The following is a 56,093-nucleotide window of genomic DNA, read 5'->3' on the forward strand; positions in this document are numbered from 1 at the left end:
GTACGCCTGCCGGAAACAGATCCACGCCATCGCCGAGACCCGCGACGGCTTCACGGGCGCCTCCCCCGTGCTGGCCAACCGGACTCCGATCCGCTAACCGAACCCCCTCGAAGCGAACATCTGTCCGCTGACCGGTCCACAATCCGACACACAACCTGAAAGCCGCCATGAAGCCACGAAACCCGCCGAGTCCCGGCCGCACCAGCACCCTGCAGGAGCGCCGCCCGCCAGCCACGCACAGCAGCAACCCGCCGGCGTCGAGCGAGAGCTGCGAGGACGGCTGCTTCTTCTGCACCGGACCGGAAACAGACTAGCCACCGCCACCTGCCCCCGCTGGATTCCAGCGGAGCAGCCATGCGCGCCGAACCTACCCAACAAGACAACCACGTGATGAAAACGGAGTCCGCACCCACCATGACCGCAACCGACACGCAGCCAGTCGACGGCGACACCCTCGCCCCCTTCCAGACCGTCCCGGAGACTAACCCGGACAGCCCCAACGGCAACGGTCCCCTCAAATCCGCCGGGCACGTGATTGTCGATTCGCTCGTGGCCCACGGCGTCGAACGCACCTTTGTTGTTCCCGGCGAGAGCTTCCTGGACGTCCTCGACGGACTGCACGGCTCGGACATCGAGACCGTCGTCTGTCGGCACGAGGGCGGCGCCGCGTACATGGCCGAGGCCGACGGCAAGATGAACCAGCGGCCCGGCGTCGCCATGGTCACCCGCGGGCCGGGCGCCGCGAACGCCCATGTGGGGCTGCACACCGCGTGGCAGGATTCGACGCCGATGGTGCTGTTCGTGGGCCTGATCCCCTTCGCGCACCGGGACCGCGAGGCGTTCCAGGAGTTCGACATCAAGGCCTGGTTCGACACCGGCGCCAAGCGCGTCATGGTGCTGGACCACGCCGAGCGGGCCTCGGAGATCGTTGCCGAGGCCATGTTCGCGGCGATGAGCGGGCGGCCCGGCCCGGTCGTCGTCGGCCTGCCGGAGGACATCATCCGCCAGCAGGTGAGCCCCGCCCTGCACCCGGCCGTCCCGGTGGCTGCAGGTGGCATGAGCGCCACGGACGCCGGCGCCCTGGCTGAGGCCCTGGCCGAGGCCAAGAAGCCGCTCTTTGTCACCGGCGGCAACGACTGGACCCAGGACGCGGCCACCCAGCTCACGGAGTGGCTCGAAAAGCACTCCATCCCGGCCGCGGCGGAATGGCGGACGCAGGGCACCGTCTCCTTCGACTCCCCCAGCTATGTGGGGCCGATCGGCTACGGCCGCCCCCGCCCCACGTACGACCTCTTGGAGGAAACCGACCTCCTCGTCTTCGTCGGCACCGTGCCCGGCGATGTCATCACGGACGGGTTCGTCTGCCGGCAGGACTGGAACAAAAAGAACTTCCTGGTCACTATCGACCCGTCACTGCGCGGCCGCTCCGGCCCGGTGTCGCGACAGATCGTGGCCAAACCCGACGCCTTCGTCCGGGACCTCGCGGGCATTGAGCTTCCCGTGAAGGACGAGTGGAAGGCCTGGACGGCCAGGATGCGCGCCGAGCAGTCGGCGTTCGCGTGGCTGCCCCCGGCCACGCCCGGGAACGGGCCCGCGAAGATGGACACCCTGATGGCGAACCTCGTGCCCCGGCTCCCCGAGGACGCCCAGGTCACCTTCGGCGCGGGCGAGCACACCAACTGGGCACACCGCTACTTCCCCACCCGGCGCTACGCGTCCATGCTCAGCGCCCGCAACGGCTCCATGGGGTACTCGGTGCCCTCGGCCATCGCCGCATCGCTGGCCAGCCCGGGTCGCCGGGTGGTCACGATTGCCGGCGACGGGGAATTCCTCATGAATGGGCAGGAACTCGCCACGGCCGCCCAGTACGGCGCCACCCCGCTTGTCATCGTCATGGACAACCAGGAATACGGCACCATCCGCACCCACCAGGAGCGCCACTATCCCTCCCGGGTCTCCGGCACCCAGCTGAAGAACCCAGATTTCGGCCTGATGGCCCGCGCCTTCGGCGGCTTCGGCATCACCGTCGCCGAGGACAAGGACATCCCGGCCGCCCTCGACGCCGCGCTGGCGGCCATCGACCAGGACGGCGTGTTCGCCCTCATCCACCTCATCGTCGAACAGCGGGTGAAGGCCTACTAAGTCGTGCAACGACGGCGGCGGGAGTCTCCCGCCGCCGTCCCTCCTCCCCGAACCGGACCCGGACCTAGACGGCCGACCAGCCGCCGTCGGAGGCGAGGACCGCACCGTTGATGTTGGTGCCGTCGTCGCTGAGCAGGAAGGTGATCGAGGCCGCCAGCTGCGCCGCGGTGGCGGGCGCCGGGATGTTCGCGCCTATGAGCGGCTGGAGGCGTGCGGCACCGAGTTCGGATCCCCAGGGGGCCTCGATGTTCGTGATGGTGGCCCCGGGCGCCACAGCGTTGAACCGCAGTCCCTTCGGTCCGTACATGACGGCCGAGTTCTTGGTCAGGCCGATCACGGCGTGCTTGGACGCCGTGTAGGTCGCGCCGGCGGCGGACCCGCGCAGCCCGGCCTCGGACGCGATATTGACCACGGACCCGGTGCCGGCTTCAAGCATGAGCGGCACGACGGCCCGGGTCAGGCGCATGAGGGCCGTGACGTTGATCCGGAACACCCGCTCCCACGTTTCATCGTCCACCTCGTGGATCGGCGTGAAGTTGTCCATGATCCCGGCGACGTTCGCCAGTGCGTCCACCCGCCCGCCGGCCGCGGCGAGAACGGCGGCAACGGTCTCCTCGGTGGAGATGTCGCCGGGCACGGGCACCAGGTCGAGGCCGGGGTTCTCCTGCACCAGGGCGTCCAGACGCTCCTTGCTGATGTCGGCCGCGATCACCCGGCCGCCCTCCCTGGCGACCCGCAGGGCCGTCGCCTGCCCGATGCCCGATCCGGCGCCGGTGACGATGACGGTCCTGCCCGCAAAGCGGCCGGCCGTGACGGTTTCCTGCCATGAAGCTTCGTTGCCCATGATGTCCTTCCAGACGTTGAGGATGCTGACAGGCCCACTTTATGACACCCTGTGTCATTATGTAAGGGTGAATATCGGCCAGCCGCCCGCGACCCGCCCGCCTTCGGATGAGCGCGCCGCCGGGCGCCCCGCAACGATCAACCCCGACGCCGTCGCCCGGATCGCCCTGCACCTGTTCGCGGAGCGGGGGTACGAAGCGACGTCCATGGAGGACATCGCAAGCGCGGCGGGCATCGGCCGCAAAAGTTTATACCGCTACTTCGCCAGCAAGGCCGATCTCGTCTGGGGCGGCATCGAGCCCGCCGCGGAGGCCGCTGGCCTGGCGCTGGATACGGCGGCCGACGGCGGCACGTCCCGCAGTGCTCCCGGCACCGGCTCCGGCAGCCACGCGCCCGACGTCGCCTCCGGCGTCACGCTTCCAACCGGAATGGGCGCGGCGCAGATCCGCGCAGGGCTTGGCGCGGCGGCCGCCGCCGGAGCGGCGGCGCTGCCGGACCTCGCCCTCACGCGCGGCCGGCTGCGGCTGATCGCCGAACAGCCGGACCTGGCCAGCCGGAGCTATGCCGCGCTGGCGCCCCAGCGGGAGCGGGGCCTGCGGTATCTGATCGCGCTCGGCGTCCGCGCGGAAACCGCCGGGTATCTTTGCGCCGCCTATCTCGGGGCAACATTCGAGGCCTGGATGCAGTGGGCCACCGGCAGCGATCCGGATCCCGTGCCGTACCTGCTGGCCGCCGTGGACGTGCTCCGGATGCCGGACGCCTGAGGAGCCAGAGGGCGGGGCCGGCCGCGGACCTGCGGCCGCTACTCCCCGGTTTGGCCGTCCACGGTCTCGCGGAGGAGGTCGGCATGGCCGTTATGCCGGGCATACTCCTCGATCATGTGGCACAGGATCCAGCGCAGGCTGGGCGCCGAACCGTCGGACCACCGGCGCCGGGCCAGCTGGTCCAGGCCGCCGCCGGCCAGGGCCTCGGCGACCCGTTCCCGCGAGCGCTCGACGGCGTCCTGCCACAGGGCCCGCAGCTGTTCCGGGCTGTCGCCGGCGGCGGAATGCCAGTCCCAGTCAGGGTCGGCCTTCCAGTCCACGGCATCGAACGGGGCCTCCCGGTCCCGTGCGTGCAGGACGCGGGAAAACCACTCGCTCTCCACGTAGGCCATGTGCTTCAGCAGCCCGCCCAGCGTCATGGCCGAGGCGGCCGTGGTAGCCCCGAGGCCCGCGGCATCCAGCCCGGCGCATTTCCACGCCAGCGTGGCCCGCTGGTAATCCAGGAACCCCAGGAGGGTCGCGGTCTCGTCGGCTGCAAGGGGCGGTTCGGTACGGCCCTGCTCATCCACAATCGTCATGCGCGCGAGTCTAGCGGCCCTTCCCGGCCGCGAACTCGCCGGAAGCCGACCGATTCGCCGTAAGTTTACGGCGAGCCCTTGCCGTTCCGGCGATTTCGGCCAAGCGGGCGCGGCGGCGGATGACGTACTCGGCCACGGCAACGTTGATCAGCCACGCGGCGCCGAGGAGCGCTGCCCGGTCGGCTCATCGGGCGTACCCACCAGCAGCATCCACGGCAGCCCGGTCAGCGCCTGCGTCCCCGCGGCGACGCCGATCGCATAGCCGCGCGTCATCCATGCCCCGTGCCGCACGAAGTCCCGGCGCATGATGGCGGCTATTCCCAGGACGATGCTCGCCGCCATGGCCGAGCCAAAGACGAGCCGCAGGACAAAAAGCGCCGGCCCGTCCCCCGGCGGCAGCGGATAGAAGAGGGTCATCCACAATCCGGACAGGGCCGCCAGCAGGCCGGCCGGCGCCAGGACGCGGCCGGCGATGCGGTGCCAGCCGCGGCGGCCGCGCAGGGAGGGGAGGAACTGGAATGCCCCCAGCAGGCTGTAGGCGGTGACGCTGACAATGTGCGCCACTACCGGCACGGGCGAGGCGAAGAACCGGGCGTTCTGCGGGGTGACGGCGGCGCCGCCGGTCAGTTCGGTCAGCCGGGCCGCCCCCGCAATCACGGGGATGAGGCTGAGCAGGATCAGTCCGGCGGCCACGGGCCACTGGGGGCGCCCGGCGGACGCGGATCGCGGGGGCGCTGCTGGTGTGTGTTGTCACCTTGGTGTCCTTGGCTGGAATGACTGACTGGAATGACTAGCTGGAATGACTCCCGAAGCTGGTGTACGGCGTACACCTTTATGCGGAAAACGTTAGGTGTACGACGTACACTTGTCAATGGCGGAGCGTTAGGGAAAGGTGGCCGGATGACCCAGCAAGCCGAGCGGATGCGGCGAATCCCGCTGAGTCGGGACCGCGTGCTGAGGGCCGCCGTCGCACTGGCCGATGAGGTGGGGATTGAGGCGCTGAGCATGCGCCGGCTCGCCCAGGAGCTCGGGGTCGTGCCCATGGCGCTCTACAAGCACGTTGCCGGCAAGGAGGAACTCCTCGACGCCATGGTGGACGCCCTGGTCAGCGAGATCGATCCCCCCGTCCCCGGCGCCGGCTGGAGGGACGCCGTTCGGCTGCGGGTGCTCTCGGCCCGGGCGGCACTCCTGCGCCACCCCTGGGCCCGGCAGGTCCTGGAATCGCGCACCAACAAGACGCCGGCGGTCCTGGGCTACATGGATTCCTTCATCGGCATGTTCCTGGCCGGCGGCTTCTCCGTGGACCTGACCCACCACGTCATGCATGCCCTGGGCAGCCGGATGTGGGGGTTTACCCAGGAATTGTTTGACGACGCCGCCGCCTCGGCGGAGCAGCCGGCGGATTTTCCGCCCGAGGCACAGGCCGCCATGCTCCGTGAGATGGCCGAGCGGTATCCGAACATCCTGAAGGTCGCCGCCGCCTCCGCGCACGAGGACTCCGTGGTGGGGCGGGGCTGCGACGACCAGTTCGAGTTCGAATTCGCGCTCGATCTGCTCCTGGCGGGCTTTGAACGCCTGCACCGGCAGCACTGGACCTCGACGCCGAAAAGTCTCTGAGGCCGGCCGACACCACTGCGCCGGCCATGCCCTGACCGCCTACTCCTCCAGGAACCCGGTCCCGCCCGCGCCCGGCCGCGAACTCGCCGGAAGCTCCACAAATCGCCGGAAGTTTACGGCGAACCGGTGCCTTTCCGGCGGCGAGTTCGACGGCGGGCGATTTCGACGCCGGAGAACACCTCGACGCCGGCAGAGCCCTGACCCCTTACTCCTCCAGGAACCGCAGCAGGTACGGGACGGTGGTCCGCATGGCCCGCAGGTCGCCGCCGCTGGCGGCCAACTCGCCGAGGTAGTCGCCGTGGGTGCCCGGCACGATCATCAGGCGCGCCCCGGGAATGATGCGGGACATCCGCACGGCGTGGTCGGCGCTGACGACGTCCCGGTCGGCGCACAGCACCAGAGTGCGGGCCGTGATTTGGCGCAGGTCCTCGTCCTGCCAGCCGCGAAAGGTCAGGATCCGCTGCCGGTCCAGCTCGAACATCCGCTCGAGATGCCCGGGCTCGGGATTGAGTGCCCGGTCCGCGTCTTTGTACGCCTCCGGCATGTCGTCAAGGGTGGCCGCCGCCATGCCGTCCCAGAACTCCTCGCCCACCGCGTCCCGGCCGGCGAAGGTGGAGGCGGCAATCAGGCACCGGACCGACGCCGGGTACCGCATGGCCAGCGCCAGCGCGGTATGGCCCCCGGCACTGAAGCCGAGCACGTCCACGGTGTCCAGGCCGAGTTCGTCCATCACGGCCTTGACGTCGTCGGCGGAGTTTTCGGCGGTGAGCGGGCGGCCTGTTGCCGCGGTCCGGCCGTGGCCTTCCTCCTCGACGGCGATCACCTGCAGGCTCTCGGCCAGCAGGGCCGGGATGAGGCCCGCGAAGTTGGTCCCGATGCTCGAGCCGCCGCCGGGAATCAGCAGCAGCGGAGGCTCGCCGGCCCGCGCGTGGCCGTGGACCTCGTAGTACATCCGGACGTCGCCATTGGCCGCGTAACCGTGCGTGAAAGTCACACCGCATCCTAACGCCGCCCGCGGTGGGCTGAACAGGGTCTGGCGGACGACGGCGGGTGGTTGCGTCGCCGTCCCCCATGGACGCTTACGGGTCAGTGGGCCTCGCTTGCACTCCAGTGTCGGAGGACTGAGATAAATTGACAGAACAATCATTGTTCTTGAGGGGGACGTATGGAATTTGCAGAAAAGCTCTCCGCACTGGCAGCAAAGGTGCGCCAACAGCGAGAAGTTATTCAAACCGAAGAGGCGACTAAGAACGCGTTCGTCATGCCCTTCATTTCCACCATCTTGGGCTATGACGTCTTCAATCCATTGGAAGTCGTTCCCGAGTTCATAGCGGATGTTGGCCTCAAAAAGGGTGAGAAGATCGACTACGCCATCGTCAAGGATGGCGAAGTACAGATTCTGATCGAATGCAAAAAGTCCACCGAGCCAGTTAAGATCGAGCACGCATCGCAGCTGTTCCGATACTTTGCAGTGACCAATGCGCGGATTGCCATCCTGACCAACGGCGAGGTCTACCAGTTCTTCACTGATCTCGACGCACCAAACAGGATGGACGCGAAGCCCTTCTTGGTCCTTGACTTGAATGACATCGACGAGACTCTCATCCCTGAATTGCAAAAACTTTCCAAGGATGTCTTCGACCTCGATTCAATCATCAATGCGGCGGGTGAACTCAAGTACATAGGGGAACTTAAGAGGACGCTGGCTGCGCAGTTCAAGGAGCCGGAGGATGAATGGGTCAAGTTCCTGACCGGCCGTGTTTACTCGGGCGCCTATACGCAAAAGGTCCGTGAGCAGTTCACCACGCTTGTCGCCAAAGCTTCCAAGCAGTTTCTCAACGATCAGGTCAACGACCGGCTCAAGAAGGCGCTCGGGACACCCAATTTCCCGCAAAATGATGAGGCAGCCGCTGCTGCAACTGTCACTAGTGCCCCCGTGGCGGAGGCCGATCTGGCAGAAGCCGACGGCATTGAGACAACCCTGGAAGAAATCGAGGGTTACCAAATCGTCCGCGCCATCGTCTGCAGCGAGGTCAAGCCTGCACGTGTCTCGCAGCGAGACGCCAAGTCCTACTTTGCAGTGTTGCTCGACGACAACAACCGCAAGCCCATTGCCCGTCTCCACTTCAACCGCGCGCAGAAGTACATTGGACTATTCGGCGCCGACAAAGAAGAAACGCGAGTGCCCATCAACTCTCTCGAAGAGATCTATGAGCACACCGAGGCCTTGCGCCAAAGCGTGAAGAGCTACCTGTAAACACCGTGGCAGACGCCCCGGCGGACTGAACATGGTTAGGCCGACGACGGCGGGTTGTTGCCGCCGTCGTCGGCCCGGTTCCGAAGGTGCTAAGCGGGACCCGAGGGCGCCTCGAACCGGCCCCGGCGCGGGCGTAGAGTGGGCTCATGAAGCGTGTGGTGATCGACCGCTTCGGCGGCCCCGAGGTCCTCAACGTGATTGACGTCAGGGATCCCCGGCCGGGCCCGGGCGAGGTCCGCGTCAGGGTCCTGGCATCGGGAGTATCGTTCACCGACGCCCAGCTGCGCGCCGGGACGTACCTCGGCGGACCCAAACCGCCCTTCACCCCCGGCTACGAACTCGTGGGCGTCGTTGACGGGCTCGGTCCCGGCTGCACCCGGGTCAAAGTTGGAGACCGCGTCGGCGCACTGACGGTGTGGGGCGCCAACGCCGAGCTCGTCTGCGTGCCCGAGGCATACGCGGTCGCGGTGCCCGAGGACCTCGACCCGGCCGAGGTGGTCAGCCTGGTCTTCCCGTACATGACCGCCTACCAGCTGCTGCACCGGACAGCCAAGGCGAAGCCCGGGGAAAGTGTGCTGGTGCACGGGGCGGCCGGCCGGGTGGGCACGGCGATCCTGGAGCTCGGCGTCCTGGCCGGACTCCGGCTCTACGGGACGGCGGCCGCCCGGGACTGCGCGGCGGTGGAGCGGCTCGGCGCGGTGGCGATCGACTACCAGAACGACGACTTCCTGGCCCGGGTCCGCGGGCTCACCGGCGACGGCGTGGACATCGCCCTGGACGGGATCGGCGGCCCGCTGTCGCTGCGCTCCTTCCGGGCGCTCCGGCCCGGCGGACGGCTCGTCGTGTTCGGCCGGTACGCCACGATCGCGCAGGGGCGCAAGAACTGGCCGGGAGTCTTCGCCTGGTACGCGGCCACCGGGGCCGTCGCCGCATGGGGCGTTCTGTCACCCCGGCGCAAAGTCATGTCCTACCGCGTCCAGAAGCTGCGCATCCACCATCAGGACTGGTTCGAGGCGGACTTCCTCGCCCTCCTCGGGATGCTCCGCCGCGGCGAGATCCACCCGGTGGTGGCCGAGCGCCTGCCCCTGGCCGAGGCCCGGCACGCCCACGAGCTGCTGGGCAGCACTGCGGCAACAGGCAAGATCGTGCTCGTCCCCTGAGTGCTCGTTCCCTGAGAGGCCGCCTCACCCCAGGAACGTGCGGTGGATGTCGCTGCCGTAGCGCCGGATGATGTCCCGCTTGGCGGCCTGGAACGCTGCGAGGTCGCCCGCATGGCCGCGCTGCTCGGCACGGCGCCGCGCCAGTTCATCGGAGATCACGTCGAGGAACAGCTCGGCCAGCAGGAGCCGGGCGGAATCCCGGAAGCGGCCGCGTCCGTCGACATACAGCTGGACCGTCGGGGCGCCGGTGTTGATGATGACCTTGCGCTCCGCGGCGCTGTAGACGGCGCGGTCCGCGCTGTTGTGCAGGTTTCGGAAGTCGTAACCGGTGAAGAGGTCGACGCCGTGATCCCGGCTCGGGCGGCGGACCTCGCGGTGCGCGGGATGCTGCGCCGCGGCCCCGACGGCGGCAGGGGCGGCGATGGCGTGGTGCGGCGGCTGGTCCACGCTGCGGCGGGAGGCGTGGTCGGCGATGACGATTTCACACAGCGCCCAGTAGTCGCCGGCCCGGACGGTGATCTCGCCGTGGTCGCCGGCCCGCTCCCCCGTCAAGGTCCACTCGATTCTCCGGGTGTCCCCAAGTGAGCTAACAGGGATCGGCATTGGGGCCGGATCGATCCGCAGCGAGCCGGACAGCGTGACGTCAAAGGTGAGCGTCCCGGCGTCGGGCAACTGGGCCGGATCCAGCAGCAGCGCGACATGGAACGAATGCCCCGGCGGCCGGTAGTAGAACGGCGTGGTGAACCGCAGCGCCGCGGGCTGCGTCCCGGCGGCCGGCGAGCCGTCCCCGTCCCAGCGCGGCGGCGCCGTCTCCAGGCCCAGATCGACGACGGCCGCCTCGCTCATATGCTGCAGCAGGCGTTCGATCATCTCGGCGGTGCGCCCCGACGTGGTGGCGCGTTCGAGGTGCGTGAGTTTGTCCTTCTCGGCCTGCACGGCGCCGGCGATCATCCGGCTGACAGCGCGGGAGAAGGCCGCGACGAACGGGTCCTTGAGGTTCAGGCCCTCCCGCTCGTCGCTGATGATCGCCTTGCCCCGGCCCAGCATGTCGGTCAGCGCGGCGCAGCGCACGGTGCCGAACAGGTATTCGGTGCCCACCTGGTTCTCGTACTCGAACAACTGGCAGTCGAGCACCGCCATGCCGGATTCGACGACCAGGCCGGCGGTGCGTTCGTCGCCCTTGAGGGTAAGTTCCACGTCCCGGGCCCGCTTGAGCGTGACGGTGAAGGGAAACTCCTGGCCCTCGAAGCTGAAGCTGCCCGGCTGGTCCGGACCGATCAGCACCGCGGCCGGGGGCTCGCGGAACCGGATGCCCTCGCTGCCGTAGTCCTCCGCACCGGGGCGGCCGTGCACCAGCTCCACCGCCCGCCGGTCCAGCACGTCCCGCAGATAGATGTTGTCCGAGAGTGACTGCAGCAGCGTGGCGTGCTGGGTGATTGTCACGTGCGGGTTGTCGACGACGATCGTCACCCGGGTGCCGTGGCCGGCGTCGTTCCCGGCTCCGTCGCCGGCGGCGATCCCCAGCCGGGCGTAGTCCGCGGGGAAGGCACGGCGGTCCGCGCCGTCGTCGTCGTACAGGTAGCCGCCGTTTTCTCCGCGGAAGACGTCGATGCGGGTGAATCGGCCGTCCTTGATGGTCTCGATCCAGCCGTGCCCCAGCCCGAAGATGGCCTGCTTGAGGCCGCGGCCGAAGTACCCGCGGCCGGTGCCCTCGCCGCGGGACAGCGGGCTGTGCGCGCCGCCGTAGCTGAGGATGCGGCCCGCCTGTTCGAAGGACATGCCCTCCGCCTGGTCGCTGACTGTCAGCACCGCCCCGGCGAGGTGGCGCTCGTAGCCGACGCGGATCCGTCCGGCCGCGGAGGCGCCGGCCCTCTCGAGCCGGGCGTAGCTGTCGTCACTGTTGGTGATCAACTCCACGAGCGCTTTTTCGACCGAGGCGAAGCGCCGGGAGTCGATCCCGATCACCCGCTGGTCCACCTGGATCTCGGCAACCGTCATGCTGCTTACCTCGCTCACAACTGAAGCTGGTGCTATACGACGCACAATAACGCATCGGCTGCCCGTTACCGGTAGGAATTCCTGAGGCCGGCAGCCTGCCGGAGCCCGGGCCGCCTTCGCCGTGCCGCCATTGGACGATACTGGCCGGAATGAAGCGATTATTCCGGCCACATCTGTCACATCGCCGGCCGCCGATGGGTCCGCCGTCCATGCTCGACAAGAGACTCGCACCCGGCCGGCGCGTCAGCCCAGCGCGATCACAAACGCCAGACCAGCGAGGACGACAGATACAGGGACCATGACGCGCCTCTCCTGCGTGCTCTTGGACGCAAGGTTGGGCAGCACGCTGAGCATCAAATAGGCAGCAACCACCCACATCGCGACCACGCCAACGAACGGCGACGGCATGATCGCAATCAGCCCTGCGCGCTCCAAGGCAACCCCTGCAAAGACTGCGTAGACGAGGACTGAGACGGCACTCCCGATCCGGAGGCGCCCCGGAAGCACCGCGTTCCGGCCTCCCCAGGCGAACCGGCCAAGTGGTAACCCGGCGATAAGCAACAACTGGAACACGGCAAGAAGGCCGAGCACGGCACAGAAAAGGAGGGGAATTACGGGCGTCATGGGCTGAAGGCTACTGGGCGGCGCGAACAGGTCCGCGGGCACGACACGCTATGCAGCGCGCATTCTGCAGGTGCACGACAGAATGCCGCGGACGGTGCCGTTGAGGGCCGGCGGCCGAAGACCTCGTTAGGTGGACCGTGGCGGTGGATATGAAGGACTTCTGAGGCAGCCGTCCACGCGGCTGTGATCAGACTCACCCGCAATCGGCTTGAGAGCTCCGGGCCCGCCTGTGCACTATGGAAAAGGTGGACGCAATGAGGCCAAACCGGTGAGCTCGCAGAGCTGCCCAAGGTCTCAGGCGTTCCTGGTTTGACCCACGGCGGCTCCGCATCGGTGCGGCAGCCGGACATCCGGATTCATGAATGGAAGCACTGAACAATGACGTTTGAAACTGCCAACTCTGTTACCCACAAGCTCTGGGACCGGGCCACCATGCACCACGAGCTCGACGCCCTGATCCACGACCTCTCCGAGCGCCACAACACCACCAAGAGCAACATCGCGGTCCACGCCAGCGGCCCGAACACCTTCACGCTCAGCCTGAACCCCGGCGCCTAAAGACCGGTTTCATAGGCAGTAAGCAACGCCAACGGACGACGGCGGGAGTCACCTCCCGCCGTCGTCCTTGGTTTCTGCCGTCCTCCTGAGCCCGCGGTTCGGCTATGCCGAGTGACCGCTCGCGCTAACGTCCCGCGCCTTTTCCCTCTCGTAGGAACGCAGCCCGTGCTTCACGCCGAGGCGAATGACCCAGTACAAGGCGGTCACACCGAGAATTACAGGCACAACTATCACAAGCGCGCCGATGACCATCGAACCTACGTCCAAAGCGTCCCCCCAGTGAGCTCTTTTCAAGCAAGCTTCTCACGCGGGCCTGCCCCGGGGACGCAACCCTCAGGGATACGTGGGGATCGCGATGTACTGGTTGATGTTGGTGGACTCGAAGGCAGCGAAGGAGAGCGTGGATTGGCCGCCCTGCGGATTGCCGACCACCACGCTGTGGTCCGACGCGTTCACGTCCAGCACGGCGTAAGAGTGGTCGGAGTCCAGCCGGCCGTCGGAGTTTGAGGTTCCCAGCGTGATGAGGCCGTTCGTGAAATCCTGCTGCATCTGCTCAAAGCTCACGTCCGTCATGGGACCGCCGGGGTTGCGGTCCACGCCCACCTTGCCGGTGATGGCATAGAGGGCGTTGTGCACGTCGTGGTCCTGGGCGTTGCTGAGGTCGGTGCCGTCGATGTTCTTGTAGCTGTTGCCGTTCGCAGCCGCCCATCCCTTCTCGATGATCGCCGCCCACGAGACGTTCTTGCCGCCGATCTTTTCGATGCCGTTTTCGAAGGGTTCGCCGTGGCGGTAGGGCAGGTCACCGTTGACGGTCACCTGCACGGGATCGGGCACGCCGTTGTACTTGCTGTGGAAGGACATGGTGTACGTTCCGTCGCCGTTGGCATGAACCAGGTTTTGAATGGTGTCGGGCTCCCGCGCGGCCACGGTCATCAGGGCCGCCAGGAAGTAGCAGTCCCCGGCGTCGCCCTGGGCGATGTTGGACAGGTCGCCGGAAATGTTGGGCGTCCCGTCGGTTTTGAGCGCAAACAGCACCTGATCCGGCACGGCCTGGTAGGTCGCGCGGCCTGCCGCCGGGTTCGATCCGGGAGGCGCCGACGCAGCGGGACCCTGGTTCGGCCCAACGGTCGTCCTGTACAGGATAACGAGACCGATTCCCACGACCACTGCCACGGCAATCAGCGACGGAATGCCGATGGCCCAGAATTTAGTTGACTTGAATGCTGCACGCTTCATGTGACGTGCCTTCCCGTCCTGCGGGTTCCTGCCCGGGCGCCGCCGCCTCGGTGGCAGGCTCCGTCGCCGTCTTCGCCGTCGGCCCGCGGTTTATTGATGAATTCATCAACTTCTCAACAGCTTGCCCCGGGCAACCACACGCGCGCAAGGGCCGGCGGCCGATCCACAGGGAAAACACACGGAAGTCACAGCGGGGGACGCGGCCTGGTGCCCGCAACATCTGGTGAGCGCACGGCACTTACTGGCACACTGAGCCGATGACCGAACCTCTCCCCCAGTCCCGAAGGCCCGGCATCCGTGCCGCAATGTTCGTTGACTTCGACAACGTCTATATAGGCCTGCAGGCGCTGGACCCGGCGGCGGCCAAGAGGTTCGCCGAGGATCCCAAGCACTGGATGGACGCTCTGGCCGACGGCGGGGCCGGGGAAACCTCCCGGCGGTTCCTCATCCGCAACTGCTACCTGAACCCGGTGGTCTTCTCCAAGTACCGGACGTACTGGACCAGGGCAGGGTTCCGCGTGATCGACTGCCCGTCCCTGACCCAGCGCGGCAAGAGCAGCACGGACATCAACCTGGTCCTGGACGCCGTCGACGCGCTCTCCGGGACCGGGAACATCGACGAGTTTTTCGTCGCCTCCGCCGACGCGGACTTCACGTCCCTCGTTCAGCGGTTCCGGGCCGCGGACCGCATGACCACCGTGATCGCCGCCGGCGCCGTGGCCTTCGCCTATCGCGAGATGGCCGACAGCGTGGTGGAATCCCATGACTTCGTGGCGATCCTCAACGGAACCGGTGCCGAGGCCGGCCGGCCGGTGCGGCGCGGCCAGCCCGCAGCCCCGTTCAGGACCGCCCCGGCCGCCTCCGGAGCGGCGGCCACGGCTGCCGAGGAAGTCCGCGCCCTGGTGCAGTCCGCACCGGGCCCGCTCACCGGTGCCCTTGTGGCGCACCGGGCGCTCACGGCGGACCCGTCCCTCAAGACCGACTGGGGCGGCTACGGCAAGTTCGGCTCCTGGGTTGCGCAGGTCGGCCAGGGCATCGAATACGCGGCCACGCCACAGCCCGGCTGGGTGTGGGACGCCACCCGGTTCTCGCCGGATGACCTGCCGTCGCCGGCGGAGATCCGCCCGGCGATCGAGGATCAGATCACGCGCGTGACCGACATTCCCGCACTGTCCTCCGCCCAGTTCCGGCAGGTTTTCCTGTCGATGGAGTCGACGCTCCGCGAACGCCCGGTCAACCGCAGTGAACTGGCGCGCCTGGTCCGGGACGACTGCGTCGCGGCTGGAACCGCGGTGTCCCGGGCCGCCGTGAACTTCGTCATCCAGGGCCTGGGGTACGCGAATGTCCAGCTCAACGACGAGGTCACGGCCCCGGGCCTGGCGGCCGCGTGGCTGAAGAACGTGGAGGAACTCTGCCGGGTGGCCCTCATCGAATTCGACGACGCCGAACGGCTCGCCTTGCGGCGGTGGGCAGGCGGCGGCCTCCTGGAGCCGGGCCCGGACGGCGACGGCGACCTGTAAGGCCCGGCGCCGCCGTCGGGAATTCCCCCGAAGGGCGTCCGACGGCGGCACGGAACCTAGCGCAGCACCACCGTCCGGTTGCCGTGCAGGATGACGCGCCCCTCGCAGTGCCAGCGGACGGCGTTGGAGAGGGCCTTGCACTCGGTGTCGCGTCCGGCGGCGACGAGGTCGTCCGGCCCGTAAGTGTGGTCCACTTCCACCACCTGCTGGGCGATGATCGGCCCCTCATCGAGCTCCGCGTTGACGTAGTGCGCCGTGGCGCCGACGGTCTTGACGCCGCGGGCGTAGGCCTGGTGGTACGGCTTCGCGCCCTTGAAGCTGGGCAGGAACGAGTGGTGGATATTGATGGCCCGGCCGTCCAGCCTCCGGGTGAGGTCATCGCTGAGGACCTGCATGTAGCGGGCCAGCACCACCAGTTCGACGTCCAGCCGGTCCACGAGGTCCAGGAGGCGTTCCTCGGCGGCCGGCTTGGTGTCCGCGGTGACGGGAATGTGGAAGAACGGGATGCCGTGCCATTCAACGGTGCGGCGGTGATCGGGGTGGTTGGACACGACGCCGACGATTTCGGCCGGCAGTTCGCCAACGCGGGCCCGGAACAGGAGATCGTTCAGGCAGTGCTCAAACTTGGACACCATGATCAGGACCCGGCGTTTGGTCCCGTGCCGGTGGAGCTCCCAGCGCATGCCGTACCTCTCGGCGACGGGTTCGAAGGCCTCCCGCAGCGCGTCGATCGTGGTCTCGTCCCCGGCGGAGCCGAAGTGGACCCGCATGAAGAAGTGGTGGTCCAGTTGGGAGTCGAACTGCTTGTTCTCGATGATGTCGCAGCCGTGCTCCAACAGGAAGCCGGACACGGCGTGCACGATCCCCGGGGATTCGGGGCAGTCGAGCGTCAGGACGTGCGCAACGGTGGTCGCGGGCACGACGGCGGGGCGTTCAGTCTGGGTGTCAGTCATGGCTCAGCACTCGATCACATTCACGGCGAGTCCCCCTCGGGACGTCTCCTTGTACTTGCTCTTCATGTCCGCTCCTGTCTCGCGCATGGTTTTGATGGCCTTGTCCAGTGATACTTTGTGGCTGCCGTCGCCGTGCAGAGCCAGCCGGGCGGCGTTGATGGCCTTCACGCTGGCGATGGCGTTCCGTTCGATGCAGGGGATCTGCACCAGGCCGCCCACGGGGTCGCAGGTCAGGCCGAGGTTGTGTTCGATGCCCACTTCGGCGGCGTTTTCCACCTGTTCCGGGGTTCCGCCCAGGACTTCGCAGAGCCCGGCGGCGGCCATGGAGCAGGCCGAGCCGACTTCCCCCTGGCACCCGACCTCGGCCCCGGAGATGGAGGCGTTGATCTTGAAGAGGATGCCGACGGCGGCGGCCGCCAGGAGAAACCGGACGACGCCGTCGTCGTTGGCTCCCGGGACAAACTTGACGTAGTAGTGCAGCACGGCGGGGACGATCCCGGCGGCGCCGTTGGTGGGCGCCGTGACGATGCGGCCGCCGGCGGCGTTTTCCTCGTTGACCGCCAGGGCGAACAGGTTCACCCATTCCATGGCCAGCAGCGGATCGGCGGGCACCTGGGCGGGCGAGGCGGCGGCCGCCGCGGCCTGGGCGGACGCGGCGGACGCCGCCAGCGTCCGGAACAGGGACGGGGCGCGCCGGGTGACGTTGAGCCCGCCCGGCAGGATGCCCTCGGCGGAGCAGCCGTTCTCCACGCACTGGCGCATCACGGCCCAGAGGGCCAGGAGCTTCTCCCGGGTCTCCGCTTCGCTGCGCCACGCTCCCTCGTTGGCGAGCATGACATCGGAGATCGACATGTCCTCGCGGCGGCAGATGGCCAGGAGTTCGTCCGCGGTGGTGAAGGGGTACGGCAGGACGGTGGAGTCCTCCACCACCCGGTCGGTGCCGGAGGCGTCGCCGTCCACCACGAAGCCGCCGCCGACCGAGTAGTAGCTGCGCTCCTGGAGCACGGCGCCGGTGTGGTCCAGCGCCCGGAAGGTCATGCCGTTGGGGTGGGCGGGCAGTGACTTGCGGCGGTGCAGGACCACGTCCTCGTCCCAGTTGAAGTCGACGCGGTGGTCCCCGCCAAGCCGGAGCTCGGCGTCGAGGGCCGCGGCCGCCACCTGGTCATCGGCGGTTGCGGTGTCCACGGTCTCCGGGTCGAGGCCCTGGAGCCCCAGGACCACGGCTTTGTCCGAGCCGTGGCCCCGTCCGGTGGCGCCGAGGGAGCCGAACAATTCGGCCTGGACCCGGGTGGTGGAACTGAGCTGTCCGCCGGCTTTGAGCCCGTCGGCGAACAGTTTTGCTGCCCGCATCGGGCCGACCGTGTGGGATGAGGACGGCCCGATGCCAACAGAAAACAGGTCCAGGGCGCTGAGCGCCATCAGGGGACCTCGGGTGAGGCGTACTCCCGCATGGCGTCCAGGAGCCAGCGGCCGAGGAACTCCGCAAACGAGGCCCGCGGGAAGATCCGGTAGCTCTCCTCTGCGGTCTTCCACAGGATCGCCGGGATGCCGCCGATTTCGGTGGCGAGCGCGGTCCCTGCTTTGAGGACGCGGGGGTGCAGGTCCAGGGCGCAGCCCTTTTCCAGCACGGCCCGGGCCCGCGGGCCGGAGAGCTCGAACGTGGTGCGGTTGGCGGAGAGGTCCACCACCTGGCCTTCGCCGTCACCGAGCGCATCGACGAGCGCGCCGGGAAGGGTTCCGCCCAGGCTTTCGTGGGCCTCGGCGGGTGCCACGAGGAGGAATTCCTCCGGGCCCAGCCACAGCACCGCGGTGTCGCCGCTGCCGCGCACCTCGCCGGACACCGTGGGCAGGCCGCCGGTGAGGGCACCCAGCCGCGCCCCGGCGTCGCCGGCCGGATTGGCCCGGAGCCCTGCCATGGTCAGGAACGGCACCTCACGCAGTTCCACGACGCCGGCGACGGAGCCGGCCGCGAAGGCCGCGCTCAGAACGGCGGCCGGGCTCTTCCGGAGAGTCTGGATCTTCTTGGAGTTTTCGAGTGCTGCGGTGTCAGCCATCTTTGCGGGTCCCTTCAGAGTCAAAAAGTACGGTTTCTGCGACCACGACGTCCACGAGCTCGTCGCCGGCGGCAGCCACCAGGGTTTCGCCGATCCGGTTGCGGCCGTTCTTGATCAGGGCCAGGGCGAAGGAGCGGCCCAGGGCGGCGCTGTGGTAGCTGGAGGTGACGAAGCCCTGCATCGGGACGGGTCCGTAGGCGGGGTTGACGGTGATGCCCTGTTCCACGAGCTGGGTGCCTTCCGGCAGCCGGATGGTCCCGTCGACCGGCAGGACGCTGACCAGGTGCTTCCGGTCGGTGCGGGCGGCGTCCGTGCGGGTGTAGGAGCGTTTGCCGATGAAGTCCTTGACCTTGGAGACCACCCAGTCCATGCCGGCATCCTGCGGGGTGACGGTCCCGTCGGTGTCCTGGCCGACGATCGGGTAGCCCTTCTCGGCCCGGAGCACGTGCATGGTTTCGGTGCCGTACGGGGTGATGTTGAACTCGGCCCCGGCCGCGGCCACGGACTCCCAGGTGTTCAGCCCATACCAGGACGGGACGTTGATTTCGTAGGCGAGCTCGCCGGAGAACGAGATCCGGCAGATCCGGGCCTGCACGCCGGAGGCCAGCGTGGTTTCCCGGAAGGTCATGAACGGGAAGGCTTCGGCGTCGAGGCCGCCATCGGCCGCCAGCTCGGGGGCGAGTTTGGCGATCACGGCGCGTGACTTGGGTCCGACGACGGCGATCGTGGACCACTGCTCCGTGACGGAGGTGCAGTGCACATCCAGTTCGGGCCATTCGGTCTGCAGCCATTCCTCCAGCCAGTCCAGCACCTTCGCGGCGCCGCCGGTGGTGGTGGTCATGAAGAACCGGTCCTCGTCGAGGCGCAGGGTGACGCCGTCGTCGAAAATCATCCCGTCGGGGGTGCACATGACGCCGTAGCGGGCCGAACCGGGGGCGAGCTTCTTGAACGCGTTGGTGTAGATGCGGTTCAGGAACTCGCCCGCGTCCTTGCCGCGGATCTCGATCTTGCCCAGGGTGGTGGCGTCCATGAAGCCCACGGAGTCGCGGACGGCGGCGCATTCGCGCAGGACCGCGGTGTCCATGTCCTCGCCGTTCTGGGGGTAGTACCAGGGGCGCTTCCACTGACCGACGTCCTCGAAGAGGGCGCCCTGGGCGACGTGCCAGGGGTGGATGGAGGTCAGGCGGGCCGGGTCGAAGAGCTCCCCGCGCTGGCGGCCGGCGAGTGCGGCGAACGCCACGGGGGTGAAGGGAGCGCGGTACGCGGTGGTCCCGATTTCCCCGATGCCCGGTGTGGCGCCGGCGGGTGCGCCGGCCTGCTTGAGGGCGGCGGCGATCACGCCGATCGCGTTCACCCCGGAGGTCTTGCCCTGGTCGTTGGCGGTGCTGATCGAGGTGTAGCGCTTGACGTGTTCCACCGAGCGCATGCCGGCACCGGTGGAGCGCAGGACGTCGGCGACGGTCTGGTCGCGCTGGAAGTCGACGAAGTGGTGGTGCCACTCCCCCGGGGTGCCCTCCTGGCCGGGGACCAGCCAGAGCTGGCGGGTCGGGGCGGCGGCGCGCGGCGCTTCCGGGGTGGCCGGCTCGATGGTGGAGGCGAAGCCGGCGGCGATGGCCGCCGCGGCACCGGCGGAGATGCCTTCGGCGAGGCAGTCGGCGAGCTCGAAGCTGCCGCGGCCGGAGCCGGCCACCTGCTGGTTGGGGACGATGCTGGCGGGCACGAATGCTGCCAGGTCGTCATCCCAGCGCAGCTTGCCCTGCCGCTGGGAGTGCAGGTGGACCACCGGTGACCAGCCGCCGGAGACCGCCAGCAGGTCGCAGGCGATGTTTTCGATGCCCGAGGTGAGGTCGCCGGCGTCGTTGATGCTGCGGACGGTGACGCCGTCGATGCGTTCGGCGCCGGTGGTGTTGACGACGGCGCTGCCGATCAGCACCCGGGTGCCGGTCTCCGCCGTCGCGGCCGCCACGGCGCTCAGCTGCGGGCGGGCATCGACGACGGCTGCGACGCCAATGCCGGCGGCGCGGAGGTCCGCGGCCAGGGCGTAGGCGCTGTCGTTCGTGGTGCTGATGACCACGCGGGAACCGGCGGCGACGGCGTAGCGGTTAAGGTAGCTGCGGACGGCGGAAGCGAGCATGATGCCGGGGCGGTCGTTGTTCTCGAAGACCAGGGGGCGTTCGTGGGCGCCGGGGGCAAGGACCACCTGGGCGGCCCGGATGTGCCAGATCCGCTGCCGGGAGACACCGGGGGCGGCCGGGGTGGACAGGTGGTCGGTCCGGTTCTGCACCGCGATGACGTAGTTGGAGTCGTAGGAGCCGAAGGCGCTCGTGCGGTTCAGCACGGTGCATTCGGCCGCGGAGATCAGTTCGGCCTCGACATCGGCCACCCAGTCCAGGGCAGGCTTGCCTTCGATGCTGTCGGCAAGCTCCGGGGCGGTGGAACCGGAGAGCAGGGAGCCGCCGAGCTCGGGCTGGTCATCGATCAGGATGACGCGGGCGCCGGTGCGGACGGCTTCGCGGGCGGCGGCCAGGCCTGCCGGGCCGCCGCCGACCACCAGGACGTCGGTGTGGACGTACTTCTTGTCGTACTCGGCGCGGTCCTCGGCCGGGTCCAGCTTGCCCAGTCCGCTGAGCAGTTCGGCGCTGAGGCCGTCCACGAGGGTCACCGTGGTGGCCGGAATCATGGACTCCGCCACGTGGCCCGGGAACCGGGCGGCGATCTTGACCAGGGCGTTGGATTCCTCGACGCCGGCCGACATGATGCCGCGCGGCCGGTCCTCGTAGAGGGAGTTGCCCACCTGGTGCCGGCCGTTGGCCAGCAGGGCGGAGGCGAGGGTGTCGCCCGGGTGGCCCGTGTATTCGCGGCCGTCCAGGGTGAAGCGCCACGTGACGCTGCGGTCAATGCGTCCGCCGGCGCCAAGGCGCGCGGGCTGCTGAGCGGTCATTTGGTGGTTCCTTCCGTGAGCACGGGGCTGGTGGCCGTGGCCGCCGGGCGGAGCTGGCCCATCGGGTAGACGGCGTGGATGTCATAGGTGAGGGTGTCGCGGAGCATGTTGAACCATTGCCGGCAGCCGGTGCTGTGCTGCCAGCGCTCGGCGAACGCGCCCTTGGTGTTGTCCCGGTAGAACAGGTACTCGGCCCATTCCCGGTCCGTGAGTTCGGCGGGGTTTTCGGGGTAAGGCACGTGGGCCTGGCCGCCGTAGTGGAATTCGGTCTCGTCCCGGGGGCCGCAGTTGGGGCAGGGAATCAGGAGCATGTCCGGTCCTCTTTCTAGTGGGCCACGGCGGCGGCGCCGTGTTCGTCGATCAGGGCGCCGGTTTCGAAGCGCTCGAGGGCAAAGGGCTTGTTGAGGTGGTGCGGGGCGCCGGTGGCGATCGTGTGCGCGAACGTCAGCCCGGCCGCCGGGGTGCCCTTGAAGCCGCCGGTTCCCCAGCCGCAGTTGACGAACATGTTCTCTACCGGGGTGGTGCCGACGATCGGGGAGGCGTCCATGGTGGTGTCCACGATCCCGCCCCAGGTCCGCAGCACGTGGGCGCGGGCGAAGATCGGGAAGAGTTCGACGGCGGCGGCCATCTGCTGCTCGATCACATGGAAGGAGCCGCGCTGGCCGTAGCCGTTGTAGGAGTCGACGCCGGCGCCCATGACCAGTTCGCCCTTGTGCGCCTGGGAGACGTAGACGTGGACGTGGTTGGACATCACGACGGTGGGGTGGACGGGCTCGTGCAGTTCGGACACGAGCGCCTGGAGCGGGTGGGACTGGATGGGGAGCCGGAACCCGGCCATTTCGGCCAGCACCGAGCTGTGCCCGGCGGCGCAGAGACCGACCTTTTCGGTGTGGATGGTGCCGCGGTTGGTCTTGACGCCCACCACCCGGTTGCCGTCCTTGAGGAAGCCGGTGACTTCGCAGTTCTGGATGATGTCCACGCCGAGCTCGTCGCACTTGCGGGCGAACGCCCACGCGACGTGGTCGTGCTTGGCGATCCCGGCGCGCGGCTGGTAGGTGGCGCCCATGACCGGGTAGCGGATGTTGTCGCTGATGTTCAGGATGGGGCACAGTTCCTTGACCTGCTGCGGGTCCAGCCACTCGGCGTCGACGCCATTGAGCTTGTTGGCGCCGACCCGGCGGATGCTTTCACGCACGTCGCCCAGGGTGTGGGCGAGGTTCATGACGCCGCGCTGGCTGAACAGGAAGTCGTAGTCCAGTTCTTCGGGCAGGATTTCCCACAGCTTCAGGGCGTGCTCGTAGATCGCGGCGCTCTCGTCCCAGAGGTAGTTGGACCGGATGATCGTGGTGTTCCGGGCCATGTTGCCGCCGGCGAGCCAGCCCTTTTCCAGGATGGCGATATTGGTCATTCCGTGGACCTTGGCCAGGTAGTACGCCGTCGCCAGTCCGTGGCCGCCGCCGCCGACAATCACGGCGTCGTAGGAGGACTTGGGCTCGGGGTTGCGCCAGAGGAACTCCGGGTGCTCCGGAAGGTGGTCGGTGCTCATTGTGCTGCTCCAATCAGTTCTGCCTCAAGCGCCGTTGCCTGGGCGGTCGGTGCCTGCGCGGCGTTGGCCGGGTCGCCGGACAGGTGCGGGTAGAGGGGGAATTTGTCGGCCAGGGCGCTCACGCGGGCGCGCAGGCTGTCGGCGGTTTCGTCGCTGAGGTCGTTGTCCCGGGTCGTTGACTGCACCGCCGGGGCGGTCAGGGCCGCGGCGATGATGTCGGCCACCTCGGTGAACTCCGCGGCGCCGAAGCCGCGGGTGGCCAGGGCCGGGGTGCCGATCCGCAGCCCGGAGGACACCATCGGCGGGCGGGGGTCGAACGGGACGGCGTTGCGGTTGACGGTGATGCCGATCCGGTGCAGCCGGTCTTCGGCCTGCTGCCCGTCCAGTTCCGAGTCGCGCAGGTCCACCAGGACCAGGTGCACATCCGTGCCGCCGTTGACCACGGTAATGCCGGCGGCGCCGACGTCGTCCTTCAGCAGCCGGGAGGCGATGATCTGCGCGCCTTCAAGCGTGCGCTCCTGGCGTTCCTTGAACGTCTCCGAGGCGGCGATCTTAAATGCCACGGCCTTGGCCGCGATCACGTGCTCCAGCGGACCGCCCTGCTGGCCGGGGAACACGGCGGAGTTGATCTTGCGGGCGTACTCCTCCTTGCTCAGGATCACCCCGCCGCGCGGGCCCCCGAGCGTCTTGTGCGTGGTGGTGGTGACGACGTCGGCGTACGGGACCGGGTTGGGGTGCAGGCCCGCGGCGACGAGCCCGGCGAAGTGCGCCATGTCCACCATCAGGTAGGCGCCGACGAGGTCGGCGATGCGGCGGAACTCGGCGAAATCCAGCTGGCGGGAGTAGGCGGACCAGCCGGCCACGATCATCTTGGGACGGTGCTCGAGCGCCAGGGCCTCGACCTCGGCCATGTCCACGAGGTGGGTCTTCTCGCTCACGTGGTACGGAATGACGTTGTAAAGCTTGCCGGAAAAGTTGATGCGCATGCCGTGCGTCAGGTGCCCGCCGTGGGCCAGGGACAGGCCCATGATCGTGTCGCCCGGTTCCAGCAGGGCGAACATCGCGGCGGCGTTGGCCTGGGCGCCGGAGTGCGGCTGGACGTTCGCCGCTTCGGCGCCGAAGAGGGTCTTGATCCGGTCGATGGCGAGCTGTTCGATCACGTCGACGTGTTCGCAGCCGCCGTAGTAGCGCTTGCCCGGGTAACCCTCCGCGTATTTGTTGGTCAGCACCGACCCCTGTGCCTCCATGACCCCTGCCGGGGCGAAGTTCTCGGAGGCGATCATCTCGAGGGTGGACTGCTGGCGTTTCAGTTCCCGTGCCACGGCCTGCGCGACTTCGGGATCGACGACGGAAAGTCGCTCGTTCAACTGCTCAACCACGGTTGCTCCTTTTGAAATACCACTGTTGCTATGACTGATATATCAGTGTGATGTCAATGGTATGATTGGGATCACATGAGAGTCAATAGCTGGAAGCCAAGTGAAAGCCGGCTTCCGCTGGGAACCCGGAACGGAGCCTAGCTGTGAACGCACTGACCGTCCTGCCGCCGGCAGAGGACGAGACCCTCTCCCAGGCGGAGGCCGCATACCGGCAACTGCGCGACAAGCTGATCATGCTCGAAATCCGGCCGGGCGAGCCGATCAATGACGGACAGCTGGCGGCCGAGCTCGGCTTCGGCCGCACGCCGGTGCGTGAGGCGATCAAGCGGCTGGAAGTGGACCATCTGGTGGTTTCCTATCCGCGGCGCGGCACCTTCGCCACCACCGTGGACTTCACGGAACTGGCCGACGTCTCGGAGATCCGGGAACTGCTGGAGCCGCTGGCGGCGCGCCGGGCCGCAACCCGGGCCAACGCCGCCATGCGCCGCGAACTGCTCGACGTCGCCAAGACCATTGCGGAGCTGGATCCGAGCCCGGCACAGTCCCGGGAGCTCATGCGCTACGACCTGACGGTGCACCGCCTGATCTACCGGGCCGCGGCGAACCCGCACCTGGAAGACACCCTGATCCGCTACGACAACCTGGCCACCCGGATCTGGTGCCTGGTCCTGGACAAGGTCCCCTCCGTCAGCGGGCACATCACCGAGCACGTCGAGCTGCTCAGGGCCGTGGCCGAAGGCGACGCGGACAAGGCCGCGGAGCTCGCCCTGCACCACGTCACGAGCTTCGAACAGACCATCCGCAAGGTCCTCTGAGGCACTTGAGGTGCCGAGACCGCCGGAAACGTGCGGGGTCGCCGGAAGTTTGCGGCAAGAGGACGACGGCGGGAGGCTCCCGCCGTCGTCTTCTTGCGTTGCGGTGTTGCGGTGCTGCGCTGCTCAGGCGTTGGCGTGTTCGGCGAGGATGGCGTCGACCTGGCCCAGCGCCTCCCGCATGCCCTCCTCCATGCCCATGGCGAGCATTTGTTCGAGCTGGTCCTCGTTTTCGAAGGTGGTGAGGACGGCCATCCGGGTGCGGCCGCCGAGGTCCTCCAGCGTTACGATGCCGTGCGCGGCGCCGTGGTCGCCGGTGGGGTTGCCGGCCTCGTCCGCGAATCCGTAGTCGAACTCCAGGCGGTGCGGGGCTTCGATGGTGGTGAACATCCACCAGCCGTGGCCTTTGTCGCCGTCCGGGCCCGTCATGTAGTAGGTGGCCTTGCCGCCGGGAACGAAGTCGTGCTGCACGAACGTGGCCGGCCAGGTGGGCGGGCCCCACCAGCGCTCGAGCTGGCGCGGATCGGCCCAGACCTGCCAGACCCGCTCCACGCCGGCGTCGAACTCGGTGACGAAGGTGAGGCTCAGCGCCTCAAGATTCTTGACCGAACTGATGACTGTCATGATGAACCTTTCCTACTCCTTGCGCGATTCCGGTTTCCTTGCCTGTGTCCGCTCTGTTTCCCTGGCCGGTTCGGCGAGCAGGTCCGCGATCCTGCCGGCCCGCTGCCGCCAGACGTCCTCGTATTCATCGAGCAGGCGCCGGGCCTTCTGCAGTCCGCCGTGATCGGCCCGCACAATCTGCTCCCTTCCGCGCTTCTCCTTGGTGATGAGGGAGGCGCGTTCCAGCACCGCCACGTGCTTCTGCACCGCGGCGAAGCTCATGGCGTAGAGGGCGGCGAGCCCGGAGACCGAGGACTCCCCCGCCGTCACCCGCCGCACGATGTCCCGGCGGGTCGCATCGGCGAGCGCCTGGAAGAGGCGGTCAAGGTCTTCGTCACTTTGCTGATCTACAACCATTTGGTTGTAGGATAGGCCGCGCCGCGGGGGCTGTCAATGGTGCGCGACGCCCCGCTTACCGGCCCCGATCCGCCTCCCGCGGCCCTTCCTGCGCCCTCCCGTCCCCTCCCGCTCGCGACTTCGCCGGAATGCGCCCAAATCGCCGGAAGCTCTCGGCGAACTCGGCAGCTTCCCGCGAACTCGGCGGCAGAGGCATGCCGCGCGGTAGCGTGGTGGGATGACGGCCAGCTACAGATACGACGTCGAGATCCTCCACCTGCTCGTATCCCCGGCGCACGCCTACTTCGGCCGGGCGCGCGAGGGGGCGGCCGACGTCCCCACCGCCGACGCCGACCAGGTGACGCTGGTGGCGGGCAAGGGGATCGTCGGCGACCGGTTCTTCGGCAAGGCCGCGCACATGGACGCCGCCGTCACCGTGTTCGCCGCCGAGGCACTCGAAGCGATCGCTGCCGAGCTGGGAACGGCGCCCCTGGACCCGCTGCTGACGCGCCGCAATGTGGTCATCCGGGGCGCGGAACTGGCACCGCTGCTCGGACACGACTTCGTGCTGGAGTCCCGGGGAGAGCGGGTGGGGCTCAAGGCCGGTCGGCCGGCCCATCCCTGCGCCTGGATGGACGCGATGCTCGCCCCGGGCGCCCACAAAGCCATGCGCGGCCGGGGCGGGCTGCGTTGCGGGGTGCTGTCCGACGGCGTCCTGCACCGCGGACCGGCAGTGCTGATCAGCCCCGTGCCGCTCGATCCCGGCCGCGCAGGCGACGCGACCGTACTGCGCCCTTCGCGCCTGCCCTAAGCTGCGCGGCTGGGGTTAGTCGTCCAGCCGCACGCCGCGGAGCAGCAGGAGTGTCCCGCCGACCGCACCGGCGGACGCCAGGAAGACTCCGGCCGCCCCGAACCCTGCCGCGACGATGCCGATGACACTCGGCAGGACCACCTGGCCCACCCTGTTGCCGGCGAGCCGCAGGGCCAGCGCCCGGCCGCGTTGCCCGGCCGGTGCTTGCGCGGACAGCCACGACATGGTGAGGGGCTGGCCGATGCCGAGCCCCAGCCCCAGGACGGCCATCACGATGAACAAGGTCCAGGCCGGCATGGGAATTGCCGCCACCGCCAAGGCGCCCGTGGACAGGACAAGGCTGAGCACCATCAGTCTCATGCGCCCCAGTTTCCGGGACATCTGCCCCAGAATGATGCGGGACACCATGGAAAACACGGCGCGGGTGGTGAGCATGAGGCCGACCGTCGCCGCCGTCAGCCCGCGTTCGGATCCGAGCGCGGGGAGGTAAACCGTGGTCAGGTCCACCACGGCCAGGACGGTGGCGCTGGTGCCCAGCGCCCGGGCTACCCCGGGGGTCTTCAGCAGCGACACGACGCCGCCTTTGCCGCCGTCGTCCGAGGACGCCTTCCGCTTGCGGCTGCTGACATTTGCCGAGACGCCGAAGGTGGTGACGAAGAGCACCAGGCTCATGCAGACGGAGAGGAAGAAGATCGCCTGGGTGTCGGGACGGACGGAGGCGCCTCCGACCAGGGATATCGCGAGCGGCCCCAACGCCTGCCCCAGGGAGGCCGCGAAGGTCAGGTACCCGAAGGCCGAGTCCAGCCGGGATGCGACAGCGTTGTTGGCCACCACGGCCTGTTGTCCCACTACGCAGGCCAGCTGGCCGGCGCCGAGGAGCGCGGTTCCGATGACCAGGGCGGATATCGACGAGCCCCAGAACAACAGGTATGTTGAACACGCAAGAACGACGGCGGACCCGATCGCCATGAGCCGGCGCTCACCCAAGCGGTCCACGAGGCCGCCGGTCGGGACGGCGAGCAGCAGCGGAAAGACGGCATAGCTGGCAGCCAGGACGCCCAGGGCATACCCGGGAACGTCGAGCTCGAGCGCCCGGTAGGTGGCGGCCGGCCGGACCAGGAAGGTCACGGCCTGGATCAGTGCCGAATGGATCAGGAGGGCCGCGGACGAGCGGCGGCCCAGGTCACCGATCATGTGATAACAAGGCTGCTGCCCGAGATGGCACGCAGCGCCTCGTCCCGGGCACCAATGACGTGGTCGAAGGCGATCCTCGCGGCCTTTTCCGGGTCGTCCGCGGCCACCGCCTCCACGAGAATGCGGTGTTCGGCCAGGGCCCGGTCCCGCCGCTCCTGAGTGTTGTTGGTGAAGTGGCGGTAGCGCTCCATCTGGCTGGCGATCTGGTCGTGGAAGCGCTGGGACCAGGAATTCCCGTCGATCTCGGCGATCTTGTCGTGCAGCGACTTGCCGTGATTCATCGCGTCGTCGGCGAACTTCACCATGGCGGCATTGCGTTCGACGATCCCCCGGAGCGTTTCGATGTCGGCGGGTGTCGCCTTCGCGCACGCCCCGCGGGCCATCAGTGATTCGATCGCCGCGCGCACCTCGTACAGCTCCGAAATCGCCGCCGCATCCAGCACGGGCACCAGCACACCCCCTGTGGGCTGCTGCTCCAAAAGACTCTCCGAAATGAGCCGCCGGATGGCCTCCCGTAACGGGGTGCGGCTCACTTGCAGCGCGGCAGCCATTGCGGGCTCGTAGATGCGCGTCCCCGGTTTGAGCTCAAGACTCAGAATCTGCCGTTTCAGCTCCGCATACACCAGGTGCGCCCCGGTGTTCCGGGCAGGTGCATATGCCATGTCGCGCCTTCCGCCGTTAGCTACATACTTGTATACAACTATACAAAGAGCAGGGTCCATGTCGCGGTGGGCTCGTAATTCGGGTGATCGTGCAGGAGGTTCCGGGGGCGGGACCGGGTTTCCGGAAGAAAGTGCATCCCCTGCCACTTCCAAGGTATCGCGCCGCCGGGGGCTTGCGGCAAGGCCCCCGGCATGCCGGATACTGGGCGTTCGGTGCCGAGGTGAGCGGGGAAGATATGCACGATGTGGTGATTGTCGGGAGCGGCCCGACGGGGATGATGCTGGCGGGCGAGCTGCGGCTGGCGGGTGCCGACGTCGTGGTCCTCGAGCGGCGCGAGTCGCAGGACCTGACGGGCTCGCGCGGCGGCGGTATCCACTCCCGCACCATTGAGCTGCTTGACCAGCGCGGCATCGCCGGCCGGTTCCTCGCCGAAGGCAAAACGATGCAGGCGGCCACGTTCGGCGGCACGGCGCTCGACCTGAGCCGCCTGCCCACGCGCCATCCGTACACGCTGGCACTTTTCCAGAACCACATCGAACGGCTGCTGCTCCAGTGGGCCGGGGAACTGGGCGTGCCGGTCCGGCACGGCACGGAGGTCACCGGCGTCGCACACTCCGACGCCGGCGTCGACGTTCAGCTCGCGGCCGCCGGACCGCTGCGGGCCCGGTATGTGGTGGGCGCGGACGGCGGCCGCAGTGTTTTGCGGCGCGCGGCCGACATCGGGTTCGCCGGCCCGGACGCGACGCGCAGCAGCCTCATCGCCGAAGTGGAGGTGACCGGGGAACTTCCGAAGGCCGGCAAGATTGACAGTCGCGGCGTCCACGGGCTCCACGCGATGGGCGACGGCACGGTGCGCGTCGTGGTGACCGAGGCGGAGCTGGGTCCGGCCACCGAGCCCACCCTGGCGGAGCTGCGGCGGGCGCTGGTCGAGGTGTTCGGCACGGACTTCGGCGTGCACAGCCCCCGGTGGTTGTCGCGGTTCACGGACGCCACCCGGCAGGCGGTGTCCTATCGCGAAGGCCGGGTGCTGCTGGCCGGCGACGCCGCGCACGTGCACTCCCCGACGGGCGGACTCGGCATCGGCCTGGGACTGCAGGACGCCGTCAACCTCGGCTGGAAGCTCGGGCAGGTGGTGCTGGGCATCTCGGGTGAGGAGCTGCTGGACACCTACCATGCGGAGCGGCACCCGGCCGGGGCGCGGGCGCTGAAGTACACGATGGCGCAGTCGCTGTTCCAGAAGGCGGACCCGCGGCAGGAGGCGCTGCGCGACCTGCTCGACGAGGTCCTGCGCGTCGACGGCGCGGGCACCCCGATCGCTGCACTGATCACCGGGCTGGACGTCGCGTACGACCTCGGCGCGGGCCACCCGCTGCTGGGGCGCCGGATGCCGGACCTTGACATCGTCACCCCCGATGGGCCGGTGCGGGTGTTCGAGCTGCTGCACCAGGCCCGGCCGGTGCTATTGGAGTTCGGCGGGCCGGAGCTGGACGCCGCCGCCTGGACCGGCCCTGCGCAGACCGGCCCTGCACAGACCGGCCGGGTCCGGCATGTCCAGGCAAAGTACGACGGCGCGTGGGAGCTTCCGGTGCTGGGCGAGGTGGCCGCGCCCACGGCCGTCCTTGTGCGCCCCGACGGCTACGTCGCGTGGGTCGGCGAAGACTCGGCCGGGGGGCTCACCGAGGCCCTGGCCACCTGGTGCGGCACGGCAGCCCGGTAGCGCGCTTGCCGCCTGCCGGCGCCCCTGCGGACGGCGTCAGCCCGGGGACGAACCTTGTTGCTGCAGCGATCCGCGCGCCGCGCCGACCATCCCCTCCACTGCCCGGGCGATGTGAACGCCGCGTTCCTTGACACCGTCCCAGCGCACCAGGGCCTGGGCGTTCAGCCCGTCGATCATCCCCAGGATCTGCCAGGCCACGGATGCCGCATCAGAGGTTTCGAAGTCGTGGGCCGCCACACCGGCCTCAACCACGCCCTGCAGCATGGCCTGCCACGCGTCCATCTGGTCGCGGACGCACTCCGCCAAGGCCTCGTTGCGCCGGCCCATGGTCCAGGCGTCCACCCAGATCGCCGTGACGTCCAGGCGGCTGCCGTCCAGCAGGGTGTCCAGGAGGTAGGCAAGCTGCCCCGGCGCGGACGGTATCCGGTCCACGGCCGCCTGCACCTCGGCCGTTTCGGCCGCGACGATGCCGGTGAACGTCGACGCCACAAGCTCCTCCACATTGGGCTGGTAGTGGGCCACAAGCCCGGAGGCGACCCCCACCCTGGCCGCCACATTGCGCAGCGTGATCGAACCGAGCCCCTGCTCGAGGGCAATATTCCGGGCGGCCTCTGAAATTTCACTGGCGCGCTCCCCCGGTGCCTTTCGGACGGCGCGCTTCCTCTGAGTGGTTGACATCACGTAACAGTCTAGAGTAATTTTTTGCTTATTGATCGGTTGATCAATAGTGATTCGGCTTCGGCCGCAGGGCGTCCCTCATTGAGGAGGAGACCGACGGCGTCGAAGCAGGAAAGACAAAGGAGCCCTTCCCATGGCATGGAGAATGCCCGCTGAAACCGCACCCCACGACCGCACCTGGATGGCGTTTCCCCGCACCGGGCTGACCTTGGGCGATGACCCCGCGTCGGCCGAGGAGGCCTACGCGGCCTGGACGGCCGTCGCCCTCGCGGTGGCCGAATTCGAGCCGGTCACCATGGTGGTGGATCCCAGCGAGCGGCAGCGCGCCGCCGACATGCTGGGCAGCGGCATCGAACGGCTTGAAACCCCGCTCGATGAATACTGGATGCGCGATGTCGGGCCGACGTTCGTCGTCGACGACGAACGCCCCGGCGTGCTCGGCGCGGTGGACTGGGTCTTCAACGGCTGGGGCGCGCCGAAGTGGGCTGAATGGGAGAAGAGCGCCGGGATGGCACGCTTCGTGGCCGAAAAGTCCGGTGCGGAGCTCGTCAGCTCGCTGCTGGTCAACGAGGGCGGTGCCATCCACGTCGACGGCGAGGGCACCGTGCTGGTGACCGAAACCGTGCAGCTGGACCCGGGCCGGAACCCGTACGCGGACAAAGCCCGCGTCGAGGCGGAACTGGCACGCACCATCGGCGCCCGCAAGGCCGTCTGGGTCCCGCGCGGCCTGACCCGCGACTACGAGGACATGGGTACCCGCGGCCACATCGATATGGTGGCCACCCTGTCCTCTCCGGGCCAGGTCCTGCTGCACACCCAGACCAACCCGGAACACCCCGACTTCGAGGTCAGCCGCACCCTGCAGGCGTTCCTCGAAACCCAGACGGACGCCGCGGGAAGGCCGTTCCGGATCCGCCAGTTGCCGGCGCCGGAGACATTGCGCGACGAGGAAGGCTACGTGGACTGGAGCTACGTCAACCACCTTGTGGTCAACGGCGGCGTGATCGCCTGCGGGTACGGCGAAGCGCGGGCCGACGCGGTGGCCGCGGAAATCCTCGCCGAGGCATACCCCGGACGCCGCGTGGTGACCGTGGACGCCCGCCCGATCCTGGCCCGCGGCGGGGGCATCCACTGCATCACCCAGCAGCAGCCCACGCTCGACCGGACGGTGGCGTGATGACGGGCTTCGACGTCGTCGAGGCGTCCATCGCCCAACTGCGTGCCGCCCTGGAGTCCGGCCGGGCCAGCAGCGAGGAACTCACCCGGGCCTACCTTGACCGCATCGATACGTACGACACCAGCGGCATCAAGCTGAACGCGCTCGTCGTCATGAACCCCGATGCGCTGAAGGAGGCCCGGGCCTCCGACGAGCGCCGGGCTGAAGGCAGGACGCTCGGCCCGCTGGACGGCATCCCGTACACGGCCAAGGACAGCTATCTGGCGAAGGGCCTCACCGCGGCAGCCGGTTCGCCTGCCTTCGAGCACCTCGTGGCACAGCGCGACGCGTTCACCATCGAACGCCTGCGGGCAGCCGGCGCGGTGCTGATCGGCCTGACCAATATGCCGCCGATGGCCAACGGCGGCATGCAGCGCGGCGTCTACGGACGGGCCGAGAGCCCCTACAACGCCGATTTCCTCACGGCGGCATTCGGCTCCGGTTCCTCCAACGGGTCGGGAACCGCGACGGCGGCAAGCTTCGCGGCCTTCGGCCTCGGGGAGGAGACGTGGTCCAGCGGGCGTGCGCCGGCGTCGAACAACGCGCTGTGCGCGTACACGCCCTCGCGCGGGGTCATTTCCGTCCGCGGCAACTGGCCCCTGGTGCCCACTATGGATGTCGTGGTGCCGCACACGCGTTCCATGGCGGACCTGCTCGAAGTACTTGACGTGATCGTGGCCGACGACGCCAACACGCGCGGCGACTTCTGGCGTGTGCAGCCGTGGGTGGAGATCCCGGCCGCCTCGTCGCTGCGCCCGTCGTCCTACCCTGCGCTGGCGCCGGCAGATGCCCGCGCGGCACAGTCGGTATTGAAGGGCAAGCGGCTCGGCGTGCCGGCCATGTACGTTAACGCCGACCCGGACGCCGGTACCGGAGAGACGCCCGGTATCGGCGGACAGACCGGCCGGCGCATCCACACCCGCGGCTCGGTGATGGAACTGTGGGAAGCGGCACGGCGCGATCTTGAGGCGGCCGGCGCCGAGGTTGTCCTGGTCGATTTTCCTGTCGTGTCCAACTACGAAGGGGACCGGCCCGGGGCACCCACCATCGCCACGCGCGGCCTGGTGAGCCCGGAATACCTGCAGCGGGAAATCGTGGATCTCTCCGTCTGGGCCTGGGAAGACTTCCTCGCGGCAAACGGCGACCCCGCACTGAACAGCCTGGCTGCCGTGGACGGCGCAACGATCTTCCCGCACCCGGACGGCGCGCTCCCGGACCGCTACACCGGCTTTGATGACGACATCGCCCACTACCCGGAACACATCCGCGAGCACGGTGCGCCATCATTGACGGACATCCCGCATCTGGAAGGCGGCCTGCGCGGGCTGGAAGAGACCCGCCGCGTTGACCTGGAGGACTGGATGGACAGGCTCGGACTCGACGCAGTGCTGTTCCCCGCCGCCGCGGACGTCGGACCTGCGGACATGGACGTCAACGAGGCCTCGGCCGATCTGGGCTGGCGCAACGGCGTCTGGGTCGCCAACGGCAACCTCGTGCCGCGACACCTGGGTATCCCGACCGTCACCGTGCCGATGGGCACCATGTCCGACACCGGCATGCCCGTGGGCCTGACCATCGCGGGCCGGGCCTACGACGACGTCGCCCTGCTGAGCCTGGCCGCGGCTTTTGAGGCAACGGGTTCGCGCCGGACCCCTCCCCCGCGGACGCCCCGTCTGGGCTGAGCCGCCCGGTCCGGCAACGAGATCAATCGCGCACCCCGGACCGTGCGCCAAAAGGCGCCCCGGCATATGCCGGGGCGCCTTCTGCGTCGGGGACCGACGCACCGGACCTGTTCTTCGACCGCAGTTAGGTTTCAGCTCCTGCCGGCGACGGCGGAACCATGTGCGGCGGTGAGTGAGTTGATCGCCGTCGTCACCAGTGAACGCGCGTGATCCGTGCTGATGAACCCGTTGAGCCAGCGGCCGGAGATCCCTTCCACCAAACAGGTGAGGATCTCCGCGGTGACGGCGGCCTCCTCCTGGCTCGTCCCGTCGGTGGCGGCCACCAGGGCGCGGGCGATCTCCCGGTTCCACTCCGCCGTTGTCCGGGAAAGCGGTTCCGCCAGTTCCTGTTCGAAGATGGAGCAGGCCCGGAGCTCGTTCCACGCCACCGAATTCCGGCGGACGTCGACGTCGTCCTTGATCTCGTCCAGGAGCAGGTGCCTGAAGTGCCGGGCGGGGTCGCCGGCTTCGGGGGACGCGGGGGCGGCGTCGTCCTTGCCCACCTGCTTGTTGATGTGGTCAAGCGTCGCGGCAAGCAGGCCGGCCCGGTCGGTGAAGTGGTAGTACAGGAGGCCTGGTGAAACTCCGGCCTCGGCAGCCACATCATTGACCCGCATTCCGCGGACGCCGCTCCTGGCGATGCACGTCGTGGCGGCGTTGAGGATCCTGGCTAGTTTTTCACTCATGGTTTGACAGTAATACGTCCTCAGCTTCAGCCTGAGCCGGCTCCACCGCAGCAGCGGTTTCGGGCCACAGCCGCAGGGCCAGCAGGTAACCTGCCGCTGCGACGATCGTGGATCCGAGGAAGCTGAGGTCGATTCCCCCGGCGAGCTGCGAGAGCGGGCCGGTATACAGGGACGTGTCGGTGGCCAGCAGACCGAAGACCGATCCGATGGCCCAGGGAGCGACGGCACGCAGGTTCCAGCCGTTGTTGAACCAGTACCGGCCGCGGGGGCCGTTCGCGCGGAACAGCTGGAGGTCCCCGGCGTGGTACTTGCCGCGGCGGGCGATCAGGAAACCCAGGACGTTGATGGCCACCCAGGGGCCGGCGAATCCGTTGAGCACCAGCGTCATGGCGGTGATGGAGTCCACGGCGTTGAACACGAAGACGCCAAGGTACAGCAGGCCGACGGCGATCACCGACGTGATGAGCGTGGTGTGGATGCGGCGCAGCCGCGGGAAGAGGGCTTCGAGGTCCAGCCCGCTGGCGTAGAGATTGAGTACCCCCTGGCCGAGTCCGCCGGCCAGCGCGATGATCAGGATGGGCAGCAGATACCAGACCGGCGCGGCGCGCACTAGGTCCGCAACGTAGGAGCCGCCGAGCTCCGGAATCGCCGCGGCCGTGAAGGCGCCGAAGAGGGCCGTGACAAAAAGCCCCAGGAACACGCCGAGGCAGGTGGCGCCAGCCACGGAACGGTCCGAGTGTCGCTTTCGAGAGACGCGCCGGCTGTAGTCGCCCAGGGTGGGCGCGTAGGACAGCGGACCTCCGACGGAAATGACGGCGGCCAGGATCCAGGTGGGCCAGAAATCGCCCAGAAGGTAGTCGGTGTGGGCGGAGGTTGGGCTGAACGTGGGGGCGAAGGCGACGACGCCGAGGAGCAGCAGAATGCCGACCACCGGGGCGACGAATCTCTGCATCGCCACCACCGTGCCGTGGCCGAAGAGCGCCACCAGGACGATTTCCACGGAGATCACGGCGTAGCCGATGGCCAAGGTGGTGCCGTCGACGGGCACGCCCAGCAACCGCTCGGCGGCGGCAACCAGCGCGTCGCCCGAGGTCCAGACGGCGATGGCGGCGTAGGCCAGCGCGAACAGCAGTGTCAATGCCGAGCCGATCAACCTTCCGCGCGTGCCGAAGTGCGCGGCGCTGGAAACGGTGTTGTTGGTCCCGGTCCGCGGTCCCAGGAGTGCCATCGGGCCAATCAGGGCCGTACCGACGATGAGGCCGGCCAGACTGGCCGTCACTGCCCCAATGAAGTTCAGGCCGAAGGTTATGGGAAGCCAGCCGAAAACGATGACAGAGAAGGCGAAGTTGCCGCCGAAGAAGACGGTGAACAGGTTCCGGGGGCGGGAGGTGCGTTGTTCGTCGGGAATGAGTTCAATGCCGGCCGACTCGATGCGGCCAAAACGGTCCTTGTGCGCGGATGCGGCACCGGCGGGATCCGCGTCTTTGCGAATGCGCGTGCTGATCATGGCAAGCCTTTCGTGAGCTACATCATGGTGATGCATTGCATCAACCATAAGTTCTGACTGAATTTTCAGTCAATCCATTCCGTCGCACAAGCTTCCAGTTTTGGCCTGGCTGCTATCCGGTTCCCGCGGGTCCGCGTGCCTCCTGCGGTGTCCGGTCCCGCAGCCACGGGATCAGGCCGCCGGCGAGGAGCATCTCAATCTGGCGTGGCGAGAGGTTGTGCCGGACGGCGTAGTCCTCGTTCCGGGTCCGGTTGCGCACGTGGATGTTGTTTCCTGTCACGAGGGCGTCCCGCAGCCCTGTCAGCAGGAGCACATCGCCTTGCCGGATGCGGTCGTGATCGCCCGCATCCGCGAACTCCAGCGCCAGCACCCCGAAGTTGGCCAGGTTCTGCCAGTGGATTCGCGCGAAGGAGACGGCCAGCACCACCCGCAACCCGAGGAACCGTGGCGTGATGGCGGCGTGCTCCCGCGAGGACCCCTGGCCGTAGTTCGCGCCGGCAACCACCATGTGGCCGGACGTGTCCCGGGTCCCGCGGGCCCGTTCGGGATAGGTTTCGTCGATTTGGGCGAAGGTGAATTCGGCCAGCTTCGGGATGTTGCTGCGGTAGGGCAAGGCGCGCGCCCCGGCCTGCAGGATCTCGTCGGTGGAGACGTCATCACCCAGGGCCAGCGCGACGGGCGCCTCGATCCGGTCGGCGAGCGGTTCGAACACCGGGAGCGAGGCGATGTTTTCACCCTTGACCAGGGTCACCCGGGCGGCTTCCTCCGGAGGCAGCGGCTCCTCCAGCATCGAGGTGTTCACGTTCGACACCGCGGGCAGGTCGAGCGCGGGATACTCCAAACCGAACAGTCCCGTCAGGTCCCTGGGGTCGGTGATCGTTCCCGTCAGGGCGGCGGCCGCCGCCGTCTCGGGTGAACACAGGTATACCGAGTCTTCCTCGGTACCGGAACGGCCCGGAAAATTGCGCGGCATGGTGCGCAGGCTGTTGGTCCCGTGCGCCGGCGCCTGGCCCATCCCGATGCAGCCCATGCAGCCGGTCTGATGCAGCCGTGCACCCGCACGGATCAGGTCAAAAGTGGCACCCATTTTCGTCAGGTCCTGCAGGATCTGCCGCGAACTTGGATTGACGTCGAACGACACCCCGGGGTGGGACTGCCGTCCCTTGACGATGGCGGCCACAATCGCGAAGTCCCGCAGCCCGGGATTCGCTGATGAGCCGATCACCACCTGCGCCACCGGCCTCCCCGCGACCTCCCGAACCGGGACCACATTTCCCGGCGAACTGGGGAGCGCGATGAGCGGCTCGATCGCGGAGAGGTCGATCTCCTCGGTCACATCGTAGGTGGCGTCGGCATCGGCAAGGAGCTCGGTGAAGCCGCCTTCCCGCTGCTCGGACCGCAGGAACGCCCAGACCTGGTCATCGGCCGGGAAGACCGTGCTGGTCGCCCCCAGTTCGGCGCCCATGTTTGCGATCACATGCCGGTCCATCGCGGTCAGCGTCGCCAGCCCGGGACCAAAGTACTCAAGGATCCGGTTCTTGCCGCCCTTCACCCCGTGCCGGCGCAGCATTTCGAGAATGACGTCCTTGGCGCTCGTCCACGGCGGCAGACTACCGGTGAGCCGCACGCCCCAGATCTCCGGCATCTTGAGGTAGAGCGGCTCACCCGCAATGGCCGCGGCCACCTCGGTGCCGCCGACGCCGATGGCGAGCATCCCGAGCGAACCCGCAGCCGGGGTGTGGCTGTCCGCGCCGACCAAGGTCTTGCCCGGCACGCCGAAACGCTGCATGTGGGTCGGATGGGACACCCCGTTGCCGGCCTTCGAATACCACAGGCCGAACCGGCGACACGCGGACCGAAGAAAATCATGGTCCTCGGCGTTCCTGCTGTCGGCCTGCAACAGGTTGTGGTCGACGTACTGCACGGACACTTCGGCGCGTGTCCGGTCGAGCCCGAGCGCTTCCAGTTCAAGCATGACCAGGGTTCCGGTCGCATCCTGGGTCAGTGTCTGGTCGACGCGCAGACCGATCTCAGACCCCGGAATCATGCCGCCCGTCACCAGATGGGACGCGATGAGCTTCTGCGCGACGTTGTATGCCACGATGGATTTCCTTAACTCAAGGGCGATGAGCAACCCCGAGCCAACAACGAACCGGCCGCCGGGGCAGTCCCTTACTCCAAAACTAGCCCCCTCCATGCGGCGGGAACAGACACCGGCTCCCATTGATCCCGCAGGACCAGTGACAAAAGCACGGCGGACGACGGCGGGAACTCCCGCCGTCGTCCGCATGCGTCGGGTGCATCTGGGGCCCGGACATTCTCGCCGAGTCAGCACGGACCCTCGACTCGGGCCGTGCTGACTCGGTAAAGTTCCGCCAACTGTTCCGGATAGTTTTCCTGGAGGCGACGGTGCTCAAGAGAACGGTACTCAGAAGAATCAGCAGGATGACAGGTGCCGTGGCGGGCCTGGTGCTTGCGCTCGGCATGGCGTCCCCTTCGGTGCCGGCAGTTGCCGCGACCGGCTACGACATCGATTCCGCCTCCAGCCTGCAGGTGGTGGTCAACAAGCACAGACCCCTGAACCCGGCGTCGTACGTGCCGTCGCAGCTGGTCCGGGTCCAAGGCGAACTGTTGCAGGCGCAGGCCGCGAACGCCTATAAACAGTTCTCCAAAGCCGCCAAGGCCGCCGGGGTGAACGTCATCCCGATCAGCGGCTACCGTTCGTACAGCCAGCAGGCCAGCCTCTATAACAGCTACGTGAACCAATACGGACAGGCGACGGCGGATACCATCGCCGCCAGGCCCGGGTACAGCGAACACCAGACCGGCCTGGCGATCGACATCGGCAACGCCAGCGGAACGTGTGCCCTGGAAGCCTGCTTCGCCACGACACCGGCCGGCATGTGGGCCGCCCAGCATGGCCGGGAGTACGGTTTCATCATTCGCTATCCGGACGGTGCCGACGCCATCACCGGCTACACCTACGAACCATGGCATCTGCGCTACGTGGGACCGGCCCTCGCCGGAAAAATCACCGGCAGCATGACCCTCGAGGGCTACTTCGGCCTGGAAGCGGCCCCGGGCTACCTCTGACAGCGGGCTACCTCTAATAGGGCTCCCGGGGCCAGCGGACCAAACCGGGACTTCATTTATTTTCACGACACGGGCCCTGCCGCGCACGCAGGGCCCCGTCTTCGTAGACTCAATGGTGATTCGCCATGTCTCCGCCGTGGCGACATGCCGCCACAGGAAGAGCCGTCGATGAAGATTGTCGTTTTAGTGAAGGAAGTCCCGGACACGTACGGGGACCGAAAACTGAACCTGGAAACGGGCCTCGCCGATCGGGATGCCAGCGAAACAGTCATTGACGAGATCGGTGAGCGGTCCCTGGAGCTGGCCCTGACGTACGCCGACGCCAACGAGGGCACCGACGTCGCCGTCCTCTCCGCGGCACCCGAAAGTGCCACGGCAACCATCCGCAAGGGGCTGGCGATGGGCGCGGCGAGCGCCACCCACGTCTGCGACGACGCGCTGCGGGGTGCGGACCTTGGCCTGACTGCCGAAACCCTGGCAGCGGCGATCCGCCGCATGGGCTTTGACCTGGTGATCACCGGCAATGTCTCCACCGACGGATCGGCCGGCATGATGCCCGCGATGCTTGCTGAACTGCTCGACGTACCCCACGCCACCGGCCTCAGCTCCGTCCAGATCAGCGACGGCGCCGTCTCCGGCACCAGGCCGGTCGAATCCGGCGTCCAGACGGTGTCGGCAGACCTGCCGGCGGTCATTTCGATTACTGAAGCCCTCCCGGGGCCGCGGTTCCCCAACTTCAAAGGCATCATGGCGGCGAAGAAGAAGCCCCTTGAGGTGCTGACCCTCGCCGACCTCGGGATCTCGGCCGAAGACCCGGACGCGGCCCGGTCGATCATGCTGACGGTTGCGGAGAAGCCGCCGCGCGCGGCGGGCGTGAAGATCGTAGACGAGGGCGACGCCGGCGAGAAGCTCGCCGACTTCCTGGTAGAGAACCGACTGGCGTAAGGAGCAACGACATGACTGAATATCCTCGTGACGCGATCCTCGTCGTCGTCGAAACCGGGGCTTCCGGTGAACTTGAAAAGGCTGCGGCCGGGCTCTTCGGTGCTGCCGCCGCGGTGGGCACGCCCGTTGCTCTGGTCCTGGCCGCGCCCGACGCCGGGAGCGCCGCCGCCGCGGAGGCCGCAGCCCTTGGTGCTGCCCACGTCCTGATCGCGGAGACTGCGGATCCGTCCGCGCTCGGGGTGCCGGGCGTGGACGCGCTGGCCGCCGCCGCGGAGCAGGTGCAGCCGGACGCGATCCTGATTTCGCACTCGGTCAACGGGCGCGACCTCGCGGGCCGGTACGCCGCCCGTTCGCGGGCGGCGGTTTCCGTCGATGCGGTCGGTGTCTCACGCGACGACGAGGGCGTGGTGGCCCACCACTCCGTCTACGGCGGCGCATACAACGTCACGTCCACGGCAACGTTCGGGGCGCCGGTCATCACCGTCCGCCAGGGCTCCATCGAGGCGCGCGCCACGGCCCAGCCACCGGCGTCGGAGACCCTGGCGGTGACGCCCTCCGGGAAGCGGTCCGCCCGGATCGACGCGTTCGAGGAGGCGGCCGCCACCACGGCACGGCCGGAGCTGCGGGGCGCCGCGAAGGTTGTCGCGGGCGGCCGGGGCCTCGGGTCGGAGGAACAGTTCGCCCTGGTCGGGCAGCTCGCCGACACGCTCGGTGCCGCCGTCGGCGCGTCGCGGGCCGCCGTGGACGCGGGCTATATTCCGCAGGCGCACCAGGTGGGCCAGACCGGCGTGTCCGTGTCGTCCCAGCTGTACATCGCGCTGGGCATTTCCGGCGCGATCCAGCACCGGGCAGGCATGCAGACCGCCAAAACGATCGTCGCCATCAACAAGGATGCCGACGCGCCGATCTTCGAGATCGCCGACTTTGGTGTGGTCGGTGACCTCTTCCAGGTGGTCCCCCAGCTGATCAGCGCGCTCGAGGCCCGGAAGAAGTAGCGATGGCAACTCAGTCCCGGTCCCTTCGGCGGGGCCTGCCGCGCGTGCCGGGCGGCGAACCCTGGCCGCCCGCGGGCGAGGCGCCCGCCCGCTTCGTTTCGGCCCCCGTTGCCGCACCCGCTGCCGCCGCTGCGGTTCCGCAGGAAACAGCAGCGGATACGACGGCGGTGTCCCCGCCGGCCGCTGCCGCGAAGGTTCCTGCCGCGACCGTTGCCGCGGTGGACGCCCCGACTCTGAACGCCTCCGCTCCTAACGCTGCCGCGGCGCCGCGGCAGCTTCGCCGCGGCCTGCCCCGGGTGCCGGGCGGCGAGCCGTGGCCGCCCGCCGGCACAGCTCCGGTATCGGTGGCGGCCCGTACCGGGGCTCCCGCCGCAACCGCAATGCCGACGGCGGCCGTGCCTGACTCACTCGTTCCAGCAGGTCCTGCTGGGACAGCAGCGCCGGAAGTGGCGCCGTCGGCCGTTGCTCCGGTCGCTGCATCCGCCACGCCCGCCGTACCGGCATCGGGAGCCACGGCCCTTCGCCGCGGGCTCCCCCGCGTCCCCGGCGGGGAACCGTGGCCCCCGGCGGGCCTGGCTCCGGTGCGCGCCGCGGCCCCCGGCCCCGAACCCGCGGTGCAAGCCGAACCCGAACCCGCGGTGCAGGCCGGGCCCGAACCCGCTGTCCAAGAAATTGTTCCCGTCGCCAGCGCGGCGGAAACCGTCACCGCGGTCGAGCCGAGTGTGCCTCTTCCCCCTGCCGCCCCGGCGCCGGCGGCATCGCCCGTCGCGGAACCATACGCCACTCAAGAGCCCGCGATGCCGAAGGCCGAGGCCAAGCTGTACGGTTCACGCACCCTGGGCCAGTGGATCAAGCTGGTGGTGCTCATCGCGGCCGGCTCGGTGGCCGCCGCCGGCATCCTGGTGCTCGCCGCCCGCGGTGTGACCACGCTGCCGGGGGTCCCGGAGTTCCTCAGCCGCTACCCCGGCGTGTACGACCTTCCGGCGGCGGCCGAGCCCGGCTTCCCGTGGTGGGCGCAGTGGGCGCACTTCTTCAACTTCTTCCTGATGGCGCTCATCATCCGCTCCGGCTACCAGGTGCGTACCCAGCAGAAGCCGCCGGCATACTGGACGCCGAAGCGCGGCGGCAAGAAGATCAGCATCAACCTGTGGCTGCACCAGTGCCTCGACATTCTGTGGCTGGTCAACGGGCTGATCTTTGTGGTGCTGCTGTTGGCCTCCGGCCGCTGGATGCGGCTCGTGCCGACAAGCTGGGAGGTGTTCCCGAATGCTCTCTCCGCGCTCCTGCAGTACATGACGCTCGACTGGCCCGTGGAGTCCGGCTGGACGAACTACAACAGCCTGCAGCAGCTCATGTACTTCATCGTGGTGTTCATCGCGGCCCCGCTAGCGGCGATTACGGGTGTGCGGATGAGCGAGTTCTGGCCGAAGAACGCCAAAACGCTGAGCAGGATCTACCCGGTGGAGGTTGCACGCGCGATCCACTTCCCCACGATGTTGTTCTTCGTGCTGTTCATCCTCGTCCACGTGTTCCTGGTGTTCGCCACCGGTGCGCTGCGCAACCTGAACCACATGTTCGGCGGCTCCGACGAGGTGAACTGGACCGGCTTCTGGCTCTTTGCGGCCGCCATCGCCGTCACGGCGGCCGCGTGGTACGCCGCCCGCCCGATCGTCCTCGCACCGATCGCGAAGCTATTCGGGCAGGTGAGCAGCCGGTAGGCCCATCGTGTCGGAGGGACTCCACGCCCGGGAGGCGTTTCGACCCTAGAGTGGGGTCGGCTTCCCGTGTCCCGATGGAGCCTCCGCGTGGAGCGTGTATCGGCCTGAGGTAGGCTCTCTCCATCATTGGCTAATTGGGGGGACCATGAACAAGCGTATGAAAATCTGTGTTGCCGTCCTGGCGCTCACGCCGCTGCTGGCATTGGGAGTGTCTACCGCTTTCGGTTCGGCGGCTTCGGTTCCGGCTGCTACGTCTGCCGGCGGACCGGATCATCCCGAGTGCTACAACGAGACCAGACTCAACGACCCGAACGACTTCTGCTACCGGACGATCGGCCCGTGGAACAGCATCAAGTCCAGCGATGAAGAAGTCCGCGCCATCATGTCCATTGATCGCATGGTTGAGGCAGGCAAAACTGTCCAAGAAATCCGGCGCTACTACCCGGAATACTCTCCTACTAAGTAGGGCGACGTGAGCCCTCGGAATTGCCGGGCCGAGTGGGCTGAGGACCAGTCCTAAGCATTGGGGTACGAATGGGCCACGGTGCGCTCACCACCCCGCCGTGCCCGGGCCCCCCTTGAACGGGCCAACGATCTGCGAAGTGATCCAACCGCCGTAGAAGTCTCCCTCTTGGGAGGTCACCTGTTCGCCGTCGACTTCGCAGGAATCCATGTGGCGCGGGTACAGGGCCACCCGGGTGCTGAGCGCCTCGAAGCCGCGGGTGGGTTGCGGGTAGGTCCACCCGGCCCGGGGAACGGCGACTCCGCCGGCGACGACGTCGAAGTAATGGGCCTCCCCCTTGAACTCGCAGAAGGTGGTGCCCCCGACCGGGACGAGCACACCCGGAGGGAACGCGTCCAAGGGCAAGTAGTAGACGGGGGGATGACTGGTTTCCAGGACGCGCACTGCATCAGTGGTATCGGCAATCACCTGCCCACCAAGCCGCACGATGATCCGTTCGGATCGCGGCTCGACCTTCGGGGGCCGGGGATAGTCCCACACCGATTCCTGGCCTGCCGCGAGTTTGACGGGCCGGGGGCGCCGAAAGAAGCCAGAGAGACTGCGCTCAGGAGTCATGTTTCCATGCTCCCACTTCGGCCGGGAGGATCGGTCCGCACATTCGTAGGCTATTTTGGAGACCGGACACCGGCGGTCTGGCCCCGGGTCCCGGCCCGAAAGAAGGATTGAGTGGACAGTGAAGCTGGCACGTGGTTCCTGAGCCGCGCTGAGCGGGGAAACCTTGCTACGGACGTGCACGCGGGCGGTGCCGGGTCGCTGTCGTGGTCGGAGGGCAACCTCGTGCGGCCCCTGATTCATGGCGCGGCCTACTTCGCCCGGCTTCACGAGGAACTGACGGACCTGCAGGCGGGAGACCGGGTGTGGTTCACGGACTGGCGTGGCGACGCCGATGAGCGGCTGCTGCCGGATGGACCGTCGATTGGCGACGTGCTCGCCGGGTTGGCCCGCGCGGGAGTGGAAGTGCGGGGCCTGGTCTGGAGATCCCATGGTCAGCGCGTATCCGCCCCGATCAGCGGCCGGTCCAACCAGCGCTTGGGCCGTGAAATCAACGACGCCGGCGGAGAGGTGCTGCTGGATCAGCGGGTACGAATGTTCGGCTCCCATCACCAGAAGATGGTTGTCATCCGCCGTCGTGACAATCCCTCGCGGGACGTCGCGTTCGTTGGCGGGATCGACCTCTCCCACAGCCGCCGGGACGACGCCGACCACGCCGGAGACCCGCAGGCGGTGGACATGGATCCCCGCTACGGGAAGCGGCCGCCGTGGCACGACGCCGCCCTCGAGCTGCGGGGTCCCGTGGTGGCGGATGTGCTGGCCGTGTTCGCCGAGCGGTGGAACGACCCCCATCCCCTGGACCGGCGCACCCCGTACCGGATGCTGCTGCAGCGCCTCGCCCGCATGCCCCGGCACCCCAAGCCGCTGCCCACTGCCGTGCCGCCGCCCCCGCCGGCGGGACCGCACGCCGTGCAACTGCTGCGCACCTACGGAGTGAAGCGCCCGCCGTTTCCGTTCGCGCCCCGCGGCGAGCGCAGCGTCGCGCGCGCTTACGCGAAAGCCTTCGCCCGCGCCCGTTCGCTGATCTACATCGAGGACCAGTATTTGTGGTCGACCGAGGTTGCCGCGGGAATTGCGGACGCACTCGAGCGGAATCCCGAACTGAACGTGATCGCCGTCGTGCCCCGCTATCCCGATTCCGACGGCCCCATCGCCGGGCCGGCCAGCCGGATCGGGCAGCTGCGTGCCCTCAGAATGCTGCGCCGGGTGGCGCCGGACAGGGTCGGCGTGTTCGACCTCGAGAATAAAGCCGGAACGCCGATCTACGTCCACGCCAAAATCTGCGTCATCGACGACATCTGGTTTACCTGCGGCTCGGACAACTTCAACCGCCGGTCCTGGACCACCGACAGCGAGCTCACCTGCGCCGTGCTGGACACCAGTGCGGCTAACCCGGAGCGGCCAGGCGCCGGGCCGGACGCGTCCCGGTCGCTGGCGCGCGGGCTCCGGCGGCAACTCTGGGCGGAACACCTGGGCGTGGATCCGAATGATCCCCGGCTCCAGGACCCGGCAGCCGGGCTCCAGCTGTGGAAGACCACCGCCGACGCCCTCGACCACTGGCACGCAAGCGGCAACCGCTCGGCCCGCCCCGCTGGGCACGTCCGCCACCACACTCCGGAACCCGTGCCGTCCATCCAGCGGCTCTGGGCGGATCCGATCCGGCGCCTCATCGTGGACCCGGACGGCCGCCCCCGCAGGCTGCGCGGCACCGACCGGTTCTAGGCCAGCGAGCATGGTGCGGTGAGGTCTGCGGCCAGCTGCAGGTAGGCGGGATGGAGTTCCTGCCACCGTACCAGCGCGTCACAGCGCTCACTGCCGGCGAGGTAGGCCGCGAGATCCTCGACGTGGATCTGGTCCCCCGCCCCGTAGGCGGCGATTTGCCCCAGGGGCATGCCGCGGTCCTCGATGACCAAGACGGTTTGTTCCCCGGCGGAGTTCAGCGTCACCTCGAAGACGCCGTCCGGTTCGTCCGGGGACGTGGTCAGCAACAGCAGCCGCTGCGGGGCCCGGCACACGTCCACGTGGCACGTGCCTTCCCATCCGCTGGCGAAGAAGTGTGCGCGGAAGTCACCGCGTTCGCGGAGGTCGCCGTCGACTACGCCGAGCCAGCGGGCGAGCCGGCCGGGATCGGTGAGGGCTGACCACAGGTCCTCGGCATCGGCGTCGAACCGATGTTCAAGTCGCACGACGCCCTTGCCGTTCTCTGCTCGCAATGAGCCCAGTACGTGCAGGCTCCCGGGTGAGTTGGTGGTCATGGGTGCTCCTTCGGTCACGCTTACTGCGTTCGGTCTCGGACTATGTTCAGGGCCTCATGGAGTTCAAGGCCGCATTGACGGGGGCGAAGGCGACGCGATCCAGAACAAGTTCAATCTCGCGGATCTTGCCTGAGCTGATGCTGAGCAGCTCGATGCACCTCACTGAACCGGCAGGGGTGTCGGTGACAAAGTCGTACACAACGCAGGCACGGTCCTGCACGGTGAAGATCTCCCGGATCTCGTTGCGGACCAACACCGGCAGAAGGCGGTTGAGTGCCGCGGTCCACCCGGCCATGTCGAGACTCGCGCCGGCGAACGTGGCCGCCAGATCCTCGGCGAGCAGGTTTTCAACGGCGTCCAAATCGTGCGAGCCAACGGCCTCGATGTAGGAGCGTGCGATCCCTTCGACACTGTAGTCCGGCATGCGAGATCCCTTCTTGAGCGGCGGACGGTCTGTCCCGGAACCCTGGGCAAACCGGGACCGTGCGCGTGGTCACAGTTCCCAGAGCCTAGCGGCCCGGGACTGCGTCCGGAAGCCCGCGCCCGGATTCGAACGACACCGGGCGCCCTTCCAGCGGACATGGCATCCAGCTCACGGAGCCAGCCGGTCGCGGCGGCGCGTGAGCTCAGCGGCCTCGGCCGAGTTGCCCGCCAGCCCGATGGCCTTGTCATAAGCCACCCGGGACTCCGGGAAACGGCCGAGCCTCCGCAGCAGGTCGGCGCGGGTGGCGCGGTAGGCGTGATACCCGGCCAGGTCGAGTTCGAGGCGGTCGACGGCGGCGAGCGCCACCTCCGGCCCGTCCAGCTCGGCGACGGCGATGGCCCGGTTGAGCGCGACGACCGGTAACGGGTCGAGGCTAACCAGCTGGTCGTAGAGGGCGACGACCTGTGACCAGTCGGTGTCGCGGATGTCGCTGGCAGAGGTGTGAACGGCATTGATCGCCGCGAGGATCTGGTAGCGGCCCGGCTTCATTCCGGACGCCAGCCGTTCCCGCACCAGGCGGTGGCCTTCGGCGATCAGCACCGCATCCCACGATCCCCGGTCCTGTTCATCCAGGGTGACGAGGCCACCGCCTGCCGAAATCCGGGCGGCACGGTGGGCCTCCGTGAGGAGCATCAGGGCCAGCAGTCCGGCCACCTCGCCGTCGTCCGGCATGAGGGCGCGGAGCAGCCGGGTGAGCCGGATGGCCTCGGCGGTGAGGTCGGCGCGGACCGGGTCCGTGCCAGGGCCGGTCGCCAGATAGCCCTCATTGAAAATCAGGTAGAGCACGGCGAGCACGCCGGAGATCTGGGCCTCCCACCAGCGCTTTCCGGGGCTTATCATCCCTATGGAGCGGGTCGGATTCGGCCCGGCTCGCCGCGGACACCCCGCCCGCCCTCAACGTAAGGTGGTCCAGCAGTGGCAACAGGCTCAAAATCCGTGAAGAAGCGCGGCGTGCTTTTCGACGTCGACGGGACACTGATTGACTCAAGCTATTTCCATGCCCTGGCGTGGTGGCAGGCGTTCCGGCGGGAGGGCCTGGACATCCAGGTCTCCGCCATCCACCGCTGCGTGGGTATGGGCGGCGACAAGCTCATCGAACATCTGGTGCCCGGGTGCGCCGAGGACGTGCAGGAAGACCTGAAATCCGCGCACGGGGCCGTGTTCTCCACATTCTGGCCGTCCCTGCGGCCCTTCGACGCTGCGCGGGACCTGCTTGCCGCGTGCTCCGGCGCCGGGCTGGCCGTGGGGTTGGCATCGTCAGCGCAGGCGCGCGACCTGGACGTCAGCCGCCGCCTCCTGGACGCCGGCACGTCCATCGATGCCTGGACCAGCTCCAACGACGCCGAGGAAAGCAAGCCCGCCCCGGATATTCTCCTTGCCTGCCTGGAGAAGCTTGACCTCAGCCCGGAGGACGTCGTCTTTGTTGGCGATGCCGTCTGGGATGTAAAGGCGGCCGCGGCCATCGGCGTTCCCGCCATCGCGCTCACTTGCGGCGGAATCAGCGAAGCCGAACTGCGCGAAGCCGGTGCCGCAGAGGTGTACGAGAACCCGCGGCACCTCTTGGAGAACTTTCCGGACAGCGCGCTCGGAAAGCTGAGTTCCCGGGAGTCTGCCGTCCGGCCCCCGGGCTTCTAAGCGGTCAGCCCGCGCCCTGGCCCTCGCGGGCCGTCTCCTCCAGAATCCTGGCGGTCGGCGCCGCCGTCATCAGCTGGCCCAGTACCTCGGGTTTGTCCCACACCTCGCTGCGCAGCCGTTCCAGGAAGACAGTTGCGGCGTCCTTGGTGTCGAAGTCAAGGAGCACGGCCACGCTGTTCTGCTCCTCTGTATCGCGGAACAGGCGGACGGACCGGGCGCCTGAGGCGGCGCGGCCCGCGGGATCGGTGTCGAAGACTTTCTTGAAGGCCTCGTAGTCCCGGACCGGGTAGCTAATCTGCAGGGTGAACATCGTCGTTCCTTTCCCTCGGACCTATTTCAGGGACCACGATAGGCCGTCCGGCGTCAGCCCGGTAGGGCCGGAAGGGTGCTCTCCGCCCCGTCTACTGCGCCCAATCGTCGTCGCTGTAAGCCCGCCCGCGGAAGTGGGCGCGGAGGTACTCCCCCACCACGGCGGCGCCCAGGTCCCCGGCCTCGGGCGACACCACCCGGCCGTCGATCCGGCGGGCCATCCGCTGGATGAACCGTTCCAGGCCCGGGTCATCGCCCAGCCGGAAGAACGTGGCCTGCGTGCCGGCACGCCCCAGCCGGTCCAGCTCGGCCACCGTGACGCGGATGGTTTCCGGGTCCGGCGGCCAGGAGAACCACGACTCGCCGTCGGCCAGCAGGTGCGCGGTGGGTTCGCCGTCGGTCACCACCAGAAGGACCGGCTGCATGGAGGGGTGCTGCCGGAAGAACCGGCCGGCCAGCAGCAGCCCGTGGTGCAGGTTGGTGCCCTGCTCCCGCAGAGCCGGCAGGGCAGTGAGCTCGCCGATGTCCGTGGTCTGGGCGTAGCGGCCGAAGGTGATCAGCTGCAGCCGGTCGCCGCGGAACCGGGTGCTGACGAGGTGGTGCAGCGCGAGCGCGGTGCGTTTCATCGGCACCCAGCGCCCCTCGGCGGCCATCGAGAAAGAGACGTCCGCGAGGAGGACGACGGCGGCCTGGGTGCGGGCCTCTGTTTCGGTCACCTCGATGTCGTCCACCGCGAGGCGCAGGCCGTGGCGCGGGTCGCCGCCGTCGGCGATGGTGCGGCGGATCGCGTTGGTGATGGTGCGGGTGACGTCCCACGGTTCGGCGTCGCCGAACTCCCACGGCCGGCTGGAGCCGGTGTGCTCCCCCGCCGCCCCGGCAACGCGCGTGTCCCGGCGGCCCTGCCGGCCGGAGAGCTGTTTGGCCGTGTCCCGCAGCAGGGACCTCCCGAGCCGACGCATGGCCTGCGGGGACAGCCGGAGGTCGCCGTCGGCACCGCGCCGGAGGTAGCCGCCGTCGTGCATGGCCCGCTCAATCTCCGCGAGGGTGCGGGCGTTCACGGCGGCATGCTGTCCGAGCTGGCGGGCGAGGGCGTCGAGGTCGAGGTCGTCCAGGCGTGAGCCGTTATAGGCCTGGGAGAGCTGTTCGGCGAGCTCATCGAGTTCGGCGATGTCCTGGAGCACGCCGGTGCCGTCACCAAGTCCAAGGCCCTGCTCCCCGTCGAAGCGTTCGGAACCGGACCAGTCCTCGCCGGGGCGCAGAGCCTGCAGGTTGGCGTCGAGCTGGCCCAGCTGTGCCATCAGCCCGGGCGAGCCGAACGCCTGCGAGGAGAGCCGCATCAGCTCTTCGCGTTGTTCGGCGGACATGGAGTTCAGGAGCCGCTGGGCGGCGGCCGCGCGCTGGGCCAGCGCGTCGATCAGCTCCTCCACCGATTGCGGATTCTCCGGGAAGTGCTGGCCGTGCTTGGCCATGAAGTCGTGGAAGTCCTCGTCGGTGTCCTCGCCGCGCCGGTGTTTCTCGAGGAGCTCGTTGAGGTCCTGCAGCATTTCGCTGACGGCCGCACGGTCCTCGTCCGTGGCGTTCTCGAGGGCTTCCTTCATCCCGGCGAACCGCTGGTCCAGGATTTCGCGGCCCAGCAGGTCCTTGATGCGCTCGTAGGCTTCCCGGGCGGTGCTGGACTGCCAGTCGTAGGAGGCGAGTTCGTTGACCGCGGCCGCCGTGGAGCGGGGCAGGTTCTGCAGCTGCATCTCCCGGAAGGCGCGGTCGGTGTTGTCCATCATGGCGTCACGGGCGAGCTGTTTGCGCTCCTCCAGCACCGCGGTGTCGAGCAGTTTCTGGACCTCGTTGAGCGTGCCGTCCAGGTTGTGGCGGTTCAGCAGTTCATTGCGCCGCTGCTGGACCCGGAGGGCGAGGTCGTCGAGTCCTTCCCGGTTGCGGCCGCCGCGGCGCAGGAACTCCTGCAGGGCGTGCCGGGGCGAGTAGCCGGCCATGACGTCCTCGGCGACGGCGTCCAGCGCCTCCGCCAGGTCCACCGGCGGCGCCAGTGGATCCGGTCCTCCCGTGTACCGGCCGTACCGGGACCGGTGGTGGGTGCTCATGGCCCTCCCGTCCTCAGCCGTATTTAGCCGTAGATGGTGGCCTCGTCGTCGGACTCCTTGGAGATCCGCCGGGCGAGGTAGAGGCCTTCCAGGGCAAGTTCGACGGCGGCGGCGCGCTGCCCGTCGTTGTCCGCCCCCAGGCGCTCACTGATGTCGTCGTAGAGCCGGGATCCGTTGAGGGCCGGCAGGTTTTCAAGGAACTCCCGCGCGGTGACCAGTTCCCCGGTGGTCACGGTGGCCGAGCCAGCGAGCGCGGCGACGAGCGGGCCCATGTCGAGGCCGTGGAAGTGCGCCCGCACGGCTTCCGCGGTGGCCATGCGCAGGAGGTGGTCCAGGATGTCCTGTTCCCGGCCTTCCTCCCCGGATTCGAACTCGATCTTGCCCGCGAGCACGTCCACGGCGGCGTCGAGGTCGATGATCCGGGCGACGGCGTCGACCTCCCCGCGCACACTGGCCCGGCGCAAGGCCGCGGCGGCGACGGTTTCGGCGCCGGCGATCGCGAACCGCGCGGACACCCCTGAGGTCTGGTTGATCGCCGGGGACTGCCGCAGCGCCCGGGTGTAGCGGGCCAGGATCTCGAGGATGACGGGCGGGACGCCGGCCACCAGGTGCCCCTCCTGCCGGATGACGGCGACCTCGTCGTCGAGCTCAATCGGGTAGTGGGTGCGGATCTCGGCGCCGAAGCGGTCCCGCAGCGGCGTGATGATCCGGCCGCGGTTCGTGTAGTCCTCGGGGTTCGCGGATGCGACCACCAGGACGTCCAGGGGCAGGCGCAGCACGTAGCCGCGGATCTGGATGTCGCGCTCCTCCATCACGTTGAGCATGGAGACCTGGATCCGCTCGGCGAGGTCGGGGAGTTCGTTGATGGCGATGATGCCGCGGTTGGAGCGCGGGACCAGGCCGTAGTGGATGGTCTCCGGGTCCCCGAGGCGGCGGCCCTCGGCCACCCTCATCGGGTCGACGTCGCCAATCAGGTCCGCGACGGAGGTGTCCGGCGTCGCGAGCTTCTCGACGTACCGTTCGGAGCGGTGCCGCCACGCCACCCGGAGCCTGTCCCCTTCGGTGAGGGCGCGGGCGCGGGAGTGTTCGGTGATGGGCTCATACGGGTGTTCGTTCAGTTCCGAATCCTCGATCACCGGCGACCACTCGTCCAGCAGCCCGGCCAGGGTGCGCAGGAGCCGGGTCTTGCCCTGTCCGCGTTCGCCGAGCAGGACGACGTCGTGCCCGGCGAGCAGCGCCCGCTCCAGCTGGGGCAGCACGGTCCGGCTGAAGCCGTACATCCCGGGCCAGGGGTCGCGGCCGGCGGCGAGCGCGGCCAGCAGGTTGTCGCGGATTTCGCGGCGCAGATCCTTGTGCACGTGGCCGGAGGCACGCAGTTCACCAACGGTGAAGATATCGGGGCGATCACTCACCCCTCCACGGTAATCCCCGATCGGGCGGGGATCGAGGGATTTTTTGAGATTCCTGCGCGCCGGGGCGGCGCAGGAGAGCTGTCCGGGGTCCCCGGGCCAAGCTTGCGAGGCATGGGGTAGACGGCGAGCGATACGCTTGATGTTGATGGTTGCAGCAACTGCGCCGGCAGCGCCGGCACCAGGGCCTTCATCGGAAGGGTCCTCCTCCGAGCGGCAGGGCACGCTCCTGCTGCTGGTGCGCCATGGGGAGACGCCGACGACGGGTACGGTCCTGCCGGGGCGGGCCCCGGGACTACACCTGTCGGACCGGGGCCGGGCCCAGGCCGAGCGGGTCGCGGAAAGGCTCGCGGGTTTGACCGTCGACGCCGTCTATTCCTCGCCGCTGGAGCGCGCCCGGGAAACGGCGGAGCCGACGGCGGCCCGGACGGGACTGGACCTGACCCACCACGCCGGGCTGCTGGAGTGCGATTTCGGCGAGTGGACCGGGTCCGCGATCGCAACCCTCGCGGCCCTGCCGGAATGGCACACCGTGCAGCACAGCCCGTCGTTCTTCCGCTTCCCGGGCGGCGAAAGCTTCACCGAGATGCAGGCACGCATTGTCGAAGCGCTGGACGCGCTGCGCGCCGCCCACGCCGGCGGCGTCATCGTGTGCTTCTCCCACGCCGACCCCATCAAGGCCGCCGTCGCCCGCGCCCTGGGAACGCACCTGGACCTCTTCCAGAGGATTGTCATCAGCCCGGGCTCGGTGTCCGCCATTTCCTTTGTGGAGGGCCAGGCGCCGGCGGTTCTCATGGTGAATTCGACGTCGGAGCCGCTGAGCGGGCTGCGGGCGTGACGCGGGGCAGCCGGTGTCCGGCCGCGAGCTGACCCTGCTCACCGGGGGCCGGGTGGAACTGATCGGGCTCATCCCGCGCAGCAGCAACGAGACCTTCCTGGTCCAGGTCGCCTGCGGGGACGACGCCGCGTATGCGGTCTACAAGCCGGAGGCCGGGGAGCGGCCGCTGTCCGATTTCGAGCCCGGGCTCTACAAGCGGGAGCGTGCCGCCTATCTGCTCAGCGAGTCACTGGCGTGGGGACTTGTGCCGCCGACGGTCATCCGCGATGACGCACCCTTGGGGGTCGGGTCGCTGCAGTGGTTCATCGACTGCGACTTCCAGGAGCACTACTTCACGCTGTTCGCCGACGCTCCCGAGACCCACCGCGAGCTGGCCCGGATGGCCTTGTTCGATTACGTCGCCAACAACACCGACCGCAAGAGCGGCCACGTGCTGCGCGGCGACGACGGCCGGATCTGGGGGATCGACAACGGACTGTGCTTCTCGGCCGCCTTCAAACTGCGCACCGTGATCTGGGACTTCGCCGGCGACCCCATCCCCGATGCCCTGCTCGAGGACATCGCCCCGCTCGCCGACGCCGTACCTCCCGCGGTCGCCGAGCTCCTCGACGACGACGAAGTCACCGCCCTGCGGCGCCGCGTGCAACGTCTGCTGCAGACAGGGGTGCTGCCGGTTGACCGCACCGGCATGCGCTACCCGTGGCCGCTCGTGTAGGTGCCGGCGTCTTCGGGTTCGCGTACCTCGGGGACACCGACCGAAGGGGTGGCCCGGAAGGCGTTGACAGCCCTGTCCGCGCTAACTTGGCCGTCACGCCCGGAATCGAGGATCGAGTTCCCTGCCGACTCCGCATCGACCATGACGGCGGTAACCGCGAGGCCGGCCGAAGCCTCGGTGGTCAGCAGGGCGTCCACCTGAGCCGAGAAGCAGGAGTCACTCGATTTGGCATGAACGTCCATTGCGACGACGTGGTTGTTGGAGATGAAGTTGCCTGTGCCCGCGGTCAGCCGGATGATGACGGGCGCCGCACCTGGCGGCCGGATGCTCTGCGAGTCGATGACCTCGGAGAAGTGGTTGCCGATCACGGAGTTGTTGCTGCCCTCGACGCGGAGAAGCCCGTAGAGATCGTCCAGTCCGTTATCGACTCCCAGGAAGGGCGTCCAGGGCTCGTGGTCACGCAGGAAGTGATTTGTGGCCACCAGGTTTTCCGAGCTGTCCGCGGCAAGCACCACCATCCCGGGGTAGAACGAATGCAAGCGGTTGTTGGTGACGCTTGAGCGCGTGACGCCGTTGAAATGGACGCTGCTCGCACCCCGGGGGAAGACGTTGTTCGCGGTCACCAGGAGCCCGCCGTGGTTCTCGGCGTAGATCGAGTGGCCCTTGAAGCCTGCCCCGATCAGGTTGTCGGTGATCTTTGATGCCTGTCCCCACCCGCGCAACTCAATGCAGCTCCCGCATTCAGCGACGAAGTTGTCGTGAATGGAAAGCGCGTCGGCTTTGTAGATGGTGAGAGCGTTCTCGAGGTAGACGAACCCCATGCCGTTGATGCGAAACGAGTCATTGGCGTCTGCGACATAGATTCCGGTCTTGCCGTTAACGTAGGTGTTCTCCGGATGCATCCCCGAGCCGTCCGGGTTGAAGTGCAACCCGTCGATGCAGAAGTTGGAGAATTCGACCGAGCTGATCCGTGGGTTCCCGCTTCGCGCAACATAGAAGGCGGCTCCCTTGGCTTCCTCCCCGTCTTCGCCGCGTGGAATGTCGACCAGGATGCGGCTCCCTCCGGGCCACAGCTCATGCAGGTCGGGCCATTCGTCTTCTGGAACGTTGAACCGGATGCTCGACGACGTAAAGCCGTGTCCCGAGCCATAGATCCTGAGGAAGCTGACGTCGATCAGCACCTGCGTGCGGAGGTGGTAGTCACCCGGCGGAACATAGATCACTGCTCCAGGCTTTCCGCCGCTGTTGGCATCGGTGGCGGTCTGCCGGTCCTTGATGTCGGCGATGATGCTGTTGATGACTTCACCGACGTCCTCGAACGGGTTGCCGACAGGCCATGTGGTCACGTCGTAGTAGTTCTTGCTAGACATAGGTTCTTCCCTTTGTGTTGTGGTTTCTCAGGGGGATGAAAAAGCGACCGGCTGATGCTCCGGGAGTTCCGCCTGCAGTTCCTCTGACGTTGGGGGCTGGGCGCCTGCACGGCGCACCGTGATGGCCGCTGCTTTGGAGGCCATGCGGCCCAGCGACTCCAGCACCGACGGCGCCAGCCCATCCGCCCCGCGCATGAGGAGACCGTAGATCAGGGCAGACATGTACGAGTCCCCGGCCCCAATGGTGTCGACCACGGCAGACTGGACTGAGGGAACGGCCACCCGCGTGCCTGCCGTAGTCAGCAGGGATCCCTCGGCCCCAATGGTGACGGCGACGAGTCCGGCCCCAAGGTCAAGGATCCGTTGTGAGATATCTTCCAGGGACAGCCGCGGATAGAGCCACCGTGCGTCCTCGTCGCTGAGCTTAACGACCTCTGTGAACGGGACGAGTTCCTCGAAGAGGGTTTTTGCCTCAAACTGGCTGCCGAGCAGTGCGGGTCGGATGTTGGGGTCGTATGTGACCACGCAGCGCTCATGTGATTGCTCGAGAAGCTCTCGTACTGCCGCCGCGCCCGGCGCCAGGAAGGTAGCGATCGACCCGGTGTGCAGCACTTTGGGAAGGGTCGCCGGGGCGATCCGCGGGAGGTCCCAGCGGATGTCGAAGTCGTACTGGGCTGAACCATCGGACGCCAGGACAGCAGTCGCCGTAGCGGTTCGGCCACGGCCCTTGGAACCGGGCAACAGGCTAACCCCGGCGCCTCGAAGGTGCTTCTCGATGGCGGTGGCGTGGTGGTCGTCGCCGATTGAGGTCAACAATGCGGTGTCCGCACCGAGCCGCCCCAGCCCGTAGGCAACGTTGGCGGGTGAACCGCCGGGGTGCTCCACGGTGCCCCGGGGGGAGACAACGATGTCCACGAGGGCCTCACCGATCACGAGGACATCGTTGCCGGATGCGGGATCAGCGGCGGCGTGCTGGGCTGTC

52 protein-coding genes and 1 pseudogene (2 of these 53 only partly in view) are annotated in these 56,093 nt (G+C 68.3%); 22 read left to right on the forward strand and 31 right to left on the reverse strand.

The window, feature by feature from the left end; all coding sequences use genetic code 11:
* Positions 1-97, forward strand: partial view of an amino acid permease gene (locus CFN17_RS02450; RefSeq protein WP_261792319.1) — the final stretch only. It extends 1,430 nt beyond the left edge of the window; the window shows 97 of its 1,527 coding nt (coding positions 1,431-1,527); its start codon lies off the left edge, out of view; the stop codon is at positions 95-97.
* A gap of 317 nt (positions 98-414) precedes the next feature.
* Positions 415-2,142: a thiamine pyrophosphate-dependent enzyme gene (locus tag CFN17_RS02455; protein ID WP_395926000.1), complete on the forward strand. Its 1,728-nt coding sequence runs from the start codon at positions 415-417 to the stop codon at positions 2,140-2,142.
* Between the two features lie 64 nt (positions 2,143-2,206).
* Here the strand turns inward: CFN17_RS02455 and CFN17_RS02460 are convergent, their stop codons facing one another.
* Complete coding sequence (locus tag CFN17_RS02460) at positions 2,207-2,986, reverse strand: SDR family NAD(P)-dependent oxidoreductase (RefSeq protein WP_208749809.1); 780 nt, start codon at positions 2,984-2,986, stop codon at positions 2,207-2,209.
* 67 nt (positions 2,987-3,053) lie between these two features.
* Here CFN17_RS02460 and CFN17_RS02465 point away from each other — a divergent pair, with 67 nt between their 5' ends.
* Positions 3,054-3,749, forward strand: coding sequence for a TetR/AcrR family transcriptional regulator (locus tag CFN17_RS02465; protein ID WP_261792320.1), 696 nt, complete (start codon positions 3,054-3,056; stop codon positions 3,747-3,749).
* A 38-nt stretch (positions 3,750-3,787) separates the two neighbouring features.
* Here CFN17_RS02465 and CFN17_RS02470 read toward each other — a convergent pair whose 3' ends face one another.
* Complete coding sequence (locus CFN17_RS02470; RefSeq protein ID WP_208749811.1) at positions 3,788-4,327, reverse strand: DinB family protein; 540 nt, start codon at positions 4,325-4,327, stop codon at positions 3,788-3,790.
* 147 nt (positions 4,328-4,474) lie between these two features.
* Positions 4,475-5,020 carry a DUF2306 domain-containing protein gene (locus tag CFN17_RS02475; RefSeq protein ID WP_261792321.1) on the reverse strand — a complete coding sequence of 182 codons (546 nt, stop codon included), beginning with the start codon at positions 5,018-5,020 and terminating at the stop codon, positions 4,475-4,477.
* A 207-nt stretch (positions 5,021-5,227) separates the two neighbouring features.
* Between CFN17_RS02475 and CFN17_RS02480 the strand changes: the two genes are divergently transcribed.
* A complete protein-coding gene (locus tag CFN17_RS02480; protein ID WP_208749812.1) occupies positions 5,228-5,944 on the forward strand; it encodes a TetR/AcrR family transcriptional regulator in 717 nt (238 codons plus the stop codon).
* Positions 5,945-6,149: 205 nt separating this feature from the next.
* Here the strand turns inward: CFN17_RS02480 and CFN17_RS02485 are convergent, their stop codons facing one another.
* On the reverse strand, positions 6,150-6,938 hold the full coding sequence (locus CFN17_RS02485; RefSeq protein WP_222612653.1) for an alpha/beta fold hydrolase: 789 nt from the start codon (positions 6,936-6,938) through the stop codon (positions 6,150-6,152).
* Between the two features lie 171 nt (positions 6,939-7,109).
* Here CFN17_RS02485 and CFN17_RS02490 point away from each other — a divergent pair, with 171 nt between their 5' ends.
* Entirely contained in the window at positions 7,110-8,201 is a 1,092-nt protein-coding gene (locus CFN17_RS02490; RefSeq protein WP_208749813.1) for a type I restriction endonuclease, read from the forward strand.
* Positions 8,202-8,347: 146 nt separating this feature from the next.
* Positions 8,348-9,361, forward strand: a complete 1,014-nt coding sequence (locus CFN17_RS02495) for a medium chain dehydrogenase/reductase family protein (RefSeq protein ID WP_261792322.1) — start codon at positions 8,348-8,350, stop codon at positions 9,359-9,361.
* Positions 9,362-9,385: 24 nt separating this feature from the next.
* On the opposite strand, the gene CFN17_RS02500 is transcribed toward CFN17_RS02495, so the two are convergent.
* The gene (locus tag CFN17_RS02500; RefSeq protein ID WP_208749814.1) at positions 9,386-11,359 is read right to left on the reverse strand and encodes an ATP-binding protein; all 1,974 of its coding nucleotides are present in this window, start codon (positions 11,357-11,359) and stop codon (positions 9,386-9,388) included.
* A 243-nt stretch (positions 11,360-11,602) separates the two neighbouring features.
* On the reverse strand, positions 11,603-11,983 hold the full coding sequence (locus CFN17_RS02505; protein WP_208749815.1) for a hypothetical protein: 381 nt from the start codon (positions 11,981-11,983) through the stop codon (positions 11,603-11,605).
* Between the two features lie 378 nt (positions 11,984-12,361).
* Here CFN17_RS02505 and CFN17_RS02510 point away from each other — a divergent pair, with 378 nt between their 5' ends.
* On the forward strand, positions 12,362-12,541 hold the full coding sequence (locus CFN17_RS02510; protein WP_208749816.1) for a hypothetical protein: 180 nt from the start codon (positions 12,362-12,364) through the stop codon (positions 12,539-12,541).
* A 333-nt stretch (positions 12,542-12,874) separates the two neighbouring features.
* Here CFN17_RS02510 and CFN17_RS02515 read toward each other — a convergent pair whose 3' ends face one another.
* Positions 12,875-13,777 (reverse strand): C2 family cysteine protease, encoded by a 903-nt coding sequence (locus CFN17_RS02515; protein WP_208749817.1) that lies wholly within the window; start codon positions 13,775-13,777, stop codon positions 12,875-12,877.
* Between the two features lie 257 nt (positions 13,778-14,034).
* Here CFN17_RS02515 and CFN17_RS02520 point away from each other — a divergent pair, with 257 nt between their 5' ends.
* Positions 14,035-15,297, forward strand: coding sequence for an NYN domain-containing protein (locus tag CFN17_RS02520; protein ID WP_208749818.1), 1,263 nt, complete (start codon positions 14,035-14,037; stop codon positions 15,295-15,297).
* A 56-nt stretch (positions 15,298-15,353) separates the two neighbouring features.
* Here the strand turns inward: CFN17_RS02520 and purU are convergent, their stop codons facing one another.
* The 7 genes and pseudogenes from purU to glyA all read right to left on the reverse strand — a co-directional run bounded on the left by purU (position 15,354) and on the right by glyA (position 24,170).
* The gene (purU, locus tag CFN17_RS02525; RefSeq protein WP_208749819.1) at positions 15,354-16,250 is read right to left on the reverse strand and encodes a formyltetrahydrofolate deformylase; all 897 of its coding nucleotides are present in this window, start codon (positions 16,248-16,250) and stop codon (positions 15,354-15,356) included.
* Between the two features lie 3 nt (positions 16,251-16,253).
* Positions 16,254-17,669, reverse strand: a complete 1,416-nt coding sequence (locus CFN17_RS02530; protein ID WP_208749820.1) for an L-serine ammonia-lyase — start codon at positions 17,667-17,669, stop codon at positions 16,254-16,256.
* Complete coding sequence (locus tag CFN17_RS02535; protein ID WP_208749821.1) at positions 17,669-18,304, reverse strand: sarcosine oxidase subunit gamma; 636 nt, start codon at positions 18,302-18,304, stop codon at positions 17,669-17,671. The genes CFN17_RS02530 and CFN17_RS02535 overlap by 1 nt, the downstream gene beginning before the upstream one ends.
* A complete protein-coding gene (locus CFN17_RS02540) occupies positions 18,297-21,245 on the reverse strand; it encodes a sarcosine oxidase subunit alpha family protein (RefSeq protein ID WP_208749822.1) in 2,949 nt (982 codons plus the stop codon). Before CFN17_RS02540 ends, CFN17_RS02535 begins: the two co-directional genes overlap by 8 nt.
* Positions 21,246-21,289: 44 nt before the next feature.
* Positions 21,290-21,556: pseudogene (locus CFN17_RS02545) on the reverse strand (sarcosine oxidase subunit delta); the annotation flags it as partial.
* A 14-nt stretch (positions 21,557-21,570) separates the two neighbouring features.
* Complete coding sequence (locus CFN17_RS02550; protein ID WP_208749824.1) at positions 21,571-22,791, reverse strand: sarcosine oxidase subunit beta family protein; 1,221 nt, start codon at positions 22,789-22,791, stop codon at positions 21,571-21,573.
* Complete coding sequence (glyA, locus tag CFN17_RS02555) at positions 22,788-24,170, reverse strand: serine hydroxymethyltransferase (protein ID WP_315968650.1); 1,383 nt, start codon at positions 24,168-24,170, stop codon at positions 22,788-22,790. Before glyA ends, CFN17_RS02550 begins: the two co-directional genes overlap by 4 nt.
* A gap of 143 nt (positions 24,171-24,313) precedes the next feature.
* On the opposite strand from glyA, the gene CFN17_RS02560 reads away from it, so the two are divergent.
* Entirely contained in the window at positions 24,314-24,985 is a 672-nt protein-coding gene (locus CFN17_RS02560) for a GntR family transcriptional regulator (RefSeq protein ID WP_208749825.1), read from the forward strand.
* Between the two features lie 123 nt (positions 24,986-25,108).
* On the opposite strand, the gene CFN17_RS02565 is transcribed toward CFN17_RS02560, so the two are convergent.
* Both CFN17_RS02565 and CFN17_RS02570 read right to left on the reverse strand, forming a co-directional pair.
* Positions 25,109-25,606 (reverse strand): SRPBCC domain-containing protein, encoded by a 498-nt coding sequence (locus tag CFN17_RS02565; RefSeq protein WP_208749826.1) that lies wholly within the window; start codon positions 25,604-25,606, stop codon positions 25,109-25,111.
* Between the two features lie 12 nt (positions 25,607-25,618).
* Complete coding sequence (locus CFN17_RS02570) at positions 25,619-26,002, reverse strand: helix-turn-helix transcriptional regulator (RefSeq protein WP_208749827.1); 384 nt, start codon at positions 26,000-26,002, stop codon at positions 25,619-25,621.
* Positions 26,003-26,219: 217 nt separating this feature from the next.
* Between CFN17_RS02570 and CFN17_RS02575 the strand changes: the two genes are divergently transcribed.
* A complete protein-coding gene (locus tag CFN17_RS02575) occupies positions 26,220-26,792 on the forward strand; it encodes an MOSC domain-containing protein (protein ID WP_208749828.1) in 573 nt (190 codons plus the stop codon).
* A 15-nt stretch (positions 26,793-26,807) separates the two neighbouring features.
* On the opposite strand, the gene CFN17_RS02580 is transcribed toward CFN17_RS02575, so the two are convergent.
* Together CFN17_RS02580 and CFN17_RS02585 are read right to left on the reverse strand one after the other, a co-directional pair.
* Complete coding sequence (locus CFN17_RS02580) at positions 26,808-27,986, reverse strand: MFS transporter (RefSeq protein ID WP_208749829.1); 1,179 nt, start codon at positions 27,984-27,986, stop codon at positions 26,808-26,810.
* A complete protein-coding gene (locus tag CFN17_RS02585) occupies positions 27,983-28,648 on the reverse strand; it encodes a GntR family transcriptional regulator (RefSeq protein ID WP_208749830.1) in 666 nt (221 codons plus the stop codon). The genes CFN17_RS02580 and CFN17_RS02585 overlap by 4 nt, the downstream gene beginning before the upstream one ends.
* A gap of 221 nt (positions 28,649-28,869) precedes the next feature.
* Here CFN17_RS02585 and CFN17_RS02590 point away from each other — a divergent pair, with 221 nt between their 5' ends.
* Positions 28,870-30,366: an FAD-dependent monooxygenase gene (locus CFN17_RS02590; RefSeq protein WP_261792323.1), complete on the forward strand. Its 1,497-nt coding sequence runs from the start codon at positions 28,870-28,872 to the stop codon at positions 30,364-30,366.
* A 36-nt stretch (positions 30,367-30,402) separates the two neighbouring features.
* Here CFN17_RS02590 and CFN17_RS02595 read toward each other — a convergent pair whose 3' ends face one another.
* Positions 30,403-31,044 (reverse strand): TetR/AcrR family transcriptional regulator, encoded by a 642-nt coding sequence (locus tag CFN17_RS02595; protein ID WP_208749831.1) that lies wholly within the window; start codon positions 31,042-31,044, stop codon positions 30,403-30,405.
* A 133-nt stretch (positions 31,045-31,177) separates the two neighbouring features.
* Between CFN17_RS02595 and CFN17_RS02600 the strand changes: the two genes are divergently transcribed.
* Both CFN17_RS02600 and CFN17_RS02605 read left to right on the forward strand, forming a co-directional pair.
* Positions 31,178-32,221 (forward strand): agmatine/peptidylarginine deiminase, encoded by a 1,044-nt coding sequence (locus CFN17_RS02600; protein ID WP_208749832.1) that lies wholly within the window; start codon positions 31,178-31,180, stop codon positions 32,219-32,221.
* Positions 32,221-33,942: an amidase gene (locus tag CFN17_RS02605; protein WP_208749833.1), complete on the forward strand. Its 1,722-nt coding sequence runs from the start codon at positions 32,221-32,223 to the stop codon at positions 33,940-33,942. Before CFN17_RS02600 ends, CFN17_RS02605 begins: the two co-directional genes overlap by 1 nt.
* Positions 33,943-34,073: 131 nt before the next feature.
* Here CFN17_RS02605 and CFN17_RS02610 read toward each other — a convergent pair whose 3' ends face one another.
* The 3 genes from CFN17_RS02610 to CFN17_RS02620 all read right to left on the reverse strand — a co-directional run bounded on the left by CFN17_RS02610 (position 34,074) and on the right by CFN17_RS02620 (position 38,275).
* Positions 34,074-34,667, reverse strand: coding sequence for a TetR/AcrR family transcriptional regulator (locus tag CFN17_RS02610; RefSeq protein WP_208749834.1), 594 nt, complete (start codon positions 34,665-34,667; stop codon positions 34,074-34,076).
* Positions 34,660-36,174, reverse strand: coding sequence for a cytosine permease (locus CFN17_RS02615; protein WP_208749835.1), 1,515 nt, complete (start codon positions 36,172-36,174; stop codon positions 34,660-34,662). The genes CFN17_RS02610 and CFN17_RS02615 overlap by 8 nt, the downstream gene beginning before the upstream one ends.
* A 112-nt stretch (positions 36,175-36,286) precedes the next feature.
* Positions 36,287-38,275 (reverse strand): aconitate hydratase, encoded by a 1,989-nt coding sequence (locus CFN17_RS02620; protein WP_208749836.1) that lies wholly within the window; start codon positions 38,273-38,275, stop codon positions 36,287-36,289.
* Positions 38,276-38,619: 344 nt separating this feature from the next.
* Between CFN17_RS02620 and CFN17_RS02625 the strand changes: the two genes are divergently transcribed.
* The 5 genes from CFN17_RS02625 (at position 38,620) to CFN17_RS02645 (ending at position 43,391) form a co-directional block, all read left to right on the forward strand.
* Entirely contained in the window at positions 38,620-39,267 is a 648-nt protein-coding gene (locus CFN17_RS02625) for a D-alanyl-D-alanine carboxypeptidase family protein (RefSeq protein ID WP_208749837.1), read from the forward strand.
* A 168-nt stretch (positions 39,268-39,435) separates the two neighbouring features.
* Positions 39,436-40,212 (forward strand): electron transfer flavoprotein subunit beta/FixA family protein, encoded by a 777-nt coding sequence (locus CFN17_RS02630; protein WP_208749838.1) that lies wholly within the window; start codon positions 39,436-39,438, stop codon positions 40,210-40,212.
* Positions 40,213-40,223: 11 nt separating this feature from the next.
* Positions 40,224-41,207, forward strand: a complete 984-nt coding sequence (locus CFN17_RS02635; protein ID WP_208749839.1) for an electron transfer flavoprotein subunit alpha/FixB family protein — start codon at positions 40,224-40,226, stop codon at positions 41,205-41,207.
* Positions 41,208-42,004: 797 nt separating this feature from the next.
* Positions 42,005-42,925, forward strand: coding sequence for a cytochrome b/b6 domain-containing protein (locus tag CFN17_RS19870; RefSeq protein ID WP_261792324.1), 921 nt, complete (start codon positions 42,005-42,007; stop codon positions 42,923-42,925).
* A 145-nt stretch (positions 42,926-43,070) separates the two neighbouring features.
* Positions 43,071-43,391: a hypothetical protein gene (locus CFN17_RS02645; RefSeq protein WP_208749841.1), complete on the forward strand. Its 321-nt coding sequence runs from the start codon at positions 43,071-43,073 to the stop codon at positions 43,389-43,391.
* Positions 43,392-43,475: 84 nt separating this feature from the next.
* Here the strand turns inward: CFN17_RS02645 and CFN17_RS02650 are convergent, their stop codons facing one another.
* A complete protein-coding gene (locus CFN17_RS02650; protein WP_261792325.1) occupies positions 43,476-44,003 on the reverse strand; it encodes a DUF427 domain-containing protein in 528 nt (175 codons plus the stop codon).
* A 111-nt stretch (positions 44,004-44,114) separates the two neighbouring features.
* Here CFN17_RS02650 and CFN17_RS02655 point away from each other — a divergent pair, with 111 nt between their 5' ends.
* Positions 44,115-45,722 carry a phospholipase D-like domain-containing protein gene (locus tag CFN17_RS02655; RefSeq protein ID WP_208749842.1) on the forward strand — a complete coding sequence of 536 codons (1,608 nt, stop codon included), beginning with the start codon at positions 44,115-44,117 and terminating at the stop codon, positions 45,720-45,722.
* Here CFN17_RS02655 and CFN17_RS02660 read toward each other — a convergent pair.
* The 3 genes from CFN17_RS02660 to CFN17_RS02670 form a co-directional block, all read right to left on the reverse strand.
* A complete protein-coding gene (locus CFN17_RS02660) occupies positions 45,719-46,255 on the reverse strand; it encodes an SRPBCC domain-containing protein (RefSeq protein ID WP_208749843.1) in 537 nt (178 codons plus the stop codon). The genes CFN17_RS02655 and CFN17_RS02660 overlap by 4 nt on opposite strands.
* A gap of 46 nt (positions 46,256-46,301) precedes the next feature.
* Positions 46,302-46,679, reverse strand: a complete 378-nt coding sequence (locus tag CFN17_RS02665) for a nuclear transport factor 2 family protein (protein WP_208749844.1) — start codon at positions 46,677-46,679, stop codon at positions 46,302-46,304.
* Positions 46,680-46,847: 168 nt separating this feature from the next.
* Positions 46,848-47,579, reverse strand: coding sequence for a DUF6596 domain-containing protein (locus CFN17_RS02670; protein WP_315968651.1), 732 nt, complete (start codon positions 47,577-47,579; stop codon positions 46,848-46,850).
* A 75-nt stretch (positions 47,580-47,654) separates the two neighbouring features.
* On the opposite strand from CFN17_RS02670, the gene CFN17_RS02675 reads away from it, so the two are divergent.
* Entirely contained in the window at positions 47,655-48,374 is a 720-nt protein-coding gene (locus CFN17_RS02675; protein WP_208749845.1) for an HAD family hydrolase, read from the forward strand.
* Between the two features lie 4 nt (positions 48,375-48,378).
* Here the strand turns inward: CFN17_RS02675 and CFN17_RS02680 are convergent, their stop codons facing one another.
* The 3 genes from CFN17_RS02680 to CFN17_RS02690 all read right to left on the reverse strand — a co-directional run bounded on the left by CFN17_RS02680 (position 48,379) and on the right by CFN17_RS02690 (position 52,191).
* Positions 48,379-48,684, reverse strand: a complete 306-nt coding sequence (locus CFN17_RS02680; RefSeq protein ID WP_208749846.1) for a hypothetical protein — start codon at positions 48,682-48,684, stop codon at positions 48,379-48,381.
* Between the two features lie 91 nt (positions 48,685-48,775).
* Positions 48,776-50,779: a VWA domain-containing protein gene (locus CFN17_RS02685; protein ID WP_208749847.1), complete on the reverse strand. Its 2,004-nt coding sequence runs from the start codon at positions 50,777-50,779 to the stop codon at positions 48,776-48,778.
* 23 nt (positions 50,780-50,802) lie between these two features.
* The gene (locus tag CFN17_RS02690) at positions 50,803-52,191 is read right to left on the reverse strand and encodes a sigma 54-interacting transcriptional regulator (protein ID WP_208749848.1); all 1,389 of its coding nucleotides are present in this window, start codon (positions 52,189-52,191) and stop codon (positions 50,803-50,805) included.
* Positions 52,192-52,330: 139 nt separating this feature from the next.
* On the opposite strand from CFN17_RS02690, the gene CFN17_RS02695 reads away from it, so the two are divergent.
* Complete coding sequence (locus CFN17_RS02695) at positions 52,331-53,026, forward strand: MSMEG_4193 family putative phosphomutase (protein WP_208749849.1); 696 nt, start codon at positions 52,331-52,333, stop codon at positions 53,024-53,026.
* 13 nt (positions 53,027-53,039) lie between these two features.
* A complete protein-coding gene (locus CFN17_RS02700) occupies positions 53,040-53,741 on the forward strand; it encodes an SCO1664 family protein (RefSeq protein ID WP_208749850.1) in 702 nt (233 codons plus the stop codon).
* Here CFN17_RS02700 and CFN17_RS02705 read toward each other — a convergent pair.
* Together CFN17_RS02705 and CFN17_RS02710 are read right to left on the reverse strand one after the other, a co-directional pair.
* Positions 53,720-55,111: a NosD domain-containing protein gene (locus CFN17_RS02705; protein WP_208749851.1), complete on the reverse strand. Its 1,392-nt coding sequence runs from the start codon at positions 55,109-55,111 to the stop codon at positions 53,720-53,722. The genes CFN17_RS02700 and CFN17_RS02705 overlap by 22 nt on opposite strands.
* Positions 55,112-55,138: 27 nt before the next feature.
* Positions 55,139-56,093, reverse strand: partial view of a carbohydrate kinase gene (locus CFN17_RS02710; protein ID WP_208749852.1) — the 3' portion only. 5 nt of this gene lie beyond the right edge of the window; the window shows 955 of its 960 coding nt (coding positions 6-960); the start codon falls outside the window, past its right edge; the stop codon is at positions 55,139-55,141.

It is taken from the genome of Arthrobacter sp. PM3 (assembly GCF_003352915.1).
Lineage (GTDB): Bacteria > Actinomycetota > Actinomycetes > Actinomycetales > Micrococcaceae > Arthrobacter.

Bases quoted from the DNA above. Each gene is read 5' to 3' on its own strand.
- CFN17_RS02455 (WP_395926000.1), top strand. From the start codon at position 415: ATGACCGCAACCGACACGCAGCCAGTCGACGGCGACACCCTCGCCCCC.
- CFN17_RS02460 (WP_208749809.1), bottom strand. From the start codon at position 2,986: ATGGGCAACGAAGCTTCATGGCAGGAAACCGTCACGGCCGGCCGCTTT.
- CFN17_RS02470 (WP_208749811.1), bottom strand. From the start codon at position 4,327: ATGACGATTGTGGATGAGCAGGGCCGTACCGAACCGCCCCTTGCAGCC.
- CFN17_RS02480 (WP_208749812.1), top strand. From the start codon at position 5,228: ATGACCCAGCAAGCCGAGCGGATGCGGCGAATCCCGCTGAGTCGGGAC.
- CFN17_RS02490 (WP_208749813.1), top strand. From the start codon at position 7,110: ATGGAATTTGCAGAAAAGCTCTCCGCACTGGCAGCAAAGGTGCGCCAA.
- CFN17_RS02495 (WP_261792322.1), top strand. From the start codon at position 8,348: ATGAAGCGTGTGGTGATCGACCGCTTCGGCGGCCCCGAGGTCCTCAAC.
- CFN17_RS02500 (WP_208749814.1), bottom strand. From the start codon at position 11,359: ATGACGGTTGCCGAGATCCAGGTGGACCAGCGGGTGATCGGGATCGAC.
- CFN17_RS02505 (WP_208749815.1), bottom strand. From the start codon at position 11,983: ATGACGCCCGTAATTCCCCTCCTTTTCTGTGCCGTGCTCGGCCTTCTT.
- CFN17_RS02510 (WP_208749816.1), top strand. From the start codon at position 12,362: ATGACGTTTGAAACTGCCAACTCTGTTACCCACAAGCTCTGGGACCGG.
- CFN17_RS02515 (WP_208749817.1), bottom strand. From the start codon at position 13,777: ATGAAGCGTGCAGCATTCAAGTCAACTAAATTCTGGGCCATCGGCATT.
- CFN17_RS02520 (WP_208749818.1), top strand. From the start codon at position 14,035: ATGACCGAACCTCTCCCCCAGTCCCGAAGGCCCGGCATCCGTGCCGCA.
- purU (WP_208749819.1), bottom strand. From the start codon at position 16,250: ATGACTGACACCCAGACTGAACGCCCCGCCGTCGTGCCCGCGACCACC.
- CFN17_RS02530 (WP_208749820.1), bottom strand. From the start codon at position 17,669: ATGGCGCTCAGCGCCCTGGACCTGTTTTCTGTTGGCATCGGGCCGTCC.
- CFN17_RS02535 (WP_208749821.1), bottom strand. From the start codon at position 18,304: ATGGCTGACACCGCAGCACTCGAAAACTCCAAGAAGATCCAGACTCTC.
- CFN17_RS02540 (WP_208749822.1), bottom strand. From the start codon at position 21,245: ATGACCGCTCAGCAGCCCGCGCGCCTTGGCGCCGGCGGACGCATTGAC.
- CFN17_RS02550 (WP_208749824.1), bottom strand. From the start codon at position 22,791: ATGAGCACCGACCACCTTCCGGAGCACCCGGAGTTCCTCTGGCGCAAC.
- CFN17_RS02565 (WP_208749826.1), bottom strand. From the start codon at position 25,606: ATGACAGTCATCAGTTCGGTCAAGAATCTTGAGGCGCTGAGCCTCACC.
- CFN17_RS02570 (WP_208749827.1), bottom strand. From the start codon at position 26,002: ATGGTTGTAGATCAGCAAAGTGACGAAGACCTTGACCGCCTCTTCCAG.
- CFN17_RS02575 (WP_208749828.1), top strand. From the start codon at position 26,220: ATGACGGCCAGCTACAGATACGACGTCGAGATCCTCCACCTGCTCGTA.
- CFN17_RS02580 (WP_208749829.1), bottom strand. From the start codon at position 27,986: ATGATCGGTGACCTGGGCCGCCGCTCGTCCGCGGCCCTCCTGATCCAT.
- CFN17_RS02585 (WP_208749830.1), bottom strand. From the start codon at position 28,648: ATGGCATATGCACCTGCCCGGAACACCGGGGCGCACCTGGTGTATGCG.
- CFN17_RS02595 (WP_208749831.1), bottom strand. From the start codon at position 31,044: ATGTCAACCACTCAGAGGAAGCGCGCCGTCCGAAAGGCACCGGGGGAG.
- CFN17_RS02600 (WP_208749832.1), top strand. From the start codon at position 31,178: ATGGCATGGAGAATGCCCGCTGAAACCGCACCCCACGACCGCACCTGG.
- CFN17_RS02605 (WP_208749833.1), top strand. From the start codon at position 32,221: ATGACGGGCTTCGACGTCGTCGAGGCGTCCATCGCCCAACTGCGTGCC.
- CFN17_RS02610 (WP_208749834.1), bottom strand. From the start codon at position 34,667: ATGAGTGAAAAACTAGCCAGGATCCTCAACGCCGCCACGACGTGCATC.
- CFN17_RS02615 (WP_208749835.1), bottom strand. From the start codon at position 36,174: ATGATCAGCACGCGCATTCGCAAAGACGCGGATCCCGCCGGTGCCGCA.
- CFN17_RS02625 (WP_208749837.1), top strand. From the start codon at position 38,620: ATGACAGGTGCCGTGGCGGGCCTGGTGCTTGCGCTCGGCATGGCGTCC.
- CFN17_RS02630 (WP_208749838.1), top strand. From the start codon at position 39,436: ATGAAGATTGTCGTTTTAGTGAAGGAAGTCCCGGACACGTACGGGGAC.
- CFN17_RS02635 (WP_208749839.1), top strand. From the start codon at position 40,224: ATGACTGAATATCCTCGTGACGCGATCCTCGTCGTCGTCGAAACCGGG.
- CFN17_RS19870 (WP_261792324.1), top strand. From the start codon at position 42,005: ATGCCGAAGGCCGAGGCCAAGCTGTACGGTTCACGCACCCTGGGCCAG.
- CFN17_RS02645 (WP_208749841.1), top strand. From the start codon at position 43,071: ATGAACAAGCGTATGAAAATCTGTGTTGCCGTCCTGGCGCTCACGCCG.
- CFN17_RS02650 (WP_261792325.1), bottom strand. From the start codon at position 44,003: ATGACTCCTGAGCGCAGTCTCTCTGGCTTCTTTCGGCGCCCCCGGCCC.
- CFN17_RS02660 (WP_208749843.1), bottom strand. From the start codon at position 46,255: ATGACCACCAACTCACCCGGGAGCCTGCACGTACTGGGCTCATTGCGA.
- CFN17_RS02665 (WP_208749844.1), bottom strand. From the start codon at position 46,679: ATGCCGGACTACAGTGTCGAAGGGATCGCACGCTCCTACATCGAGGCC.
- CFN17_RS02670 (WP_315968651.1), bottom strand. From the start codon at position 47,579: ATGATAAGCCCCGGAAAGCGCTGGTGGGAGGCCCAGATCTCCGGCGTG.
- CFN17_RS02680 (WP_208749846.1), bottom strand. From the start codon at position 48,684: ATGTTCACCCTGCAGATTAGCTACCCGGTCCGGGACTACGAGGCCTTC.
- CFN17_RS02685 (WP_208749847.1), bottom strand. From the start codon at position 50,779: ATGAGCACCCACCACCGGTCCCGGTACGGCCGGTACACGGGAGGACCG.
- CFN17_RS02695 (WP_208749849.1), top strand. From the start codon at position 52,331: ATGTTGATGGTTGCAGCAACTGCGCCGGCAGCGCCGGCACCAGGGCCT.
- CFN17_RS02705 (WP_208749851.1), bottom strand. From the start codon at position 55,111: ATGTCTAGCAAGAACTACTACGACGTGACCACATGGCCTGTCGGCAAC.